This is a genomic window from Luteibacter sp. NPDC104163 (assembly GCF_055584245.1).
Map to the genome: position 1 here is coordinate 109,916 of NZ_JBVJMK010000009.1, position 56,803 is coordinate 166,718.

52 protein-coding genes are annotated in these 56,803 nt (G+C 66.4%); 23 read left to right on the forward strand and 29 right to left on the reverse strand.

The genetic code is table 11. From position 1 onward, the window contains the following. Window positions 1–9 precede the first annotated feature (9 nt). Window positions 10–633, reverse strand: coding sequence for a trimeric intracellular cation channel family protein (locus ACZ6YI_RS13045; RefSeq protein WP_465779037.1), 624 nt, complete (start codon window positions 631–633; stop codon window positions 10–12). 159 nt (window positions 634–792) lie between these two features. Between ACZ6YI_RS13045 and ACZ6YI_RS13050 the strand changes: the two genes are divergently transcribed. Both ACZ6YI_RS13050 and ACZ6YI_RS13055 read left to right on the forward strand, forming a co-directional pair. Then, window positions 793–2,373 (forward strand): Gfo/Idh/MocA family protein, encoded by a 1,581-nt coding sequence (locus ACZ6YI_RS13050; RefSeq protein ID WP_440324604.1) that lies wholly within the window; start codon window positions 793–795, stop codon window positions 2,371–2,373. Further along, window positions 2,370–2,597, forward strand: coding sequence for a DUF3820 family protein (locus ACZ6YI_RS13055; protein WP_440324610.1), 228 nt, complete (start codon window positions 2,370–2,372; stop codon window positions 2,595–2,597). The genes ACZ6YI_RS13050 and ACZ6YI_RS13055 overlap by 4 nt, the downstream gene beginning before the upstream one ends. 16 nt (window positions 2,598–2,613) lie before the next feature. Here ACZ6YI_RS13055 and ACZ6YI_RS13060 read toward each other — a convergent pair whose 3' ends face one another. Beyond that, a complete protein-coding gene (locus tag ACZ6YI_RS13060; protein WP_465779038.1) occupies window positions 2,614–3,684 on the reverse strand; it encodes a LacI family DNA-binding transcriptional regulator in 1,071 nt (356 codons plus the stop codon). Between the two features lie 264 nt (window positions 3,685–3,948). Here ACZ6YI_RS13060 and ACZ6YI_RS13065 point away from each other — a divergent pair, with 264 nt between their 5' ends. The 11 genes from ACZ6YI_RS13065 to ACZ6YI_RS13115 all read left to right on the forward strand — a co-directional run bounded on the left by ACZ6YI_RS13065 (window position 3,949) and on the right by ACZ6YI_RS13115 (window position 15,773). Further along, window positions 3,949–5,142 carry a Gfo/Idh/MocA family protein gene (locus ACZ6YI_RS13065; protein WP_465779039.1) on the forward strand — a complete coding sequence of 398 codons (1,194 nt, stop codon included), beginning with the start codon at window positions 3,949–3,951 and terminating at the stop codon, window positions 5,140–5,142. Next, complete coding sequence (locus tag ACZ6YI_RS13070; protein WP_465779040.1) at window positions 5,139–6,344, forward strand: nucleoside permease; 1,206 nt, start codon at window positions 5,139–5,141, stop codon at window positions 6,342–6,344. The genes ACZ6YI_RS13065 and ACZ6YI_RS13070 overlap by 4 nt, the downstream gene beginning before the upstream one ends. 16 nt (window positions 6,345–6,360) lie before the next feature. Then, on the forward strand, window positions 6,361–7,236 hold the full coding sequence (locus ACZ6YI_RS13075) for a sugar phosphate isomerase/epimerase family protein (protein ID WP_465779041.1): 876 nt from the start codon (window positions 6,361–6,363) through the stop codon (window positions 7,234–7,236). 9 nt (window positions 7,237–7,245) lie between these two features. Continuing rightward, the gene (locus ACZ6YI_RS13080) at window positions 7,246–8,937 is read left to right on the forward strand and encodes a GMC oxidoreductase (RefSeq protein ID WP_440327958.1); all 1,692 of its coding nucleotides are present in this window, start codon (window positions 7,246–7,248) and stop codon (window positions 8,935–8,937) included. Between the two features lie 10 nt (window positions 8,938–8,947). Further along, window positions 8,948–9,538 (forward strand): gluconate 2-dehydrogenase subunit 3 family protein, encoded by a 591-nt coding sequence (locus ACZ6YI_RS13085; protein WP_465779042.1) that lies wholly within the window; start codon window positions 8,948–8,950, stop codon window positions 9,536–9,538. 1 nt (window position 9,539) lies between these two features. Beyond that, entirely contained in the window at window positions 9,540–10,595 is a 1,056-nt protein-coding gene (locus tag ACZ6YI_RS13090) for a sugar phosphate isomerase/epimerase family protein (protein WP_465779043.1), read from the forward strand. Window positions 10,596–10,597: 2 nt separating this feature from the next. Then, window positions 10,598–11,503, forward strand: a complete 906-nt coding sequence (locus ACZ6YI_RS13095; RefSeq protein WP_465779044.1) for a hydroxypyruvate isomerase family protein — start codon at window positions 10,598–10,600, stop codon at window positions 11,501–11,503. A gap of 21 nt (window positions 11,504–11,524) precedes the next feature. Next, window positions 11,525–12,301, forward strand: coding sequence for a 3-keto-disaccharide hydrolase (locus tag ACZ6YI_RS13100; RefSeq protein ID WP_440325405.1), 777 nt, complete (start codon window positions 11,525–11,527; stop codon window positions 12,299–12,301). A gap of 144 nt (window positions 12,302–12,445) precedes the next feature. Beyond that, the gene (locus tag ACZ6YI_RS13105) at window positions 12,446–12,814 is read left to right on the forward strand and encodes a BlaI/MecI/CopY family transcriptional regulator (RefSeq protein ID WP_465779045.1); all 369 of its coding nucleotides are present in this window, start codon (window positions 12,446–12,448) and stop codon (window positions 12,812–12,814) included. 5 nt (window positions 12,815–12,819) lie between these two features. Further along, window positions 12,820–14,403, forward strand: coding sequence for a M56 family metallopeptidase (locus ACZ6YI_RS13110; RefSeq protein WP_465779046.1), 1,584 nt, complete (start codon window positions 12,820–12,822; stop codon window positions 14,401–14,403). A gap of 32 nt (window positions 14,404–14,435) precedes the next feature. Then, window positions 14,436–15,773 carry a hypothetical protein gene (locus ACZ6YI_RS13115; RefSeq protein ID WP_465779047.1) on the forward strand — a complete coding sequence of 446 codons (1,338 nt, stop codon included), beginning with the start codon at window positions 14,436–14,438 and terminating at the stop codon, window positions 15,771–15,773. Here the strand turns inward: ACZ6YI_RS13115 and ACZ6YI_RS13120 are convergent. The 10 genes from ACZ6YI_RS13120 to ACZ6YI_RS13165 form a co-directional block, all read right to left on the reverse strand. Then, window positions 15,763–17,322 carry a glycoside hydrolase family 30 protein gene (locus tag ACZ6YI_RS13120; RefSeq protein WP_465779048.1) on the reverse strand — a complete coding sequence of 520 codons (1,560 nt, stop codon included), beginning with the start codon at window positions 17,320–17,322 and terminating at the stop codon, window positions 15,763–15,765. The genes ACZ6YI_RS13115 and ACZ6YI_RS13120 overlap by 11 nt on opposite strands. Before the next feature lie 150 nt (window positions 17,323–17,472). After that, complete coding sequence (locus ACZ6YI_RS13125) at window positions 17,473–17,913, reverse strand: SRPBCC family protein (protein WP_465779049.1); 441 nt, start codon at window positions 17,911–17,913, stop codon at window positions 17,473–17,475. Window positions 17,914–18,031: 118 nt separating this feature from the next. Then, a complete protein-coding gene (locus ACZ6YI_RS13130) occupies window positions 18,032–18,754 on the reverse strand; it encodes a hypothetical protein (protein WP_465779050.1) in 723 nt (240 codons plus the stop codon). A gap of 101 nt (window positions 18,755–18,855) precedes the next feature. Then, entirely contained in the window at window positions 18,856–20,283 is a 1,428-nt protein-coding gene (locus ACZ6YI_RS13135; protein WP_465779051.1) for an efflux transporter outer membrane subunit, read from the reverse strand. Continuing rightward, window positions 20,280–21,167 carry an efflux RND transporter periplasmic adaptor subunit gene (locus ACZ6YI_RS13140; protein ID WP_465779052.1) on the reverse strand — a complete coding sequence of 296 codons (888 nt, stop codon included), beginning with the start codon at window positions 21,165–21,167 and terminating at the stop codon, window positions 20,280–20,282. Before ACZ6YI_RS13140 ends, ACZ6YI_RS13135 begins: the two co-directional genes overlap by 4 nt. Continuing rightward, the gene (locus ACZ6YI_RS13145; protein ID WP_440324628.1) at window positions 21,160–21,384 is read right to left on the reverse strand and encodes a DUF1656 domain-containing protein; all 225 of its coding nucleotides are present in this window, start codon (window positions 21,382–21,384) and stop codon (window positions 21,160–21,162) included. Before ACZ6YI_RS13145 ends, ACZ6YI_RS13140 begins: the two co-directional genes overlap by 8 nt. Then, complete coding sequence (locus ACZ6YI_RS13150; RefSeq protein ID WP_465779053.1) at window positions 21,381–23,420, reverse strand: FUSC family protein; 2,040 nt, start codon at window positions 23,418–23,420, stop codon at window positions 21,381–21,383. The genes ACZ6YI_RS13145 and ACZ6YI_RS13150 overlap by 4 nt, the downstream gene beginning before the upstream one ends. A gap of 5 nt (window positions 23,421–23,425) precedes the next feature. Beyond that, window positions 23,426–23,887: a MarR family winged helix-turn-helix transcriptional regulator gene (locus tag ACZ6YI_RS13155; RefSeq protein WP_465779054.1), complete on the reverse strand. Its 462-nt coding sequence runs from the start codon at window positions 23,885–23,887 to the stop codon at window positions 23,426–23,428. A 56-nt stretch (window positions 23,888–23,943) separates the two neighbouring features. Then, window positions 23,944–24,312, reverse strand: a complete 369-nt coding sequence (locus ACZ6YI_RS13160) for an MliC family protein (RefSeq protein WP_465779055.1) — start codon at window positions 24,310–24,312, stop codon at window positions 23,944–23,946. Then, a complete protein-coding gene (locus tag ACZ6YI_RS13165) occupies window positions 24,309–25,076 on the reverse strand; it encodes a bestrophin-like domain (protein WP_465779056.1) in 768 nt (255 codons plus the stop codon). The genes ACZ6YI_RS13160 and ACZ6YI_RS13165 overlap by 4 nt, the downstream gene beginning before the upstream one ends. 160 nt (window positions 25,077–25,236) lie before the next feature. Here ACZ6YI_RS13165 and ACZ6YI_RS13170 point away from each other — a divergent pair, with 160 nt between their 5' ends. From ACZ6YI_RS13170 to ACZ6YI_RS13185, 4 genes are all read left to right on the forward strand, one after another. Continuing rightward, window positions 25,237–26,238, forward strand: a complete 1,002-nt coding sequence (locus ACZ6YI_RS13170) for a FecCD family ABC transporter permease (protein ID WP_465779057.1) — start codon at window positions 25,237–25,239, stop codon at window positions 26,236–26,238. After that, window positions 26,235–27,020 (forward strand): ABC transporter ATP-binding protein, encoded by a 786-nt coding sequence (locus tag ACZ6YI_RS13175; RefSeq protein WP_465779058.1) that lies wholly within the window; start codon window positions 26,235–26,237, stop codon window positions 27,018–27,020. The genes ACZ6YI_RS13170 and ACZ6YI_RS13175 overlap by 4 nt, the downstream gene beginning before the upstream one ends. Beyond that, window positions 27,017–27,886: a cobalamin-binding protein gene (locus ACZ6YI_RS13180; RefSeq protein WP_465779059.1), complete on the forward strand. Its 870-nt coding sequence runs from the start codon at window positions 27,017–27,019 to the stop codon at window positions 27,884–27,886. The genes ACZ6YI_RS13175 and ACZ6YI_RS13180 overlap by 4 nt, the downstream gene beginning before the upstream one ends. 67 nt (window positions 27,887–27,953) lie before the next feature. After that, the gene (locus ACZ6YI_RS13185) at window positions 27,954–30,557 is read left to right on the forward strand and encodes a response regulator (protein WP_465779060.1); all 2,604 of its coding nucleotides are present in this window, start codon (window positions 27,954–27,956) and stop codon (window positions 30,555–30,557) included. Window positions 30,558–30,560: 3 nt separating this feature from the next. Here the strand turns inward: ACZ6YI_RS13185 and ACZ6YI_RS13190 are convergent, their stop codons facing one another. Both ACZ6YI_RS13190 and ACZ6YI_RS13195 read right to left on the reverse strand, forming a co-directional pair. After that, window positions 30,561–31,406 (reverse strand): class I SAM-dependent methyltransferase, encoded by an 846-nt coding sequence (locus ACZ6YI_RS13190; protein ID WP_465779061.1) that lies wholly within the window; start codon window positions 31,404–31,406, stop codon window positions 30,561–30,563. Window positions 31,407–31,441: 35 nt separating this feature from the next. After that, a complete protein-coding gene (locus ACZ6YI_RS13195) occupies window positions 31,442–33,352 on the reverse strand; it encodes an LTA synthase family protein (RefSeq protein ID WP_465779062.1) in 1,911 nt (636 codons plus the stop codon). 131 nt (window positions 33,353–33,483) lie between these two features. On the opposite strand from ACZ6YI_RS13195, the gene ACZ6YI_RS13200 reads away from it, so the two are divergent. Continuing rightward, complete coding sequence (locus tag ACZ6YI_RS13200; RefSeq protein ID WP_465779063.1) at window positions 33,484–34,110, forward strand: YrbL family protein; 627 nt, start codon at window positions 33,484–33,486, stop codon at window positions 34,108–34,110. Window positions 34,111–34,244: 134 nt separating this feature from the next. Here the strand turns inward: ACZ6YI_RS13200 and ACZ6YI_RS13205 are convergent, their stop codons facing one another. Continuing rightward, window positions 34,245–35,924 (reverse strand): ArnT family glycosyltransferase, encoded by a 1,680-nt coding sequence (locus ACZ6YI_RS13205; protein ID WP_465779064.1) that lies wholly within the window; start codon window positions 35,922–35,924, stop codon window positions 34,245–34,247. Between the two features lie 291 nt (window positions 35,925–36,215). Here ACZ6YI_RS13205 and ACZ6YI_RS13210 point away from each other — a divergent pair, with 291 nt between their 5' ends. Genes ACZ6YI_RS13210 through ACZ6YI_RS13220 form a run of 3 tightly spaced genes read left to right on the forward strand, consistent with a single transcriptional unit; the run spans window position 36,216 to window position 40,295 of the window. After that, the gene (locus ACZ6YI_RS13210; protein ID WP_465779065.1) at window positions 36,216–36,779 is read left to right on the forward strand and encodes an RNA polymerase sigma factor; all 564 of its coding nucleotides are present in this window, start codon (window positions 36,216–36,218) and stop codon (window positions 36,777–36,779) included. Further along, window positions 36,776–37,795 (forward strand): FecR family protein, encoded by a 1,020-nt coding sequence (locus ACZ6YI_RS13215; protein ID WP_465779066.1) that lies wholly within the window; start codon window positions 36,776–36,778, stop codon window positions 37,793–37,795. Before ACZ6YI_RS13210 ends, ACZ6YI_RS13215 begins: the two co-directional genes overlap by 4 nt. Before the next feature lie 28 nt (window positions 37,796–37,823). Next, on the forward strand, window positions 37,824–40,295 hold the full coding sequence (locus ACZ6YI_RS13220; protein WP_465779067.1) for a TonB-dependent siderophore receptor: 2,472 nt from the start codon (window positions 37,824–37,826) through the stop codon (window positions 40,293–40,295). On the opposite strand, the gene ACZ6YI_RS13225 is transcribed toward ACZ6YI_RS13220, so the two are convergent. The 6 genes from ACZ6YI_RS13225 to cyoA are packed head-to-tail and all read right to left on the reverse strand — an operon-like array spanning window position 40,283 to window position 46,164. Beyond that, window positions 40,283–41,206, reverse strand: a complete 924-nt coding sequence (locus ACZ6YI_RS13225) for a DUF535 family protein (protein ID WP_465779068.1) — start codon at window positions 41,204–41,206, stop codon at window positions 40,283–40,285. The two genes, ACZ6YI_RS13220 and ACZ6YI_RS13225, sit on opposite strands and share 13 nt — an antisense overlap. Before the next feature lie 43 nt (window positions 41,207–41,249). After that, window positions 41,250–42,023 carry an SURF1 family protein gene (locus ACZ6YI_RS13230; protein ID WP_465779069.1) on the reverse strand — a complete coding sequence of 258 codons (774 nt, stop codon included), beginning with the start codon at window positions 42,021–42,023 and terminating at the stop codon, window positions 41,250–41,252. Beyond that, window positions 42,020–42,424, reverse strand: coding sequence for a cytochrome o ubiquinol oxidase subunit IV (gene cyoD, locus ACZ6YI_RS13235; protein WP_247331163.1), 405 nt, complete (start codon window positions 42,422–42,424; stop codon window positions 42,020–42,022). Before cyoD ends, ACZ6YI_RS13230 begins: the two co-directional genes overlap by 4 nt. Next, the gene (cyoC, locus tag ACZ6YI_RS13240) at window positions 42,421–43,047 is read right to left on the reverse strand and encodes a cytochrome o ubiquinol oxidase subunit III (protein WP_465779094.1); all 627 of its coding nucleotides are present in this window, start codon (window positions 43,045–43,047) and stop codon (window positions 42,421–42,423) included. The genes cyoD and cyoC overlap by 4 nt, the downstream gene beginning before the upstream one ends. Before the next feature lies 1 nt (window position 43,048). Beyond that, the gene (gene cyoB / locus ACZ6YI_RS13245) at window positions 43,049–45,049 is read right to left on the reverse strand and encodes a cytochrome o ubiquinol oxidase subunit I (RefSeq protein WP_465779070.1); all 2,001 of its coding nucleotides are present in this window, start codon (window positions 45,047–45,049) and stop codon (window positions 43,049–43,051) included. 38 nt (window positions 45,050–45,087) lie between these two features. Further along, window positions 45,088–46,164 carry a ubiquinol oxidase subunit II gene (gene cyoA / locus ACZ6YI_RS13250; RefSeq protein ID WP_465779071.1) on the reverse strand — a complete coding sequence of 359 codons (1,077 nt, stop codon included), beginning with the start codon at window positions 46,162–46,164 and terminating at the stop codon, window positions 45,088–45,090. A 138-nt stretch (window positions 46,165–46,302) separates the two neighbouring features. Here cyoA and ACZ6YI_RS13255 point away from each other — a divergent pair, with 138 nt between their 5' ends. Beyond that, on the forward strand, window positions 46,303–47,655 hold the full coding sequence (locus ACZ6YI_RS13255) for an MFS transporter (protein WP_465779072.1): 1,353 nt from the start codon (window positions 46,303–46,305) through the stop codon (window positions 47,653–47,655). A gap of 78 nt (window positions 47,656–47,733) precedes the next feature. On the opposite strand, the gene ACZ6YI_RS13260 is transcribed toward ACZ6YI_RS13255, so the two are convergent. The 7 genes from ACZ6YI_RS13260 to hmpA form a co-directional block, all read right to left on the reverse strand. Then, window positions 47,734–48,777 (reverse strand): NAD-dependent epimerase/dehydratase family protein, encoded by a 1,044-nt coding sequence (locus ACZ6YI_RS13260; RefSeq protein WP_465779073.1) that lies wholly within the window; start codon window positions 48,775–48,777, stop codon window positions 47,734–47,736. Next, a complete protein-coding gene (locus ACZ6YI_RS13265; RefSeq protein WP_440328290.1) occupies window positions 48,722–49,267 on the reverse strand; it encodes a DUF2058 domain-containing protein in 546 nt (181 codons plus the stop codon). Before ACZ6YI_RS13265 ends, ACZ6YI_RS13260 begins: the two co-directional genes overlap by 56 nt. A gap of 47 nt (window positions 49,268–49,314) precedes the next feature. Then, window positions 49,315–50,289 (reverse strand): fimbrial protein, encoded by a 975-nt coding sequence (locus ACZ6YI_RS13270; protein ID WP_465779074.1) that lies wholly within the window; start codon window positions 50,287–50,289, stop codon window positions 49,315–49,317. A 26-nt stretch (window positions 50,290–50,315) separates the two neighbouring features. Then, on the reverse strand, window positions 50,316–50,579 hold the full coding sequence (locus ACZ6YI_RS13275) for a hypothetical protein (RefSeq protein ID WP_465779075.1): 264 nt from the start codon (window positions 50,577–50,579) through the stop codon (window positions 50,316–50,318). A 199-nt stretch (window positions 50,580–50,778) separates the two neighbouring features. Continuing rightward, window positions 50,779–51,183: a fimbrial protein gene (locus ACZ6YI_RS13280; protein WP_465779076.1), complete on the reverse strand. Its 405-nt coding sequence runs from the start codon at window positions 51,181–51,183 to the stop codon at window positions 50,779–50,781. 361 nt (window positions 51,184–51,544) lie between these two features. Next, on the reverse strand, window positions 51,545–52,180 hold the full coding sequence (locus tag ACZ6YI_RS13285) for a TMEM175 family protein (RefSeq protein ID WP_465779077.1): 636 nt from the start codon (window positions 52,178–52,180) through the stop codon (window positions 51,545–51,547). Between the two features lie 80 nt (window positions 52,181–52,260). Beyond that, on the reverse strand, window positions 52,261–53,442 hold the full coding sequence (hmpA, locus tag ACZ6YI_RS13290; RefSeq protein ID WP_465779078.1) for an NO-inducible flavohemoprotein: 1,182 nt from the start codon (window positions 53,440–53,442) through the stop codon (window positions 52,261–52,263). A gap of 153 nt (window positions 53,443–53,595) precedes the next feature. On the opposite strand from hmpA, the gene norR reads away from it, so the two are divergent. After that, window positions 53,596–55,143 (forward strand): nitric oxide reductase transcriptional regulator NorR, encoded by a 1,548-nt coding sequence (gene norR, locus ACZ6YI_RS13295; protein ID WP_465779079.1) that lies wholly within the window; start codon window positions 53,596–53,598, stop codon window positions 55,141–55,143. Here norR and ACZ6YI_RS13300 read toward each other — a convergent pair. Continuing rightward, the gene (locus ACZ6YI_RS13300) at window positions 55,140–56,534 is read right to left on the reverse strand and encodes a sugar porter family MFS transporter (RefSeq protein WP_465779080.1); all 1,395 of its coding nucleotides are present in this window, start codon (window positions 56,532–56,534) and stop codon (window positions 55,140–55,142) included. The two genes, norR and ACZ6YI_RS13300, sit on opposite strands and share 4 nt — an antisense overlap. Between the last annotated feature and the right edge of the window lie 269 nt (window positions 56,535–56,803).

Here is a 56,803-nt window from a genome sequence, read left to right on the forward strand (position 1 = left end):
ATAGCGCACCTAGGCTGCGCCGACGATCCTGGGCAAATGCCACCCATACCGGAACGCAAGGATGCGCACCGCGAAGCAGGCGATGAAACCTGCCGACGCCGCCACAGAAGGCGCAAGGCCAAGGCGGCGCCCCGCCACTACAACTGCTGCCCCCACGAGCGCAGCACTCGCATAGATATCCGTATTCAGGACCATCGGTATCCGCGCAAGGAACACATCGCGGATAACGCCACCACCGCAGCCAGTGACCGCACCCATGAGGATGGCACTGATCGAGCTGATGTTGAATTCAATCGCCTTCTCCGCACCGGCTACGGCGAACAGCGCGAGGCCTGCGGCATCAAGGGTGACCATGAACATCATGGGCACGGCTTCGATCTGCGCATGCAGCAGGAACGTGGCGAGCCCGGCGACGAAAGCCAGCGTCGGATAGCGCCAGTCGCGCAGCGCGTTGGGTGGCGTGGCCCCGATAAGCAGGTCGCGGATAACACCGCCACCCAATGCGACGGTGAACGAAAGGACCAGCACGCCAAGCAGATCCAGCCCGGCATGGATCGCCGCAGTCGCTCCTTCGATCGCAAAGACGGCCGTGCCGACCAGATCGGCGATAAGCACCACGCGCTGCCGAACCATGACGTTCCCCTGTAGCACTCCCGGCCCCAGTCTATCGTGCCCCCTGCTATTGGATCGATTGAATCTCGCAGCGATATGCGATATGAACTCCAACTGCCTTCCTGGACCCGGGCTTCGTCCCGACCGCTTCCTGATAGCCAAACGGAGATCGCAGCGCATATGTCGGACAAATCGAAGCTCGATAACGAGACGCCGTCCCCAGTCACCGGGGAGGCAACGGACCAGACTCAGGGGAACATCAAACTCTCCCGCCGCAACTTCCTCGCCGGCACGGCCCTTGCCGCTACCGGCTTGCTCATCGTGCCCCGCCATGTGCTGGGCGGGGTCGGCCACACGGCACCCAGCGATCGCCTGAACATCGCCGGCGTCGGCGTCGGTGGGATGGGCGGCAACAACATCCGCGCCCTGGCGAGCGAGAACATCGTCGCCCTGTGCGACGTGGACTGGGGCTACACCGATAAAAACTTCCGCAAGATGTTCGACGGCATCGGCCAGGCCCAGGCGCGGCTCGACAAGGCGACGACCGCCAAGCGGCGCCTCGAGATCCAGCAGCAGATCGCCCTGACCAAGCAGCTTGCGAAGAAGTACGACTCGATCAAGCGCTACACCGATTTCCGCCGGATGCTCGAGGAGCGGAAGGATATCGACGCGGTGGTCATCGCCACCCCGGATCACCTGCACGCCACGATCGCCAGCGCTGCGATGGCCCTCGGCAAGCACGTCTACGTGCAGAAGCCGCTGACCTGGTCGGTCTTCGAAGCGCGCGAAATGGCCCGCAAGGCCCGGGAAAACCCGAAGCTCGCCACGCAGATGGGCAACCAGGGCCATTCGACGGACGACACCCGCCTGATCCGCGAATACATCGATGCCGGCGCGATCGGCGAAGTGCGCGAAGTCCATGCCTGGACGAACCGCCCGCTGGGCTACTGGCCGCAGGGCATTCCGCGCCCGCAGCCCGTGGCCGCGCCCTCGGCCACGAGCTGGGACATGGACGCCGTGAACGCCCGACTTGCCAACGCCATGGCGGGCAATTACCCGAAGCCGCAGGGCCTGGAATGGGATCTCTTCCTCGGCCCCGGCCCGGAAATCGACTATCACCCGCTCTATCACCCATTCAACTGGCGTGGCTGGGTCGACTGGGGCATGGGCGCGCTCGGCGACATGGGCGCACACCTGATCGATTCGCCGTTCTGGTCGCTGGACCTCGGCTTCCCGACCTCCATCGAAACCGTCTCGACGCCGTTCAACAATGCCTCGTACCCCACGGGCACGATGACGTACTACGACTTCCCCGCCCGTGGCGACAAGCCGCCGGTGCGGCTCACCTGGTACGACGGCAACCTGCTGCCGCCGGGACTGGAAGCGCTGGGTGCCGGCCAGATGCATGACGGCGGCACACTGTACGTCGGCAGCAAGGGCAAGCTGGTGCACGAAACCTACGGCGATAACCCGCGCCTGCTACCGCAGTCCCTGCAGGAGTCGGTCGGCACCCCGCCGCAGAAGTACACGCGCATCACGACCTCACACGAAATGAACTGGGTCGATGCGTGCAAGGGCAAGGGCAAGACCACGTCGCCGTTCGAGTACGCGGCGCAGCTGACGGAAGTGATGCTGCTCGGCATCGTCTCCCTGCGGGCGGGCCATCGCATCGAGTACGATGCGCAGAACATGCAGGTCACCAATATTCCGGAGGCCAACCAGTTCCTGCGTCGCGACTACCGTGCGGGCTGGACGCTCTGAAGCCGGAAGACCTCAAGAGCCTGGTGACGGTCGCCATGCCGTACGGGAAGTACAAGGGTCGGCTTATTGCCGACCTTCCCGGTGCCTATCTGGCCTGGTATGCCCGCAAGGGCTTTCCGAAGGGTCAGTTGGGCACCCTGCTCGCCCTGGCGCTCGAGCTCGACCATAACGGGCTGAAGGGCTTGCTGGATCCCTTGCGCACGGGGCGGTTCCCCGCGCGCTGACGCCGCCGGCGCGTTGCTAAGCAGCTCGATCCTTGCGCGGCCCGGTAGAGCCGCGCACGACCAGCTCCGCGGACAGCACCCGCTTGCGTGGCGGTACCTCGGGGTCGTTGAGCAGTTCGATCAGCATGGTCATCGCTTCGCGCCCCAGCGCATTCTTCGGCTGCGCCACGGTCGTCAGCGACGGCGAGGTATAGCGCGAGAAACGGATATCGTCGAAGCCGACCACCGAGACGTCTTCCGGTACGCGCAGGCCCCGCGAGATCAGTGCGCGCATCGCGCCGATCGCCATCTCGTCGTTGGAGCAGAACACCGCGCTGAACGGATGGCCCTGCGAGAGGAACAGCTCGATCGCACGCTCGCCCGCTTCGATCGAGAAATCACCCACGGCGCTCAGCGCTGGATTGAAGGTCAGCCCTGCCCGCTCCAGGGCAAGGTGATAGCCCTGCTCGCGATCCACGCAGATCGGACTGGAGGCGGGCCCTGCGATGAAAGCGATATCGCGGTGGCCCAGGGTCACCAGGTAGTCCACCGCGTTGGTGGCTGCGGCGACGTTGTCGATGTAGACGCTGGAGATCGCGCTGTCCTTGACGTATTCGCAGGCGTTCACCACCGGCAACCGGCCTTCGAACGGAATGGACGGTATGCGGTGGAACATCGTGACGATGCCATCCGCCTGGCGGGCGGCGACCATGTCGGCATACGCCTGCTCGCGCACCAGGTTGCTCTGGGTCTCGCCCAGCAGCACCGAGTAGCCAGTCTCGTAGGCGACCTGCTCGATGCCGCGGATGACCTCGGAAAAGAACGGGTTGGAGATGTCCGGCACCAGGGCCACGATCAGCCGGGTGCGCGCCGTGCGCAGGTTGCGCGCCAGCGCGTTTGGCGTGTAGCCCAGGCGCTTGACCACCTCGTGGATGCGCAGGCGCGTTTCCTCGCTGACGATCTCGGGACGCTGGAGGGCACGCGACACGGTCGCGACCGACACATTGGCGATCGCGGCGATCTCCTTCACCGTTCGCACGCGTACAGGCTGCGGCGCAGCATTCGCCGGAACGCCTTTCTTTTTCCGCTTGCCGCCCTCCGAACTCACGTGATCCATCCCTCTCTTTTGTGCAGCGCAATGTAATGGATTACATGAAATCGTTGCGTAGGCGTTTATCCATCTGTTACATATCTTTGCATGTTCGGACCGCCCTGCGACAGCGCGGTCCATGGGGCTATACCTTTCCAACCATGTGACACGATCCAACGCCGATGCCCTGCGAAATGTAATCGAATACATTTGCGGGCGGAGGTACATCGGGGGATAAATGGCAGGCCAGTCGACCACGACAAGCGCCAGGACGGTAAACCGATGAAATCACTCGGCATGGGGCTCGTAGGCCCCGGCTTCATCGCCGCGCACCACCTCGACGCCGTGCGCCGCCTGGGCAACGTCCAGATCGTCGGCATTGCCGGCTCCAGCCTTGAATCCGCGCGCAAGCGCGCACGGGAACTCGGTGTCGCGCAGGCCTACGGCAGCTACCAGGCGTTGCTGGCCGATCCCGCCGTCCAGGTGATCCACAACACCACGCCCAACCATCTCCATCGCGAGGTCTCGCTGGCGGCACTGCGCGCCGGCAAGCACGTCATCTCCGACAAGCCGCTGGCCGCCACGATGCAGGAGGCCCGCGAGCTTTACGAAGCCGCGCGCAGCGCCAACCTTGCTCATGTGGTGACCTTCAACTACCGCGGCTATCCGCTCGTGCAGCAGGCGCGCGCGATGATCGCCAAGGGCAAGATCGGCCCCAGCGTGTTCGTGCACGGCTGCTACCTGCAGGATTGGCTGACCGATGAGCGCGCGTACACCTGGCGCCTGGACCCCAAGCTTGGCGGTGCCAGCTCCGCGCTCGGTGACATCGGCTCGCACTGGTGCGACCTGGCGGAGCACGTCACCGGCGCGCGGATTACCGCCGTGCTGGCCGACCTGCACACCGTGGTCCCCGTGCGCGAAGTGCCCGCCACCTCGGCCAAGGCCTTTGCGGGTGCGACGAAGAAAGCCACGCAGAAGCGCAAGATCACCAGCGAAGACCTCGCCACCGTGCTGCTGCGTTTCGACAACGGTGCGCGCGGCTGCGTCACCGTGGGCCAGGTGCTTCCCGGCCACAAGAACGACCTGCGCCTGGAAGTAAACGGCCGCGAGGCCTCGCTCGCCTGGCGGCAGGAACAGCCCAACGAGTTGTGGATAGGCAACGCGGCGAAGCCGAACACCGTGCTGACCCGCGACCCGTCGCTGCTCGATCCCGCCGCACGCGGCTATGCCCACCTGCCCGCAGGCCATCCGGAAGCCTGGGCGGATGCGTTCCGCAACGTGATCGCCGACGCGTACGACTGGATCCGTCGCGGCGCGACCGCGTCGACGAAGCCAGCCGCCCTGCCCACGTTCGCCGACGGCTACCGCAATAGCCTGGTCGTGGACGCCATGCTCAAGAGCCATGCCGCCGGCGGCGTCTGGCAGTCGATCGACGACCCTCTCGAATCCACCCGTACCACGAGGAAACGCGGATGAAATGGCGCCTTAGAATCATGATGCTGTTCGAGTTCGGGATCTGGGGCGCGTGGTACGTCACGGTCGGCACCTGGCTCGGCAAGACCCTGCATTTCACGGGTACGGAGATCGGCGCCGTCGCTGGCACCACCGCCATCGGCGCGATCATCTCGCCGCTGTTCGTGGGCCTGCTCGCCGATCGCCTGTTCGATACGCGCCGCGTGCTCACCCTGCTGCATCTCCTCGGCGCCGTCCTGCTCGCCGTAGCGGCGCAGCAGACCACGTTCGCGATGGTCTACGTGCCGCTGCTGGCCTACAGCCTCTGCTACATGCCGACGCTGGCCCTCACCGCCTCGCTGGCCATGCGCCACATCCGTGATCCGCAGGAAGAGTTCGGTGCGATCCGCGTGTTCGGCAGCATCGGCTGGATCCTGGTCGGCCTGGCGGTCGGCGCCTGGGGCGTGGAAGCCACGGCATCGCCGCTGCTCCTCGCCGCCGTGCTTTCGGTCGTGATGGCGGGCTACTGCTTCACCCTGCCTGCCACGCCGCCGCTAGCGCGGAATTCGCGCTTCGAACTGCGCCATGCCCTGCCGCTCGAATCGCTGCACCTGCTCCGCGAGCGCTCGATGGCGGTGTTCGCCCTTGCCTCGTTCCTGATCTGCATCCCGCTGCAGTTCTACTACGCGTTCACCAACCTGTTCCTCAACGAGGCTGGCGTGGTCAATGCCGCCGGCAAGATGACCGGCGGCCAGATGTCGGAGCTGTTCTTCATGCTCCTCATCCCCTGGTTCTTCCGCCGCCTCGGCGTGAAGTGGATGCTGGCCGTCGGCATGCTCGCCTGGGTCGTGCGCTACGGCATGTTCGCCTTCGGTGGCTCCGGCGAGCTGATGTGGATGCTCTGGCTCGGCATCGTCCTGCACGGCGTCTGTTTCGACTTCTTCTTCGTGGTGGGCCAGATCTACATCGACCGCGAAGCGCCGCCCGCACTGCGCGCCGCCACGCAGGGCCTCATCACCTTCCTGACCTACGGCCTCGGCATGTTCGTCGGTTCGTGGTTGTCCGGCATCGTCGTCGAGACCTATACGCGCAGCGACGGCACGCACGACTGGCACGGCATCTGGATCATCGCCGGCGCCTTTGCCGCCTTTGTCTTCGCCCTCTTCGTCCTGCTCTTCAAGGATCGCAGGACCACCACTGCCGCTGCTGTCGCCAGCACCCACTGATTCGGGATAACGCTTCATGATCACTCGCAGACAGTTCCTCACGCGCTCGGCGCTGTGCGGCACCGCGCTTGGGCTGGGCCTCGGCGCGCCGGGCAAGCTCCTCGCCGCCGGCTCGAAGGGCAAGGGCCTCGGCATCCAGCTCTACATGGTGCTCGATGCCTACCAGAAGGATCCGCTCGGCACGCTCAAGACGCTGAAGTCGATCGGTTACACCGAGATCGAGGCGATCGTCACCAGCACGGCGGAAACCCTGCGTGACCAGCTGAAGGAAGCCGGGCTCGCCTGCCCCAGCATGCATTTCGACAGCATGGGCTTCGAGAAGGGTATCGATGCCGCGCATACGCTCGGCGCGAAGTACATCGTCAGCAGCATGCTCCCGGCGATCATGCAGAAGGAGAGCGGCGGTTCGGGCGACCTGACCTACACGCTCGACGACGCGAAGCGCGTGGCGGCGCATGCGAACGAACTGGCTGCGAAGGCGAAGAAGGCCGGACTGCAGTACGCATACCACAACCACCACGCGGAATTTACCGATGTGGGCGGCGGCAAGACCTACTACGACGTGCTGCTGGCGGAAACCGACCACAAGCTCGTGCAGTTCGAACTCGACTGTGGCTGGGTCCATGCCGGTGGCAAGAACCCCGTCGATTACTTCAAGGCCAACCCGGGCCGCATCCCGCTGATGCACGCCAAGGATTTCCTGCCGGGTAACGCCAAGGACTACCCGGGCGCCGAACTCGGCCGCGGCACCCTCGATTACAAACCGATCATGGCAGCGGCGGACGCTTCCGGACTGAAGCATTGCTTCGTCGAACAGGAAGGTCCCTTCGCCCGCATGAGTTCCCTGGACGCCGCGCGCGTCGATTTCGATTACCTGCGCCCGCTGCGCTGAGGAACACGCATGGAAAAGAACACATTCGACGCTATCGTCGTCGGTACCGGTGTCAGTGGTGGCTGGGCCGCCAAGGAACTGACCGAGAAGGGCCTCAAGACCCTCGTGCTCGACCGCGGCCCCATGGTCAAGCACCTCGACTACCCGACGGCCATGAAGGCGCCGTGGGAACTCCCGTACGGCGACGAGCCGACCCAGGAAGACCTGGCCCGCTGGCCGAAGCACACGCGCCCGTCGTTCTACGGCATCACCCAGTCCACCAAGCACTGGTTCGTCGATGACATCGACAACCCGTATGAAGAAACCAAGCCGTTCGACTGGTTCCGCGGCTACCACGTCGGCGGACGCTCGCTGATGTGGGGCAGGCAGAGCTATCGCCTGAGCCAGATGGATTTCGAGGCCAACGGCAAGGAAGGCGTGGGCGTGGACTGGCCGATCCGCTACGAAGACATCGCTCCGTGGTACGACCACGTCGAGCACTTCATCGGCGTGAGCGGCAACAACGATCACCTGGCGCAGCTGCCGGACGGTAACTTCCTGCCGCCGATGGACCTCAACTGCGTCGAGAAAGACTTCCAGGGCAAGCTGGACAGCAAGTTCAACCGCAAGCTGATCATCGGCCGCACCGCGAACCTCTCGGCCCCGCTCAAGCACGACCAGAGCCCGCAGCGCGGCACCTGCCAGTACCGCAACCTGTGCATGCGCGGTTGCCCGTTCGGTGGTTACTTCAGCAGCAACTCGTCCACCCTGCCCTCGGCCGAGCGCACGGGCAACATGACGATGGTGACCAACGCCATCGTGTACGAGCTGATCTACGACAACGACAAAGGCAAGGCCACGGGCGTCCGCGTGCTCGATGCGGAGACGGGGCACCAGACCGAGTACTTCGCGAAGGTCATCTTCATGTGCGCGTCGACGTTCGGCACCGCGCACATCCTGATGAACTCGACCTCGACCCGCTTCCCCAACGGCTTCGGCAACGATAGCGGCGAGCTCGGCCACAACATCATGGATCACATGTTCGGCACCGGCGCGCGCGCCATGGTCGAAGGCCATGAAGACCGCTACTACTCCGGCCGCCGCCCCACCGGCTTCTACATCCCGCGCTATCGCAACATCGGCACGGACAAGCAGAAGTACCTCCGCGGCTTCGGCTTCCAGGGTGGCGCGGGCCGCCAGGACTGGACCCGCCTCGTGCAGGAGCAGCTGCTCGGCCAGGACCTCAAGCAGGCCGCCCAGGAGCCGGGCCCATGGTACGTCTCGATGATGGGCTTCGGCGAAATGCTGCCGTCGCACAAGAACTTCGTGACGCTGGATCGCAACCACAAGGACAAGTACGGCCTGCCCGTGCTGAACTTCGACGCCGCGCACCAGGAGAACGAGAAGATGATGGGCAAGGCCATCATCGAGGACGCGATGGAGATGCTGACGGGCGCGGGCTACCGCGACGTGAACCACTTCACCATGAAGGCCAACGTAGGCGCCGGCATCCACGAGATGGGCACCGCGCGCATGGGCCGCGACCCGAAGACCTCGGTGCTCAACGGCTGGAACCAGATGCATGCCTGCAAGAACGTCTATGTGACCGACGGCTCGGCCATGGCCTCGTCCGGCTGCCAGAACCCGTCCCTTACGTACATGGCGCTGACCGCACGCGCGGCCAACCACGCCGTGGAAGAACTCAAGCGCGGCAACATTTAAGGATCCCGCCATGAATCGTCGCGAATGGTTGAAAAACATGTCCGTGCTGGCTGCGGGCGTCATCGCGGGTCCCTCGCTGCTGGCGGTGGTCGATGCGCATGCCGCTTCGCAGAAGCCGGATGCCAGGCCGCAGTTCTTCGATCCGGCGCAGTACAGCCTGCTTGGCGCAGTGTCGGAGATCATCATTCCCCGCACCGATACGCCAGGCGCGCTTGAAGCAGGCGTGCCGATGTTCATCGACCAGCTGCTCAAGGCGGTCTACAACAAGGCCGACCAGACCCGCTACCTCACCGCCATGGCGGCCTTCGACAAGGCGGGTGGCAAGCCCTTCCTCCAGCTGGACGAAGCGCAGCGCAAGACGCTGGTGAACAAGCTGCATGCCGCGGCCGTGGCCGCACCGAAGGGCTCCAAGCTGCCGCCGGCCGAGGATTTCGTGCTGATGACCAAGAAGCTCACCATGCTGGGCTTCTTCCTCTCGCAGCCGGGCTGCACGCAGGTGCTCCAGTACGACCCCGTCCCGGCGGCGTGGCATGCCGACATCCCGCTTTCCAAGGCGGGCAACGGCAAGGCATGGGCCGAAGAGGCCGAACTGAAGATCTGACATGAAGACACTCAAAGGCCCTGGCATCTTCCTCGCCCAGTTCGCATCGAACGAGGCGCCGTTCAATACGCTGCCGGACATCGCCCGCTGGGCGTCGTCGCTTGGCTTCGTCGGCGTGCAGATCCCATCGAACGACGCCCGCCTGTTCGACCTGGAAAAGGCGGCGACGAGCAAGGGGTACTGCGACGACATCACGGGGATGCTTGCCGAGCACGGGCTGGCTGTGACCGAACTCTCGACGCATTTGCAGGGCCAGCTGGTCGCGTCGCATCCCGCCTACGATCGCCTGTTCGACGGCTTCGCTCCCGAGGCGCTGCGGGGCAAGCCGCAGGAGCGCCAGGCCTGGGCGGTTGAGCAGCTCAAGCTGGCGGCGAAGGCGAGCAGCCATCTCGGCCTGACCGCGCACGCCACGTTCTCCGGCGCGTTGGCGTGGCAGCTGTTCTACCCGTGGCCGCAGCGTCCGGCCGGCCTGGTCGAGGAAGCGTTCGCGGAACTCGGCAGGCGCTGGAAGCCGGTCCTGGATGCGTTCGACGAAGTCGGTGTCGATGTCTGCTACGAGCTGCACCCGGGTGAAGACCTGCACGACGGCGTCACCTTCGAGCGGTTCCTCGACGCGGTCGATCACCATCCGCGCGCCAACATCCTGTTTGATCCGAGCCACATGGTGCTGCAGCAGATGGACTACCTGCAGTTCATCGATAACTACCATGAGCGCATCCGCGCCTTCCACGTGAAGGACGCCGAGTTCCGGCCCAACGGGCGCTCGGGCGTGTACGGCGGCTACCAGAACTGGATCGATCGCCCCGGCCGCTTCCGCTCGCTGGGTGATGGCCAGATCGATTTCGGCGCGATCTTCAGCAAGCTCGCGCAGTACGATTATCCCGGCTGGGCGGTGCTCGAGTGGGAGTGCTGCATCAAGGATGCGCAACAGGGAGCGAAGGAGGGGGCACCCTTCATCCGCGACCACATCATCAAGGTAACGGAACGAGCCTTCGACGATTTCGCCTCGTCGGGCAGTGACCGTGCGTTCAATCGTCAGATCCTGGGGCTCGAATAAGCATGCGCGATGATGCGACCAACCTCAGCCGGCGCAACGCGCTCGGCGTTCTTGCGACGGCCGCTGCGGTAGCCGGCGCCACGCCGTTGCTCGCTTCTGCCGCGACGGCCGCGGGGAAAGGCACTTCGCCGACGCCCGCCGGCGGCCGCCTCAAGCAGTCGCTGAGCCGCTGGACGTCCAAGGCGCCGCTGCCCGAACTGTGCAAGCGCCTGAAGGCGATCGGCTTCGTGGGTGTCGACCTGCTCTATGCCGATGAGTGGTCGGTGGTGCAGGACCATGGCATGGCGGTGTCGATGGGCTACCCCGCCAAGCGCGACGACTTCATCGAGTTCGGCTTCAACGATCCGGCGAACCACGCCCAGCTGATCAAGGAAATCGAAACCACGATTCCGCTGGCCAAGCGCGCCGGTGTCACCAACATCATCACCATGTTCGGCAACCGCAAGGCCGGCATCGATGACCAGCGTGCCATCGACAACTGCATCGCGGGGCTGTCGAAGATCGCGCCGTATGCGCAGGAGAACGGCATCACGCTGTGCCTGGAGCTGCTTAACAGCAAGGTGGACCACCACGGTTACCAGGGCGACCACACCGCGTTCGGCGTCGCCGTGACCAAGGGCCTCAACTCCCCGAACGTCAAGCTGCTCTACGACATCTACCACATGCAGATCATGGAAGGTGACGTCATCCGCACCATCCGCGACAACATCCAGTGGATCGGGCATTTCCACACGGGTGGCGTGCCGGGTCGCCACGAGATCGATGGCACGCAGGAACTGAACTACCACGCCGTCGCCAAGGCCATCGCCGACCTGAACTACCAGGGCTACATCGCGCACGAGTTCTCGCCGGCGCGCCCGGATCCCTTCGCCTCGTTTGCCGAGGCATTCAAGATCTGCACGGTCTGACCCCTTTCCAAAGGAACCCTTATGAAGCGCTTCCCTTCACCCGCCCTCGCCCTTGTGACGCTCGCCATCGTCGGTTCCTCGTGCGTGTCCGCGCAGGATGACCCCAAGGCCACCGAACAGTGGGAGCCCGTGCCCAAGGTCGTGACGCCGGGCGCGAAAGAGAACGCGCCGCCGTCCGATGCGGTCGTGCTGTTCGATGGCCGCAGCCTCGCCGGCTGGGAAGCTTCGAAGGACCACTCGCCGGCGGGCTGGAAGGTGCACGACGGCGTGATGACCGTCGACAAGACCACCGGCAATATCCAGACGAAGCAGCACTTCCGCAGCTACCAGCTGCACCTCGAGTGGCAGATCCCGAAGGACATCACCGGCGAAGGCCAGGGCCGCGGCAACAGCGGTGTCTTCCTCGCTTCGACCGGCCCCGGCGACGAAGGCTACGAAGTCCAGATCATGGATTCGTTCGAGAACAAGACTTACGTCAACGGCCAAGCTGCGAGCATCTACAAGCAGTCCGCGCCGCTCGTGAACGCCGCACGCCACCCGGGCGACTGGCAGACCTACGACATCATCTGGACGGCGCCCGTCTTCGCCGCGGATGGCTCGGTGAAGTCACCGGCGTACGTCACGCTGTTCCACAACGGCGTGCTCGTGCAGAACCACACCGAACTCACCGGTGAGACGTTCTACATCGGCAAGCCGAAGTACAAGGCTTACACCGATGCGCCGATCAAGCTGCAGGCACACGGAGATCATTCGCAGCCGATCAGCTTCCGGAACATCTGGGTTCGTCCGCTGGATTGAGCCACTGGGCGTTCGGAGCACACCGGCAGGTCAATCCGCGCCGGTGTGCTCGCCACCCCGCGAGTACTACACATTTAGTTGACAAGTCCGTGGGATGGGCGTACATCCACTACATGTTTAGTAGATGATGCCGGGAAACCACACATGAAGATCTCGCTCACCGACCGTGAGGCGGACATCATGCAGGTGCTTTGGGAGCACGGCCCCTCGCTGGTGGCGGAGGTCCGGGAGCGCCTGAGCGACAAGCTGGCCTACACCACGGTGCTTACCGTGCTGCGCACCCTGCAGGCGAAAGGCTATGTCGGTTATGAAGAAGAGGGCCGCGGCCACCGCTACTTCGCCAGCGTCAAGCAGCAGGCTGCACGGAAGAACGCGCTCCAGCACCTGACGGCGAAGCTCTTCAAGGGCTCGACGGAGCTGCTGTTCAAGCAACTCGTCTCCGACCAGAAGCTCAGCCCCGAGCAGATCGCCCGCATGCGCAAATTGCTGGCCGAGCGGTCCGGCAAGGAGTAGGCGCCGTGCTGGCCTGGATGATCTATGCCGTGATCGTTGCCGTCGCGCTGGGCGCGGCGGCGGTCATCGCCGAGCAGGCCGCCAGGCGTCGCCGTAAACCCACCCGGTGGCTGTGGCTGATGGCCATCGCGGGATCGGTGATCCTGCCGGTCATCATGGCCACGGTATCGATTCCGTTTCCTGCGTTCGTGCGGCCTAGCCCTTCAGCGGCGGCCACGGCACCAGCTGCCCCGCTGGTCCTGCGCGACACGACGACGATTCCCCTGGCGTCCCGGGTCATCGACTGGAGCGGGGCGGAGCCGTACACGACATCGAGCCATATCAATCGCTTCGTCTGGGATATCTGGCTGGGCAGCTCAGTCACGCTGATGCTCTTCCTTGGAGTGAGCACTACGCTCTTCCACCGGCGCAAACGTGGCTGGGTGCCGGGCCAGTTGCGTGGCGTACCGGTACTGGTGTCCGACAACGTCGGCCCCGCGGTGGTCGGGCTGGTTCGCTCGCATATCGTCGTCCCCGCCTGGGTGATGCAGGAATCCCCCGAGCAGCAGCGATACGTCATGGCGCACGAGCAGTCCCACCTGCGGGCGCGTGACCCGTTGCTGGTGGCGGCCGCAGTGACGCTCTTGCTTTCGATGCCATGGAACCCCGTGCTCTGGTGGCAGTTCCACCGCCTTCGCTGCGCCATCGAGGTCGATTGCGATGCCCGTGTCCTGCGCGGTGGCGGTGATGTCGGGGACTATTGCGAGACGTTGATCCAGGTGGGCGAGAACCAGGCCGAGTACGTCGCCGCGATCACGGCGATGTCGGAATCCATGTCGTTTCTCGAAACGAGGATCAGGCTCATGTTGGCGAAGCCGCAGAAGTGGGCGCGTGCCTCGGCGTTTATCCTGGTCAGCATCGCGCTTGGCGTAGCGGCGTTCGCGGCGCAGATTGCCCCGCCGGGCGTGCATGCGTCGACCGCGAATGACGCGGTAGCCGTGGACCCCGCCATCCTTGATTCGTACGTGGGCACCTACGAGCTCAGTGACATCTCGTCGATCACGATCCGGCGCAAGGGAGATGCACTTACTGCCGCGCCGATCGGACAGGCCGCGGCGGCCGGTGTCATCGACGTGACCACCCTCAGTGCGACGCAGTTCCTGGTGCAGCCCGTCGACGCCACGCTGGACTTCACCAAAGGACCCGACCAGCGCGTCAACGCGGTGGTCGTGCGTGTCCATGGACAGCCTTTTGCCACGGCGCCGCGTGTCGATGACGCCACGGCCCGGCAGATACGCGAGAACCTGGCCGCGCGGGTGCGGAACCAGACCCCCTACCCCGGCAGTGAGAAGGCGCTGCTGACGGTACTCAGCAACCGCGGGGACAGCGAGGGCATGAGCCCGATGTCGCCGCCGCCCGACCAGTACACGCATGACAGGCTCGTGGGCTACTACGCCAGGCTCGGGCCCGTCACGTCCTACCGGTTCAATGGCGTGACCGACTACGGCTGGGACAGCTACGATGTCCAGCACGAACACGGCGCGCAGCAGGCCTTCCTGATGCTCGACAAGGACGGGCTGATCGTCAGCGCATTCGTGCGGCGCCAGTGATGCGGTATCCCTTGGGAAGCGGAGGCGGCGGCATGCGTGGACGGTGTTTCCTGGTGCTCGTGGCCATTCTCATGGTCGGCTTCGCGAAGCTCGCATCCGCCGCTCCCGCGCCTGCACAAGACGCCGATGTAGCCATCGGTCCGTCGGTCGTTCCCCTTAACGGCCCGTGGCGATTCCATGCCGGCGACGATCCGCATGCGGCATCGCCCGGCTTCGACGATAGTGCGTGGGAGACGGTCGATCTCACCCCGGCCCCGGGCTCGCACGACGGCGACGTGGGCCTGCCGGGCTACGTCACTGGCTGGAACCAGCGTGGCCATGCGGGCTATACCGGTTTCGCGTGGTACCGCCTGGACGTTACCGTCGATAACCCGGGTGGCCGGCCGCTCGCCCTGGCGGGGCCTACGCTCGTGGACTCCACCTACCGCCTCTACATCGATGGCAATGATGCCGGTGGGCCGGGTGACTTCTCCGGCGCGACGGCCGGCGTGTACAGCGTGCGTCCCACGGTGTTCTCCTTACCCGCCGCGGTGGGTACGCACACGTACCACCTGGCCCTGCGCGTGTGGATGGACCCCGTCGACGAAGCCGAAGAGAGCGGCGGCATCCACGTGGCGCCGATCATCGGCGACGCCGAGAGCATCGAACACCTGCACCAGGTGCAATGGCTGAAGACGTTCAACGGCTACGTCGTCGACGCGGCTGAACCGTTTGCCTTCGTCGTGCTGGCGATCATGGCGCTCTCGCTCGTGGCTACGCGCTCGGTGCGCGCCTACGGATGGCTGGCCGTCGCGCTGGTGCTGCTTGCCCTGCTCCGCGTGAACCAGGTGCTGTTCTACTGGACGCCTTACCTGAGCCTGCGCGGGTATGACATCGCCGTCACCGTCGTGTTGAGACCACTGGTCCTCGCGGCATGGACGCTCGCGTGGCGCGACTGGTTCGGAGTGGCACATCGGCGATGGCTGCGTAACGCTGTCGCGGGCCTCACCGTCGCTTACGTGATCCTTGCGTGGCTGGGTCGGCCTTGGATGCCCACCGGGCATGCGATCGCGCCGTTCGCCGATGTGGCGATATCGGCCATACGGGTAGCGTTCGTTGCGCTTTACCTGTGGATAGTTGGTATGGGCGTGGCACGTGCGCGCGGTGTGGCAAGTTACTTCGGTGCGCTCGCGGCAATCCTTGTCGGCATCGGGCTGTTCGCGACCGAGCTCAACGTCGTCGGGATACCGGGTATCTGGTTCCCCTATGGTGTCGGAGTGGCGCGGGGGCAGTATGCGTATGCGGCATTCATCGTCGTGATGTTCGGCCTGCTGCTTGGGCGGCTTGCTTGCGGCCCTACGATCGCGCGCAAGCGCGCTCCTACAGGTTAGGGGCGGGTCGCGGGGCCAGCCATTTCAGGGCGCGCTTGATCCATGCGGCGGCGGGTGCCTGGTTCCAGACGAAGGTGCCGACGCTTTCCGCGGGCATGTCGACTGCGAAATGGTGTTCGCCCTGGGACACCGAGAAGCGCCGTGCCTGCGTGCTGATATTCACCACGACCATGACGATCGAGCCATCCGATGCGTTCTGGAAGACGACATTGGCGAGCTTCTTGTCGGCGTCGGTATCGGTAGATTTCACCCTCACGGCGCCGGGTTCGACGAAGCGACTGAAATGCGCGATCGCGTAATACTCGTCGTTGCGCGTGACATCGCCCGTCTCCGAATCGATCGTGATGAGCCCCTTGCACAGCCGGCAGCCGCCGAACTGCGGCCCGTGGTTCTCATCGAGCGCGAGGTTCCAGTAGATCACGCCGCGCGCCCACTGCCGGGTTCCCGTCACCAGCAGGTTGCGCGAGAACCACAGCAGTTCACCGTTCATGTCGAGCGGCCAGTCACCACCGGTGCACTCGGTGATGTAGGTGTCCTTGTCCGGATGCGCGCGATGCACCTTGCCCTGCTCGAACGGGCTGCCTTCGTAACAATGCCACGCGACGCCATCGACGTAGCGGGCCGCGTCCGGGTCGGCAAGCACGGCCAGCGGCTGCGACGGCACGGCCCAGTTATGGTCCCACTCCAGGATGCGCGTACGCGGCGTGCGGCTGGCCAGCTTGGGGCCCAGGTATTTGATGACGCTGATACGGGTCGCCGGGTTCATCAGCATGCCCGGGTAGCTCACCGGTGAGTACAGCGGCTCGTTCTGCAGGGTCAGCGCGTAGATCGGGATGCCCTGGCCGCGGAACGCATCGACGTAGCGCGCCAGGTAATCCGCATAGGCCTCGTGGTACTGCTCCTGCAGCTCGCCACCCAGCAGGTTCTGGTTGTCCTTCATCCAGGCGGGCGCCGTCCACGAGGACGACACGATGAGCAGGCCCGGGTTGATCGAGAGCGCCTGCTTCACCACCGGGATCAGGTAGTCCAGGTTCGGTGCGAGGTTGAAATGCCGCAGCTTTTCGTCGGTCTGCCCGAACGGCATGTCGTCCAGCGTGTACACGTTCAACGAGAAGTCCGACGAGCCGATGGTCAGGCGCATCATGTTCATGTTGAGGTTCGGCGGCTCGCCGTACAGCTCATCGAGCAGGGCACGCCGCTGCGTCGCGCTCATCCGGTTCTTGATCAGCCACGCCGAAGCGTCGGTCATGGATGCGCCGAAGCCATCCATGACCTGGTGGCGGGTGGCCGTATCCACGTTGATGTCGGCATCGGCCGCTGCTCCGTCGAGCAGGGAGATATCGGTCTGCGGGGCGAGCTTCAGGCGGTGATCGGCCGTGCTGAGCCAGAACTCCACCACGGGGGAGGTGCGCACGAAGGTGGCTGACTGGAAAGCGCGGGGCGCGGCGGCACGCCACCGCGGCACCCACACCGCCGCAACCGACAGCAAGACCAGAAGGCCCACGAAGATGGCCGTGACCCGGTGGGAACCCGTCCTTTCCTCACCCATGGCGCGCGCACGTCCTGTCGCTCGCGTTGTGGCTCACCTGGTTCACTCGCGTACGGGCCTTTCTCTGGCTACCTAATGTGACAACAGGATAGCCAAGGCAGGCCCAGCCGGATAGGACAAAGGCCGCCAGCCCATGCCCCGACGTGTCGGTTAGCCGGGGATTTCCGGCTCGACAAGCAACGCCAGCAGCTGCAGCGATTCCTGCCAGCCGAGGTAGCACATCTCCACGGGGATGGCCTCCGGGATGCCTTCCTGGGTGATATGCAGGTCGACGCCCATGGCCAGCTTCGTCATGACGACCGTCGTGACCATCTGCCCGGGAAGATTCGGGTCATCGAACACATCCGTGTAGCGCAGGCGCTCGCCCGGGACGACCTCGAGGTACTTCCCGCCGAACGCGTGGCTGTTTCCAGTGGTGAAGTTGGTGAAGGACATCTTGAAGGTGCCACCCACCTGCGCGTCGAGGTGGTGCACCTTGCAGGTAAACCCATGCGGCGGCAGCCACTTAGGCAGGGCGTCGGCATCGGTGAACGCCTTGAACAGGCGCTCGGGCGTGGTGCGGAGGACGCGGTGCAGCGTGACGGTACCCATGGTTTTCCACCTCGTTGAGTGTGCAGAGGACATCCCTCTATCCCTGCGTCGAATGGCCAGGGCCAAATTCGACAGGCTCCGGGTGGGTCAGGCTAAACGAATTCCGCGATAGCCGCCCCTAGGGCTGTGCGGTGCCACCCGGCACGGCCTGGAGCGCACCCACGGTCACATGCCCCGTCCAGTCCTCGAACACGTTGTTCGCCTGCTTGTCGATGAACTGGACCACGGTGTTCGTCGGCGGGCACGACGTGGGCGCCTTGCCCTCGGCCAGGTCGCGGAAATCCTGGGAGCCGGCCATGCAGTAGCTGTTGCCGCCACTGGATTTCAGCGCGGCCATGCCATCGTGATAGCGGGTTTCGGCACGAGGCGCGGCGACCGCATCGGCGTACGTCCGGCGCATGTCGGTGAGGTAAGCCTCGGCACGGCGTAGCTCGTCGGCCGAAAGCGTGGCCTTCAAGGCATCGCGCGGCTGGACGAATCGCGGTGTCTGCCGCTCGGCCGCCAGGGTGAACCAGGCATACGCCAGCGGCCGGTCCATACGTTCATGGTCGCCGTTGAGGGCCATGATGCCCAGCACGTACTGCGCGGGCTTGCTCGCCCAACCCGCCGCTTCCTTGAAGAACCGCTGCGCAGCCTCGGTGTGCTGCGTGCCGTAGTTCTGAGCACCGAGGCAATAGTAGTAATCGCCCGGCAGGAACTTCTCCATGCCGATGGCGCACTTCGCATCGGATAGTTCCTGGTCGGTGGCATGGCTCGCCGCTTCATCGGCATGCGCCGCTATGCCGACCATCAAAAGCATGGCAACGAACGTTGCCCTTGCCACTCGCATGACCTGTTGCATGTGTTGCTCCGTATGCATGGCTGGCTCCCATCCAGCGTCCCCGCGGCGCATGGTTTAGCACTTCAGCGGGTAATGCGATACGACAATATTTTGCGACGTGCTCAGCTTCCGTCCTGCCAGCCGCCACCCAGGGCGTAGAACAGGTGGATGCGCGTGTCCGATACGGTGGATTCGGCCTCCGTCAGCGCCGTTTCGGCGGTGACGCGCGTGCGCTCCGCGTCCAGCGCGCTGAGGTACGGTGTGCGGCCGGCACGGTACAGGTCCGCCGCCTGCTTCGACGCCGTCGTCGCATCGGCCAGCGCCTGGCGCAGCGTCTCTTCACGGTCCAGCGCATGCGCATAATCACTGAGCGCGGTCTGCGTTTCCTTCAGCGCCTGGATGACGGTCTGGTCGAAGGAAGCCAGAGCAACGTCAGCACCGGCTTTAGCGACTTCCACGCGCTCCCGCGCCGAGCGCGTCGGTATCGTCCAGCTGATCAACGGGCCGATGGACCAGGCTCGCTGCGGCGCCTGCCCGAAGTCGGCCAGCAGGCCATTGGTCCCGGCGGATGCTCCGAGCGACACGCTGGGATACAGGTCCGCCGTGGCGATACCGATGCGAGCGGTCGCCGCAGCGAGCTTGCGTTCGGCTTCGCGGATATCGGGGCGACGCTTCAGCAACGCCATGCCGTCCCCAACGGGGATGGGCTGGTTGGGCGCCGGTGCCGCCGTGCAGGATTTCGCCGCGTCCGGAATGTCGCCTGGCACATGCCCCAGCAAGGCGGCCAGCGCGTACTGCGCCGCTTCGTGGCGACGTTGCAGTGGTGGCAAGGCCGCCCGCGCGAGGTCGAGCTGCGCCGACGCACGGGTCACGTCGAGTCGATTGCCCAGCCCGGCGTCGAACAGGCGCTTCGCTACGTCGGCGCCACGCTGCTGCACCTGCACCGTATGGTTGGCGACGTCCATGTCGTGCGCGGCCTCGCAGATGCCCACGTAACTCGCGGCGACCTGCGCCGCCACGGTGATCCGCACGACATCGCGCGCCGCCATCGCCGCTTCAGCGTCCGCGGAGGCCGCTTCCACGCCACGACGCAGCTTGCCGAACAGATCGAAGTCGTACGACGCCTCGACACCGGTCACCGCGACGTTGAAGGTGGGGAGCTTTTCCTCTTGCAGGTAGGACTGCGCGGAGATCAGGGTGCGCTGCGCGGTGGCGCTGGCCGTCGTCGTCACCTCGTGCTCGGCTTCCGCCGCGGCCAGCAGCGCGCCAGCGCGGCGGAGGTTGGCGTCCGCCGCGCGCAAGCTCGCATTGGCTTGCAGGGCCTGTCGTTCCAGCCCGTCGAGGGTCGCGTCGTTGTAGAGCTTCCACCAGTCGTCGCGCACGGGCGCTGCGGCATCCGTCCCAGCGCCATGTTCGGCGAGGAAGGCCCCGTTCGCCCTGGCGTCGTTGACCATCGCCTTGTCCGGCACGCGGTAATCCGGGCCAACCGTCGTGCAACCCGCGAGCACGAGGGGCCATGCAAGCGATGCGAAGGCAAGCCGCCGATTCATCGCGCCGCCCCCGCCCGATCCTCCATGCGGATCGTGACCGTCGCCGTGCGTCCCGCGACAAGCAGCAGGTCGGGGGACACGTGGTCGAGGCTGATCCGCACGGGGATACGCTGCGCGAGGCGCACCCAGTTAAATGTCGGGTTGATGTCGGGAAGCCCCTGTGCGCTGTTCGCTCGCTCGCGATCGGCAATGCCCGCGGCGACGCTCTGCACCTTCCCGTGCAGTACGCCCTGCTCACCCATGACCTGGATCGTCACGGCCTGGCCAGGCTTCACGCCGTGCAGGCGGGTTTCCTCGAAGTAGCCATCCACGTGGAATGAATTCCCATCCACCATCGCGAACGGAGCATGTCCCGCGCTCACGTAGTCACCCGCACGCACCACGTGGTCGTTAAGCGTCCCGTCCGCGGGCGCGCGCACCACGGTTCGCTCCAGGTCGAGGCGTGCGGTATCCGCGGCGGTCACGTCGGCGTGCAGGCGCGCTTCGGCCGCGGCCAGCTTCGCGGTGACCTGTTCGGCGGATTCGCGCGCCACCAGATCGCTGACCGCACGGTTTCTCGCTTCCTCGCGGCGCAGCTCGGCGACGACGGCGCGCTGCTCCTCCACGGCCGCATCCGCACGACGTACCGCGAGTTCGAAACGCGCGCGGTCGACGACGAACAACGGCTGGCCGCGCTTCACCGTGTCGTTGTCGTGGACGTACACGTCGGTCACCAGGCCCGAGACATCCGGTGCGACCTGCACCGTATCGGCACGGATGTGCGCGTCGCGCGTCCACGGCAGGTCGTCGTAAGCCCGCCATACGTGGATGCCCGCGCCGATCGCGGCAGCTACGAAGGCGAGGGTCACGACCGTCGGCAGCAGCCTGCGTGCGAACTCAGCCATGGGCCACCTCCGGCATGAGCGCCAGCACGCCGGCGACGGCCAGCACGTAGATCGCGAGGTTGAACAGCGCGGGGTGCCAAACCCACGCGTAGAAGTGCGTCTTGCCGAGGACAAGGCGCACGAGGCTTTTCACGACGTAGGCCGCGACCAGGACGGCCAGGAGCGTCGGGATGTACACGCCGTAGAGGCTGAACTCGCCGTAGAGGGGGATGTTCACTGGGAGAGGGGGGATAGTGTGGGAGGAGAGGCGGGGTGGGATACGACGGCTGCCGCGGGTGGCAGCGCCAGCAGGGCAAGGCGGTAGCGCAAGAGCGCGGTAGCGGCGCCGGGGTGGGTAACGGCGAGTGTCGCCGTTGCCACGTCGATGGCGTCCAGCAACACGGCTGGTGGCGGGAGCGAGGCGTGCGCCGCGAGGCAGTCGCGGAAATAGCGGTGGCTTGCCTCTAGCACGGGGTCGAGCGCCGTCGCGCCGTTCGTCCGCTGCTCACGCAGGTCGATCAGCGCGACGCTGACGCGCAAGTCACGCACCGCGTCCATGTGCGAGAGCGGGCCGCCGGTCGTCAACGCGAGGCGCGGCATCCACTGCGCGGTGCGGTCGACAAGTAGCGACAACGCGGCACGGCGATCCACCCGCAGGTCGCGACGCGTAAGCGCGATCTGCTCGCGCCAGTTGGCCCGTGCGAGCCGGCGTGCGCCGATCTGCGCACCGAACGGACGGGTGACCGCGCTCCACACGGCGGCGAAGGCCAGCCCGCCCAGCGCAGCGAGGCTGCTGTTCGCGTAGTCGTCGAAGCTGGCGGCGGAGTTGTTGTGCAGGGCGATGCCGCTGATCGTTTGCGAGGTCACCAGCAGCACGCCCATGTTGAAGGCGGGGCGCCCGGTCAGCGTGCCGACCAGCACGAGTGGTGGCGCCAGCGCCAGCGCCACGCCGGTGAAGCTGGTGATCTGTGGAAAGAGGTAGAAGAGATAGACGAGCCCCGCGGCGACGCTGATGGTCTGCCACAACAGGAAACGGCCGATCAGCGAGGCGGGCGCATCCGATGCGGCGAAGAACGCCGTGGAAACGGCGACCAGCACGACGCCAAAGGCGCCGCCGGGCCAACCGCTGTACAGCCACGCTACGGCCGCCACGACGAACGCGAGCGCTGGCGACAGCGCCGCGTGGAGCATCATCACGTGGTCATGGAAGCGGCGGCTGTCATCCGGCACGGCGTCGCGATAAGCCAGCGGAGGCGTGCCCGGGGCCTTGACGATGAAAGCGCGGTGCAGGACGAGGCAATCCTGCCAGAGATCCACGAGGTCACGCAGGCGCTCGGCCGCGTTGATGGCCGGCAACGCGTCGCCTGGCTCTGCCGCGTGCCGTTCGCACAAGGCATCCATGGCATGGCGCAACGCGTCGCCCTCGTCAGGCGCGCCGTCGATACCCTGGCGCAGCCACGCGATCACCTCGCCGAGAACGCGTTCGCACTCGCGCGCGGCAGCGCTGTCACGCAGCGATACGTGCGCCAGCGCATCGGCAAGCGAAGCGACCTGCGGGATCAGCATCGTCATGCGATAACGCACCTGCCGTGCTTCGCTGGCCTCGTTACGGCGCGTTGCGTCGTGGCCAAGGTGCGTGATCAACGCATCCAGCGAGGCGATGTCGCTCAGCAGGTTGAAGCGCAGCGGTGGCGTGGTCCGCCGCGCCGGGTCGGTCAACCGCCGCACGGCCCACGCGGAGGCATCCTTCATCAGCGCCGCCACGCGCTCATGGAACACCGGGCCTACGCGGTCGGGGAACAACACCGTGCTGACGACGCTCGCGCAGACGATGCCGAGCAGGATCTCTTCGGTTCGCGCCACCGCGGTATCGAACACCGCACCGGGCGCGATGATCGCGGACACCGCGATCAGGGGCGTCGTATACGAAGACAGCAGGAATCCATACGCGCTCGGCTTGTTGTCACGGAGCGACAGGTACAGCGCGATCGCGCTCCACGTACCCATGGCCAGCACGAGGGTGAGCGGGCGCGATGAGAACAGCGCGACGAGGCACACCGCCACCGCCGCGCCCAGCACCGTGCCGAACGCGCGATAGATCGATTTCGAGCGCGTGGCGCCCGAGAGCGGATGCGACACGATGTATACGCTGGCGAACGACCAGTAGGGATTGGGCAGCGGAATGCGTAGCGCGATGTAGAACGCCAGGATCGCGGCGACGAAGGCCTTCCCCGAATAGAGCCATTCGGAGGCCGTGGGCAGTACGGGACGCATGGACGTCAGGCCTCGGCGTCGTCCTGGCCGTCGAATACCAGCGCCGCGTTCAGCGCCTGGTGGACGCGCAGCGCGGCGCGCACATCGTCCTCGCTCACGCCCGCGAGGATCTCGCGGCGCATCTGCACCATGCGCGCTTCCATCTGCACCGCCATGGCCTTGCCCGCATCGGTGAGCCAGAGGGTCTTGGCGCGGCGGTCGGCCGGGTCGCTTTCGCGACGGACCAGGCCGAGTTCCACCAGCTTGTCGAGCGTACGCACCAGCGAGGGACCGGTAACACCGATCTGGTCGGCCAGGGTCACCTGGTTGATCCCGCCGCCCGAGCGGCCGACCAGCAGCATCGGTACCACGGTGGCGGAGGTCACCTCGAAATCACCCAGGCGCACGTCCAGCATCCGCTGGAAGCGGCGGCTGGTGGCGAGCGCGAGGGTGGTCAGCTGCATGTGCAGCCGGTCGAGGGGCGTCATGGCGAAAAGAATAGCATGCTAATAATTGCGATAACAACATCAGCCGCCCCGGCGCTTCAGGAAGTTGGGGTTCCCGTACAACTCACCGGCTTCGCCTGCCCACTGTCCGGGTCCATCGACCCGGAGTGGTAAAGGTCCGCGTTCCGGCCCTTGGTCCACCAGATGACCGAGCCGGCCGCGTAACGCACCCCACTGGCCGACATCAGGCTCACCAGCAGCTGCGGCTTGCCGTCGATCGGGACCAGCGCGAAGCTCTGCCCGTTGTCGCCGTTCCAGTAGCTCACCGTAAACGGCTTGCCGGTCGGGCAGCGGTAGGTGAAGACCATCGGCTTCCCGGTCGCGACACCCGGGATACCGAGCCCCTGGGCATGGACCGGGGTGGCGCTGGCGAGCGCCACCAGGGCGAGAACCGCAACGAGTTTCATGGCTTTCCAAGCTCCTCGGCCGCTTGCAGCAGGGGTACCCCGGAGACGCGCAGCAGGCCGGTGTACGGCGCCTCCAGTTCCATGACCAGGAAAATCGACCCCGAGAAGGCCAGCGCCGCGCAGAACAGCACGACGCGCACCGATGGGTTATGCATGGCGAACGTGCCCATGCCGACGAAGATCAGGATGATCCACGCGGTGACCACGATGAGCAGGGGCAATGGCTCCGAGGACTTCTCGTGCTCGGAGGTGAGGATGCGTTCATGCGCGAGCTCCGCCGAACATTCCAGCGCGCGGTGCTGGAACCACCACTGCGCTTCGGTCGTCGGGCGCAGTTCCAGGATCCTGCGCTGGAGCAGGGTGATGATGCTCAGGCTCGTCTGCGGCAGGCGGAATACGATCCGCTGCATTTCGCCATCGGGAGACACCCGGTTGGTCGCGCGGGCCAGGAAGGCACGCAGGTCGGCGCGGATCGGCTCGGTCTCCGGGCCATAGCCGGAAAGGGCACGGTCGAGCAGCAGGGTCGACGTGGCGACGCCGACGATGTCGTCGTTGGCGCGATCGAAGGTCGCGCGCGCGGAGGTCACCATGAAGCCCAGGACCAGGGCCGCCAGCGTGGCCATCATGCTGATCCCGAACTGCGCGGCTTTCTGCGCCTCGTAGACACGGTGCTGTTCCGGCATGCGCCGCGCGATCCACTCGCCGATGTAGAGGCTTGCGCAGGCGAGCAGGAACACGCCCAGCGAGACGACGATCGCGAACATCGGTGGCACTCCCCATGGGTTGGCCCCATGGTGGCGGGGGACGCGCCGCGCGGCTTTCGAAATAGCACGGTCCGTGATGGACCGGTCGCTGCTATCCTGCCGAGCTGTTTGGCGGGAGCATCGCCGGGTGCGAAGCGCAGCGACAACACGGGTTCCGCGTATGGCCACGTTCGGGGCTGCCCTGCGCCTGTGGGCCGGCCTGCTCGTGCTCTCGGCGCTGGTCATCCTGGCCTCGGTGCTGGTCGGCGGCGATGGCTCGTCGCTGCACGCCTTCTGGCATGGGCTTGTCGGGACAGCCGACACCCCCATGCACAGCATCGTCCACGAACTGCGTATCCCACGCTCCCTCGCCGCGTATGGCGTGGGCGGCCTGCTCGCCCTGTCCGGCTGCCTCATGCAGATCCTGGTCCGGAACCCGCTGGCCGATCCGTACACCCTGGGTCTATCCGGGGGAGCGGCGGTGGGCGCGCTGGGCGCCATGCTCGCGGGCGCGGGGGCGGTCGTGACGGCCGGCGGCGCGGCGCTCGGGGCGCTGTTCGCCTGCGTCGCCGTCTTCGTGCTCGCGCACCGTGACCTCATCGCCCGCCGGCGTACCGCCCACCGTGACGATGCGACCGACCTGATCCTCATCGGCGTCATGCTCGCCTCCGGCTTCGGTGCCATCGTCAGCATGATGCTGGTGCTCGCCCCCGACCGGAACCTGCGCGGCATGCTGTTCTGGATGATGGGCGACCTCAGCGGCGTGGCGAGCCCATGGCCGCCGCTGCTCTCGATGCTGGTGGCCCTGCTGCTGGTCACCCCGCTCGGCCGCCAGCTGAACCTGCTGGCACGTGGCGAGGAATCGGCCAGTGCGCTCGGCGTGCGGCCGAACGCCGTCAAATCGGCCATCTTCGCCATCGCCTCGCTCGCCACCGCGGTCGCGGTGACCACTGCGGGCACCGTCGGCTTCGTCGGCCTCGTCGTGCCGCATGCCCTGCGCCGCCTCGTCGGCAACGACCAGCGCGTGCTCATCCCGGCCAGCGCCCTGTGCGGTGGCATGCTCGTCGTGTGCGCCGACACCATCTCGCGGATCGTCGCCGATCCCATCCAGCTGCCGGTCGGCGCGGTCATGGCGATCATCGGCGTTCCCACGTTTCTCGTCCTGCTGGTACGCCGTCGGTGAGCGCCACGCTCACCACCGAGCGGCTGCGGCTGGCGGTGCGCGATCGTCAGCTCGTCGATGCGCTGGACCTGCGCATCGAGCCCGGCCAGGTGTGGTGCGTGCTCGGCCCGAACGGAGCCGGCAAATCCACGCTGCTGCGCACGCTCGCCGGCCTGCGTGATGCCGAGGGCGGCCGCGTGCTGCTCGATGGTCGCGATGTCGCCCACTGGAAGCCGCTGGAACTGGCCCGGCGCCGTGGCTTCCTCCCACAGGCGGTCGTCGATGCCTTCAGCCTCACGGTGATCGAAGCCGTCACCGCCGCGCGGCATCCCCGGCTGCCTTTCTGGGCCTGGGGCGATGAAGACATGGGCACGGTGCGAGCGGCGCTTTCCCGTTTCGAACTCGATGCGCTGGCCGAGCGCGATATCACCACGCTTTCCGGCGGCGAGCGCCAGCGGGTGAACATCGCGGCGCTGTTCGCCCAGGACGTGGATGTCATGCTGCTGGACGAGCCGCTATCGTCGCTCGACCTGCACCACCAGATGAAGACCCTGCATGAACTGGTGCTCGCGTCGCGCGCCGGGCATGCCGTGGTATTCACCGTGCATGACATCAACCTGGCTATGCAGCACGCGACGCACGCGGTGTTGCTCGACGGCCACGGCGGTGCGCTCGCCGGCCCCAGGGAAGCCGTGGTCACGCCGCAAAACCTCACCGCCGCTTTCCACCATCCGATCCGCGGCATCACGATCGATGGCGAGATCTTCTTCCGTGCCGCCCGCCTGACGGACACCCGCCCATGATTCGCACCCTTGCCTTCATCGCCGCGTTGCTTGCAGGCCCGGCCAGCGCGACCGCCATCCGCGTCACCGACGATGCGGGCCACACGGTCACGCTGGCGGCACCCGCGCACCGGATCGTCAGCCTCGCGCCAAACATCACCGATACGCTTTACGCCGCCGGCGCGGGCAGCTTCGTCGTCGGCACGTCACGCTTCAGCGAACACCCCGCGGCGGCAAAGAGCATCCCGGTCGTCGGCGACGCCACCATGCTCGACCTGGAGCGCATCGTGGCACTGCGCCCCGACCTGATCATGGTGTGGAAAAGCGGCACGCCGGCCGCGCAGGTCGAGAAGCTCGCCCGGCTGGGCATTCCCATCTATTACGCCGAGACCACCCGCCTGGCCGACATCCCGGCCGCGACCCGCCGATTCGGCCAGCTGGCCGGCACCGAAGCGGCGGCGAATGCCAACGCACTCGCATTCAGCAACGCCCTGGACGGCCTGCGCAGCGCCTTCGCCGGCAAGAAGCGGCTGAAGGTGTTTTTCCAGGTATGGGACCGGCCACTCATGACCGTGGGGCGTGCGCAGATGATCTCCGACGCCATCGACCTCTGCGGTGGCCAGAACATCTTCAACGACCTCACCCAGGCGGCCCCCACGGTGGGTCGTGAAGCCGTCCTCGCCCGCCAGCCCGACGTGATCATGACCGCCGGTGGCGAAGGCGATTCGCTCTCGGCGTGGACCCAGGGTAGCGGCCTGGCTGCGGCGCGGCGCGGGAACGTCATGGCGATCGATGCGCCGACGCTTGCCCTGCCCTCGCCCTCCATCCTGCCCAGCGTGCGGACGCTGTGCCTGAAGCTCGACGAGGCACGCCGGCGCTCACCCTGAACGGCCTTGTGGTCGTCATCACATTCGCCGTGTTTACACTTCGCGGGTGTCCCCGCCGACCCGAACCATGACAGACGCCAGCTCACCTGCCGTGAATCGCGATCTCACCTGGCTCGACGGGGGTGGCGAACTCGGGGCGCTCATCCGCGCTTTCGACTGGGAGCGCACGGGCCTTGGGGCGCTGCCCTCGTGGCCGCAAAGCCTGCGCACTGCCACCAGCCTGCTGTTGCTCTCGCCCGTGCCGATCGTGCTGCTCTGGGGCGAGAAAGGCATCATGATCTACAACGACGCGTATTCGGTATTCGCCGGCGGCCGCCACCCGCAGCTGCTGGGTTCGGAAGTACGCGAGGGCTGGGATGAGATCGCCGACTTCAACGATAACGTCATGCGCGTCGGCCTGGCCGGCGGCACGCTCGCTTACAAGGACCAGCGCCTGACGCTGCAGCGGCACGGCAAGCCCGAGCCGGTATGGATGAACCTCGATTATTCGCCGGTGCTCGATGAAAGCGGCCGGCCGGGCGGCGTGATCGCCATCGTCGTGGAGACCACCGAGCGCGTGCGCGCCGAAGCGCTGCTGCGCGAAAGCGAAGGTCGTTTCCGCGCCCTGGTAAACGCCACGTCCGACGTCGTGTACCAGATGGATCCGAAGTGGGTATGCATGAGCGCGCTGGACGGGCGTGGCTTCATTGCCGATACGGACGCGCCCTCGCCGGACTGGATGACGAACTACATGCCCGTCGACGAGCAGCCGCGCGTGCGCGCCGCCATCGACGAAGCGGTGGCCAGCAAGGGCATCTTCGAGCTCGAGCATCGGGTCAAGCGGGTGGATGGCTCGATCGGTTGGGTGCAGTCGCGCGCGGTGCCCGTGCTCGATGAGGAGGGCGCCGTCACCCAATGGTTTGGTGCCGCCGGTGACATCAGCGTCCGCAAGTCGGCGGAGCAGGCCCTGCGCGAGAACGAGGCACGCCTGCGTTTCCTCGATGCGCTGAACGAGCAGACCGCGCGCAGCACGGATGCCGACGAGATCCTGCGCATCAGCACGCGGATGGTGGGCGAGCACCTTGGCGTGGCCCTGTGCGCGTACGCCGACATGGATGCGGACGAAGATGGCTTCACCATCCGCGGCGACTGGACGCTGCCTGGTTACGACAGCATCGTCGGCCGCTACCGCCTGCGCGATTTCGGCAGCCTCGCCGTCGCGCGGCTCAGCGAAGGCAAGCCGCTGATCATCGAAGACAACGCGAGCGAGTTACCCGCCGACGAAGCACGCGCGTTCCGCGCTCTCGGCATCGCGGCGACGATCTGCATCCCCCTGGTCAAGGAAGGCAAGCTCACCGCATTGATGGCGATCCACGATGGCACGCCGCGCGAATGGCAGTTGCGTGAGCTGGCGTTGCTGGATGAAGTAACCGAACGCTCGTGGGCGCACATCGCGCGCGTGCGCGCGGAGGCCGATGTACGCGAAGGCGAACGTCGCTTCCGGGAAGAACTCGAGCAGCAGGTCGCCGAGCGCTCGGCGGCGCTGGAGCGTTCGCAGGCGCACATCCGCCAGACGCAGAAGATGGAAGCACTGGGCAGCCTCACCGGCGGCATCGCGCATGATTTCAACAACCTGCTCATGGCCGTGCAGGGCAGCCTGGAACTGCTGCGGGAGCGCATGCCGCAGGATCCCCTGCTGCTTCGCCTCGTCGATAACGCGCGGGCTGGTGCGGAGCGCGGCAGCTCGCTTACCCGGCGCATGCTCGCCTTCGCCCGCCGGCAGGACCTGAAGTCCGAACGCGTCGATCTTCGCCGCCTCGTCGAAGGCATGACCGAGCTGATGCAGCGCTCGCTCGGTGCCACCATCACGGTCGAAACCCATTTCGCAGCGAACCTGCCCGCGGTCGAGGCCGACGCGAACCAGCTGGAATCCGCCCTGCTCAACCTCGCCGTCAACGCGCGCGATGCGATGGACGGGGTGGGCACCATCGTCATCAGCACGAGTGAGGCGTGGGCCGGCCACGACGATGAGCGCCTCTCGCCGGGCCACTATGTGCGGCTCGTGCTCGCGGACACGGGCGCAGGCATGGACGAGCACACCCTGAAGCGTGCGACGGAGCCCTTCTTCACCACGAAGGGCGTCGGCAAGGGTACGGGCCTGGGCCTCTCCATGGCCCACGGCCTGGCCGAGCAGTTGGGCGGCGCCCTCATCCTCAGCAGCCAGCCCGACCAGGGCACGACGGCGGAGATCTGGCTGCCCGCCATGGCCCCGACGGCCGACACCGCGGCACCACAGCCCGAGGCAACCAGCGCGAAGCCACGCTGTCCCGGCACGAAGCGCATCACCATCCTGACCGTCGACGACGATGACCTGGTCCGCGCCACCACGGTGGAGATGCTGGAAGACCTCGGCTACGAGGTGGTCGACGCGCGCTCGGGCGCCGAGGCGCTCGGCCTGCTCACGACGCGACGCGTGGATCTGGTGATCACGGATCACGCGATGCCGCATATGACCGGTGCGCAGCTGGCCGTGCAACTGCACGACCGGTGGCCGGCGCTCCCGGTGATCATGGCCACGGGCTACGCCGATTTGCCGGTGGGCGTGCAGCTGGATCGGCCACGGCTCGCCAAGCCCTATTCGCAGGCCTCGCTCGCCGATGCCATCGCCGGCGCGCTGCCCTGCGAAGAGTGAGCCTCAGGCCTTGGCGACGATGAGCCAGGCAGGCGCCCAGCTGTAATCGTGGATGTGGCTGGTCGAGGCGACGCGGTAGCCGGCGCGGGTCAGTTCTTCCTGCCATGCGCTGATCGGCTGCTCCCAGTTCGACGGGGCTGTGGCACGCAGCTGTCCCAACAGCATCGGGGCGAGAAAGCCGCCGGTCACGAGCGGCGCGTCGTCGCCATACTCACGCGCCACGCCTTCGTAGCGCGTTGCCAGCGATAAGAACCGCTCCTCGGCGTTGGCGAACGCCGGCACATCGAATTCCACGATGGCGAGGCGCGTGGCATGCCGGCGCAGCCGCTTCAGGGCGGCAAGGCGCTCACCGGGCGGTATCGACTGCAGGGCGAACGTGGATTGCGCGAGATCCCAGCGCCGCTCAGGCGCCAGCTGCGCGAGGAAGGCCTGGAGGGTGAGCTGCCAGGCCTTGCCTTTCGGGAGCCTCGGCCGCAGGGCGTCGAGCAAGCCACCGGAGGGTTCGACGACATCGACGGTCGCGGGCACATGCCGGGTCTGGCCCAGGGCAGGCAGCAGGGCCATGCCATCGCCCACGCCGATATCGAGCAGGCAACGCGGCGCCAGCTGTTCGTACAACCGGGCGAGGGCCGCACTCACCGCACCGTACAGCGGTGGATTGCCACCGGCGCGGATGAACACCTCGAAGGCACGCGGCTGGTCGTACGCGCCATGCGCATCCGCCCCTTCCGTCGCGCCCAGGAGCGCCGCCGCCATCACCGAGCCATCGTCCCGGGCCTTCGCAAGCCACGGCCGCGCGTCGCCATGTTCGGCGAGCAGGCGCAGCGCGAGGGCGAGCGGCGTGGTCATCGGCGCATTCTAGGTCAGCGATGGCTGCACGCGTGTCAGTGCGCCTCGTCGCCCTTCTTCGGCGGCAACCGGTAACGCTGGTGGCTGTAGGCCCAGCTCGGCCACAGGGCGTGGGCCAGGGCCAGCTTCTCCAGCTGGGGATCCACCACCTGCGGGTCGAGCTTCTCGCCCTGCACGCCGTAGTGGTACTGCGTCGCGGGCTGGTTCGGACGCAGCACCAGCAGGGTGTCGCCGTTGAGGTAACCGTAGTTGTCGCCGTACTGCATGATCGCGCGGTCGGGATAGCGCTGGGTGAGGTCGGCGCCGAGCATCGGGTGTTCACTGCTGATGCCGATCAGCGAGAGCAAGGTGGGCGCGAGGTCGATCTGGCTCACGATGTGCTCGTCCTTCTTCACCGGCACGCCCGCGCCCAGGATCAGCGCAGGGATGTGGAAGTGGCGCACGGGTACGAGGCTGGCACCGAAGACGCGCGCATCGTGGTCGGCCACGATCAGGAACACGGTGTGGTCCCAGTAAGGCGACGCCTTCGCCTTCGCGAAGAACTGCCCGATCGACCAGTCCGCGTAGCGCACGGCATTGGCATTGCTCGCCGGTTCGCCCTCGGGCGTGATCCGCCCGGCCGGGTATTCCCACGGCGTGTGGTTGGAGACCGAGAACGCCACGGTCAGGGTCGGCTTGTCACCATCATCGAGCAGGCGCTGGTGCAGTTCGTTGAACATGTCTTCATCGGAGGCGCCCCACGAGCCGACGAAGGCGGGCTTCGTCTTGAAGCTGGCGCGGTCGACGACTTCGTTGAAGCCGTTGCCGAAGAAGAACGAACGCATGTTGTCGAAATGCGCTTCACCACCGTAAAGGAAACGGGTGTGGTAGCCGAACGTATCGAGCAGCGCGCCGAGCGTGAAGAAATCGCGCTGGCTGCGCGGCAGCTTGAGCACGGCTTCCGCCGGCGTGGGCAGGAAGCCCGTCGTCACCGCTTCCAGTCCACGCGCGCTGCGCGTACCGGTGGCGTAGGTGCGCTCGAGCCACCAGCCCTCGTTCGCAAGCTTGTCGAGCTCCGGCGTATAGCCCGCGCCGCCCAGGCTGCCGACGAACTGCGCGCCCAGGCTTTCCTCGAGGATGATCACCAGGTTGAGCGGCTTGCCATCCTGGCGCGTGGCCGTCTGTTTATGCAGTGACGGGTAATCCGGCTCGATCGGTGCGCCGGTGAAGCCTGCGGTCGTGCGCACGATGTCGTTCATTTCGCCATCGGGCATCTTGCCGTAGACGGCGGAGGCGGAGCGCTCGTTACCGAGCGCCATGGCCGCGTTGAGCACGTTGTAGAGCGAATTGAGCGGCAGCGTGTTCACCATGGCATCGTTGGTGAACGCGACCTGCGAGGCATTGAGCGGGCGGTGCTGCAGCGTGCCGCGCCCGGCCAGGAACAGCACGCAGAAGACCAGCACCGTCGCCACCGGCCGCAGCCAGCCACGCACGGCGCGCGCATCCGGCCGGCGCGTCGGCAGCAGTTTGAAGCCGATCCAGCCCAGCAGGGCGAACACGATCAGGCCCACGCCTACCGAGAGCTTGTAGCCGTTCCACAGCATCGCGGCCACTTCGTGCGGGCTGGTGAGGTATTCGAAGTACAGGCGGTTCGGGCGCGTGTCGTATTCGATGAGGAACTGCGGGGTGGAGACCTCCAGCAGCACGTAGAGCAGCCACCACAGGCGCAGCCACCAGGCGGTGAGACGCGTGGGCCACGCCCGGTGCCCCAGCCAGGGCGCCAGCAGCGCCGGCACCGCGATGACCATGGCCAGCAGGGAAAGGTCGATACGCCAGCCACCCAGCAGTACCGGCCACAGGCCGCCCGCGTCATGGACGCGCGTCCATTGCCAGGCGGAGAAGGCCAGGCGGGCGAGGGTCAGGAAGACGAGGACAGCGGCGGCGAAACGCCAGATAAGCTTGCGCACGAGGAGGATCCGGGCTGGGCGCGGCTTTACCGCCGCGCGGTGACAGGCATGTTACTGCCCGGGCACTTTACACTGTGCGCCTTACCTGCAACTTCCGGCGAGCCCCCGGGGCCCGCCCATGAGGATCCACGATGTTCAGACTGGCCGACGCCACGCCCATCGCCACCGGCCACGTCCGCGAGGTGTACCAGCACCCGGACGACGAAAACCTCCTCGTGAAGGTGATATCCCACGCCTCGATCGAAGCCCGCTGGAACCAGGCCCCCTGGTACCGCCGGCTGGCCCGCAGCGGCCCTTACAAGGATTTCGTCCGTGAGTTCCGCGAATACGTGACCAGCGTATACGTGGGCGGCTATGAGACATCGCCCGTCGCTCGCGTGGTCGGCCTGATCATGACCGACATCGGCCTGGGCCAGGTCGTCGAAAAGGTCCGCACGCCGGATGGCCGTCTCGCGCCCACGCTGCACGACTGGGTGAAGGCCGAAGGGTTCACCGAGCACACCCGTGCCGAGATGGAGGCGTTCTACGCGCGCCTGCTCAGCCACAACACCATCGCGGCCGACCTGCACGCCTGGAACGTGGTGTATGGCGAGGATTCGCGGGGTGGCCCGCGCCTCGTCATGATCGATGGCTTCGGCGAGAAGAACATCCTCCCGCACCAGTCGATGAGCCGCTCGCACAACGCCGCCCGCACGAAGAAAAAATACGAGCGCATGCTGAAGCGAACGATCGCCGAGGCACCAAGCCGCACCGGCTGAAGCCGTCACCGCCTACTGAACCGCACGGCCTGAAGCCGTCACCCTGTAGGAGCGCGCTTGCGCGCGACGCCGTTCGCGGGAGAGCTGCAGGACCTGCTGCGTTGAGGCGAAAGATGTCGCGCGCAAGCGCGCTCCTACAGGGGCTTGCAGCCTTGCTTTGTCGCGTTGGGGGGGAGCAGGACGAAATCCACGCGGTTGGCGGTGCCGAGCGGGCGTACGTTTTCCTTCACGACGCAGCTATCCAGCGCATCGTCGTTGGCGAAGATGAACCGGTGCGCGGGATCCGCCGCCTGCCAGGCGCGCGCATCCGCGAGCTGCTCGGCGGCGGCGCGGGAAAATCCGAACTCCGCGACGGGGCGACGCGCCTGTAGCAGGTTTTCTTCGCGCCAGGCCACCAGGCCGAGCTGCCCATCGGGACCGATCGCATCGTCCGCCACGGCCATCACCGCACGAGCCGACTGGTTCATGTTGAGCAAGGGATAGGTGCCGAGTGGCCAGATCACCCAGCCCAGCGCCATCCCGCATAGCAACGCACCGATCCCGCGTCGGGGCCGGAACACGGCCGCGGCCACGAAAAAGCCGACACCCACCACGACCACCCAGATCCACAACGCTTCGCCGTGGCCGGCCAGCTCGTAGCCTTTCGCGAGACGCCGCGCGACCTTCGGAGCCGCCTCCAGCGCCCACACGCCCGCGGCCGTGAACACGATGCCCGCGGCCACGGTGAGCCAGAATGCGATCCGCGGCAGCCAGCGTGTTTTCGCCAGTTCAACCACATGCGGCGCCATGGCGATCGCCAGCATCGGCAACATCGGCAGGATGTAGATCTCGCGCTTGCCGCGCGGGATCGAGAAGAACACAAGGACCAGCAGGCACCACGCCAGCGGGACCCACACCCGCGGCTCGCGCAGGCGCAGCGCATCACGCCAGCGCGGCGCCACCGCGGGAATAAGCAACCACGTGGGCAGCCACCCGCTGGCGATCACGACCAGGAAAAACCATGGCGCCTCCTCGTGCTGCCAGGAGTTGGCGTAGCGCTCGGCGGTCTGGCGGAACAGGATGTCGTTGACGTACGAAAGGTACTCCGCGTCGCCGTGCCCATACGCTGTCGCCAGCATCGGCACGAGCCACAGCGCGATAGCAAACAGGAACGCCAGTGCACCCGCCGCCCACCGCCAGCCATCGCCCTGCGTACGCAGCACGCCCTGCCAGCCACGCATGCGCAAGATGACGTAGGGCAGGAGCATGAACAGGGCGATGACACCCACGCCCTTGGTGATGACGCCGAGGCCGGCGGCAAAGCAGCCCAGCCAGTACATGCGCCAGTTCGGGCCACGCAGGCAGTGCAGCAGGATCCCGGTGTTGCCCAGCGTGATCCAGAAGAGATTCAGCGGATCGATCTGCGCATGCCGCACCACATCGATGAACGGCATGCTCATCAGCACGATGCCTGCCGCGAACAGGCCGGTGCGCGCATCCCACAGCCGCCGGCCGAGGTGCCAGGTAAGCGCGAGTGTGCCCAGGCCCGAAAAGAGCGAGGTGAGCAGGAACGCACCGCGCCAGCCGCCGGTGAGCCACATCCATGCGGCCTCGGTCCACATCAGCATCGGCGGCTTGTCCGAATACAGTTCCATGCCGCGATGGGGAAACAACCACTGGCCGGATTCGAGCATCTGCTTCGCGACCAGCGCGAAGCGCGGTTCGTCCGGTGGCCACGGATCGCGCAAGCCGATGCCTGCGGCAAGCACGATCAGTGCGATCAGCATGAACCAGGCGAAGTTCCGCCACGATGTGCGGTCGTCGGTGTAATGCATGCAACAGGGGGCCCGTAGTGAGGCGGTCATGCTAGCCGACAGGGTGTGTCGAAGGGCTTACAGGACCCTTAGACGAAGCTCACTTTTTGACGACGGCGCCTGTTTACGGCCCATTGCGGGCGGGGCGCCTCCTCGGGGCACGGCCGGGTCGAATCCGGCCGCTGCCGTCCCCATTTCAATTTTTCGAAGCTGGGACGTCTAGGGGTTTCGCCGGTGCGGATACCGGTGTGCGTCCCTGCCCGTACGCATGCCGGTTCCGCACCGTGCGACCCTATACGTGGAACACCCCCCATGAACGCGGTACCCCGAACGATGGACCCAACCGAGGCGACTGGCGCGCCACGCGGACGGCGGGCCGACCAGGTCGTCGCCCTCTTCCGTGAGCACAACGCGGCCCTGGTCGCGTTCCTCCGTGCGCGGCTGAACTCGCTGGCGGATGCCCAGGAAGTCGCCCAGGAGGTGTACCTGAAGCTGCTGTCGCTGGACGAAGCCACGAAGATCGACTCGCCCCGGGCGTTCCTCTTCCGTGCCGCGGCCAACCTGGCCGTCGATCGGCTGCGTATGCGCAACGTGCGCGCCGCGGCGCCGGTCGATCCGGACCACGATGACTGGCACGTCACGCCCCTGCCCGAACAGCACGCGGCGGCGCTGCAACAGTGGCGGGATATGCGCGAGGCGCTGGACGAGCTGCCACCCAAGACCAGCCGGGCCTTCGTGATGCATGTGATCGACGGCCGCGATTTCGCCTCCGTCGCGAAAGAAATGAACCTGAGCGAGCGCATGGTGCGCTACCACGTCGGCCATGCCCTGGCGCATTGCCGCGACCGCCGTGACCGTGCGGAGACCCTTCGATGAGCACCACGACTTTCGCCCCCGCACACCGGATCGAACACGCGGCTGCCGAATGGTGGGCCCGCCTGCGCGACCCCGCCCTGCCCGACCAGGCCCTGGCCCAGTGGACGGCCTGGCTGGAAGCGGACCCCCGCCACGCGACCGCGTTCGATCGGGCCTGCGCCATGGCCGAGGAAGCCGCCGCCCTGAAGGGCGACCAACGCGCGGACCTGCTGGCACGCTTTGCGCCCCGGGCCATGGCAGCGCCGCGGCGCGCGCCGCGCACCCTACTGGCGCTCGCGGCCGGCCTGGCAGCCGTCGTGGTCCTTGGCGGCGGGCTGTTCCTTGCCTACCGGCATGGGCCGGACGCACCGCAGGTCTATGCCAGCGAACGGGCGGGCCACCGCGATATCGACCTGCCGGATGGCTCCAGCATCGAACTCGGTGGCGCGACCTCGATCACGGCACGCTATGGCCACGATATCCGCGCCATCGACCTGGACGCGGGCGAAGCCTTTTTCCGGGTGGCGCACGCCGAGCGGCCCTTCGTGGTCACGGCGGGCCCGCTACGGATCCGCGACCTGGGTACCGCGTTCAACGTGCGGCGCACCGGGGATCGCGTCACCGTGGCGGTCACCGAAGGCCGCGTGCGGGTATCGCCGGCGGCGGACAACAGCGATGGCGGCACGGTCGAACTGGGCGCGGGGCGCGAAGTCTCGTTTGATCCTGAGACCAATGCCATGCGGATCCTGGATATCGACCCCGTCGCCGCGACCGCGTGGCGCGAGCATCGCCTCGAGTTCGTCAACGAGCCGCTGGCGTCCGTGCTGGACAACGTCAACCGCTACAGCGGCCGGCCCATCAGGCTGAATGACCCGGCACTGGCCCGCCTGACGTTTACCGGTACGGTCCAGGTCGATACCATCGACAGTTGGGTGGCGGCCCTGCCGCGCGTCTTCCCCGTCCGCGTGGATACGTATGCCGACCACCTCGAACTGAAGCGACAGACATCCATGGCGCGGAGCCCAAACCCGCGCTGACCCAACCGAAGTCTTGGGGCCGCAGGTCTTGCAGCACACCCTTCGCGGGCGCCGGCGCGTAACCACCGGCGCGCTCGCGCTTGCGTTGCTGCTGGCGCTCCGCCCGGCGGCCGCCGGGGAGGGATCGCCTGCCGGTGAGGCGGGCTCCGTGCTGCCGTTCGCGATCGCCCCCCAGCCCATGGCCACCGCCCTGCTCGCCTGGGGCAAGCAGGCTAACGTGCAGGTGCTGACCGCGTCGGGCGCCGTGGCCAACTGGCGTTCCGCGGGCGCCAGCGGTTTCCTGACCCCGGACGCCGCGCTGGATGAACTGCTCGAAGGCACCGACCTGGAGCGCGAGGCCTACGACTCGCACACGGTGGTGGTCCGCCAGCGGCAGCAGGCAGGCAATGCCGTGCCCGCGCCGGCCGACCCCTACATCGCCTTCGATCCGCATAGCGTCACGCCGCTGGCCACCGTGGATGTCCGCGGCATCCTTGCCGATGATGGTTTCAAGGCCGATACGTCGCGCACGGCGACGCGCACCGAAACCAACCTCACCGACGTGCCGCAGTCGATCAGCGTCGTCACGCGCGAGGTGATCGCATCGCAACAAGCCGTGAGCATCGGCGACGTCGCCCGTTACGTCGCAGGCGTGCAGTACGTCGACGGCTACGGTGGTTCGCCGCTGTTCCTCATCCGCGGCTTCGATGCGGGCAACGGGATGACCGACGGCATGCCCAACGGCATCGCGCGTACCGATGATCTGCCGCCGCTGATCGGTATCGAGCGCGTGGAAGTGCTGCGCGGCCCGGAAGCGATCCTCGGCGACGCGTCGCAGAACAACAACTTCGGTGGCTCCATCAATGTCGTGATGAAGCGTCCGCAGGTGCAGACGGTGCGCACGCTCACGTGGTCACTGGGTGAGTACGACGGCGCGCGCGCCGGCCTCGATCTTGGCGGCAAGGCATCGGACGATGGCGCGTGGACCTACCGTCTCGTTGCCGCCGGCCAGGCGGGCGAACGCACACCGCAGGTCCATGGCAACGGACGCGGCACGTACCTCGCGCCGTCGCTGGCGTGGCAGGGTGCCGACACGCGCATCATGGGCGGCCTCGAATACGTCGACAACCGCGTGCCGGGCCCCGAACACACCGTACTGCTGGGCGCCTCGCTATCGACGGCGTCGCCTTACCGCGACCTGCCCGACACGCCGGATGACCATTCAACGTATCGCACGACACGCGCGGTATTTGAGTTCGACCACGCGTTCAACGACGACTGGAGCTTCCACAGCCAGGGCCAGTACGTGCGCCAGCGCAGCGATGGCCGGAACTGGTCATACGTGGCTGGTGGCTATAGCGGCTTCCTGCTCCCGGTGTCGCGAACCTTCCGCTACCAGGGCAGCTACTGGACCTGGCAGAACGACCTGCGCACCACCTTCAGCCACGGCGAAACGACGCACACCGTCCTGCTCGGCTTCGACGTCGCGCGCACGCATGCCGGCGACAGTGGTGGCGGCAGTACGGTCGAGACGCTGGAATCGGCGGACATCGATCGCAACGCGCAGATCGTGACTACGCCGATCGCGTTCAACCTGGAAACGGGTGCGCGCATGTCGGGCAAGTTCGGATCGCTCGTGGCGCCCGTGACCACGGTGCAGAACCTCGGCGGCTCCTGGCAGACCAACGCAGGGCTTTACCTGCAGGACCAGATCGCGCTCGGCGAGCGTTGGAACATCCTCGCCGCCGTGCGTCGGACCACCTACCAGCTGGACACGCATTGGGAAGATGGCCTGCCGCGGCGCCAGCGCAAATCGCGCTGGGTGCCGAAGCTTGGCGTGGTTTACAAACTCACGCCGACCGTCGCGCTGTATGCCGACACGGCCGTGGGTTTCCAGCCGGATCCGTTGCTAGGCAAGGATGGCCAGCCGCTGCCCGCCGTCACCTCGCGGCAGGTGGAACTCGGCGGCAAGTTCGATCTGTTCGACCAGCGGGCACGGCTCACCGCGGCGCTTTACCGGATCCATGTCGACCACAGCGTCGACCTGGTCTCGCCCGAGCCGCCCTACTTCGCGACGCCCGGTCCCGGCCAGACCAACCGCGGCCTCGAGCTCGAGTTCAGCGGCAACATCGCGCGCGGCTTCGACGTGCTTGCCAGCCTGACGGAAGCGCGCATCCACAACCAGGATGACACGCGCCCCATCGGTACGCCGAAGCACCAGGCCGCGGTATGGGCGAGCTATCGCTTCGGCCAGGGGCCCGTGCAACCGTGGGGCGTGGCGGCGGGTATCCTCGCCCGCAGCCGCAGCCTGGGCCGCACCAGTGGCGAAGGCAGGTACTTCGGCATTCCCGGCCAGGCGAGCGTGGAGACCAACGTCTCGCGCTATGGCGAACACTGGCGGGTCACCCTCGGGGTGAAGAACCTCTTCGCCCGCACGCTGTACGCCGTGAACTTCGATGACACGTTCGTACCGATCCGGCAGGGCCGTACCGTGCTGCTCACGGGCTCCTACGATTTCTGAAACGCCTTGAGCACGACCTCGCACGCCTCGCGACGGAACGCGTCGCGCGCGGGCCGGCCGGTGGGCAAACCCTGCACCGGAACGTCATAGCAGCCGTGGTTGCCCGCGACGCCGCCGTGGCGACGCCAGAAGCGGTCGTACGCCGCCGGGGTCACCCCTTCACGCCGGTCCAGCGGATGGCTCGCCGCCGACACACCGCGGATGCGCGTGAAGCCGTGGTGGGCCGCGATCGTACGCACCAGCGCAAGAAGGAGTTCACGCGGATGCAGGCCACCCGTGGCGCGGGTGAAACGCGCGATCGCCGCGCGACCCAGGTAGGCCCACGAGCCACGCATCGACCCGACCAGCACGCCCTCGATCCCGGCAAAGGTCAGGGCGCACGACGAGATCACTTCCTTGTCGCCGTTCAACAGGAACAGGCCGAGCTCACCGCATGGGGCGTGCTCGGGTGCGCGGGCGTGCACATAGGCCACTTCGCCACCACCGAGCGGCAACGTCGCTAGCCGTACGTCCTGCCCCTTGAGCAGGCGCAGGCGCAGGCGTTCGGGGAAGGCCCGCGCGATGAAGCGATAGTGGGCCTCGATCAGGCGGGCGCGGTCAGCCAGGTCGAAGCGACGCGAGATGTAATGCGGCTGCGAGCGCTCGTAGAGCGCCGGATTCAGCTCCGCGGCGGCGCGCATCTCGCGCGAGGACCCGACCAGGCGCAACCAGGCAGCCTGGCGCGGCAGCGCACGCAGGGTCCGCCACAGGCGGCTGGCGCGGTTACCGGTGGGTGGAAAGCGGTGGCGCTGCGCCGCGCGGCGGCGCAGATGTTCCAGCATGAGGCGCAGGCCGCCCGGATGGGTCGCGGGTGGCGACCAGCCGAGGGGCAAGTCGTGGAGCGTGCGGCTGGGGGCGATACGAGGCTGCATCACCCCTAGACGTGCGGGGGACCCAAATTTGAAACGTACCCGCTTAGCGGCGCTTGCGCTGGTCGCGCCAGACCACCCACGCACCGACCAGGGTCAGCAGCGCGAGGGCGTACCAGGTCAACGCGTACTGCAGGTGGTTGTCCGGGAACGCGATGACCGTCAGGCCCCCGACCGGCGCATCGCTGCCATCCGTGCGGCCCGGCGCCGACGCGGCGTCGGCGTCGATGAAATAGGGCGCCGCGTCCGCCAGCCCGGCCGACGCCAGGATCGCCGGGACATCACGGGAGAACCAGCGGCCACCGGCCGGGTCGTTCTTCTGCAGGAACGCGCCCTTGGGCTCGCTCATGCGGAGCAGGCCCGTGACGGTGGTATGGCCCACCGGCCCGGTGGGGCACGTGGCCTTGCCACCGCACCACGCGGGGGTCACGAACCCGCGGTTCACCAGCACCACCTCGCCGTTATCGCGGCGCAAGGGCGTCATCAGCCACGAGCCCAGGCCAAGCTCCGTGCTGGCGCGGACGCGCACGCTCTTGTCCTGCAGGAACGTGCCGGCGAGCTTTACGCTGCGGTATTCATCGCCTTCCGCGGACACCTGCGGCCACTGGCCACGGCCCGGGGCATCCACCGGTGGCGCATGCACGCGCGCGTCGACCCGCGCGATCAGCTCGTGCTTCCACGCACGCCGGTGCACCTGCCAGGTACCGAGTGCCACGAAGGCGGCAAACAGCAGCACCCCGAAGAACGCGAGCAGGCCCAGAACGAAGACGCCGCGCGGAGGGCGCGGCGTCTCGTGGTTTTTGGTGACCGGTGCGCTCAAGGCAGGTTCTTCACCTGCTGGCTCATGTCGTGCGACATGCCCGGCATCATGTTGGCGTTCATATGGAACATGACCCAGATCGAACCCGATAGGGTGATGACCACAAGTACCAGCGTGAAGATCAGCGCCAGCATGTTCCAGCCACCCTGCGACTTCGTATCCATGTGCAGGAAGTAGATCATGTGCACCACGATCTGGATGGCGGCGAAGGCCAGGAGCACCACCGAGATGGTGCGGGTATCCGGGATGACCTTGCCCATCACCAGCCAGAACGGGATGGCGGTGAGCACCACCGCCAGGAAGAACCCGAGCAGGTAGCCGCCGAGGGTGCTGTGGCTGACGACTTCGTCGTCGTGGTGGTCGTGATCGTGGTGATCGTGCGATTCAGCGTGCGCGCTCACGGCAGCACTCCCATCAGGTAAACGAAGGTGAAGACACCGATCCAGACCACGTCGAGGAAGTGCCAGAACATGGACAGGCACATGATGCGGCGCTTGTTCGCGGCGGTCAGGCCGAAGCGGCCGACCTGCACCAGCAACGTGATCAGCCACACGATACCGAAGGTGACGTGCAGGCCGTGGGTGCCGACCAGGGTGAAGAACGACGACAGGAACGCGCTGCGCTGCGGGCCCGCGCCTTCATGGATCAGGTGCGCGAACTCGTACAGCTCGATGCCGAGGAACGCCAGGCCGAACAGGCCGGTGATGATGAGCCAGGCCATCATCGTGCCGCGGCGGTTCTTCTGCATCTCCAGCACGGCAAAGCCGTAGGTGATCGAAGAGAGCAGCAGCATGGTGGTGTTGAGCGCCACCAGCGGCAGTTCGAACAGGTCCGCACCCGAGGGGCCGCCGGCGTAGCTGCGGCCCAGCACGCCGTAAACGGCGAACAGGCAGGCGAAGATGAGGCAGTCACTCATCAGGTAGATCCAGAACCCGAGCAGGGTTCCGTTCTCCGGATGGTGGTCCTTCGTCATCCAGAACTCGGTCTGGGTCTCCGCGACGGCCGCGGACGGGGTAGCGTGCATATCAGACATGGGCGGCAAGCTCTTCCGTACGGGCGATCTCGGTACGCTCCACCACGTCGGCGGGGATGTAGTAGTCGCGCTTGTAGTTGAACGTGTGCGTGATCGCGCTCACCAGGATGCCGAGGAACGACAGGCCGGCGATCAGGAACATGTGCCAGATCATCGCGAAGCCGAACACGAAGGCGAACGCGGCGATGATGAAGCCGGCGGCCGTGTTCTTCGGCATGTGGATCGGCAGGTAGCCTTCCGTGCGACGGGTGTGGTTGCGCTCCTTCATGTCCCACCAGGCATCCGCCTCGTGGATGATCGGGGTGAACGCGAAGTTGTATTCCGGCGGCGGCGAAGAGGTCGCCCACTCCAGCGTGCGGCCATGCCACGGGTCGCCGGTGACGTCGCGCAGCTTTTCCTTGTTCTTGATGCTGACGAAGATCTGCACGAGGAACGAGCCGATGCCCAGGGCGATCAGCACGGCGCCGAGCGCGGCGATCTGGAACCAGATCTGCAGCGACGGATCCTCGAAGTGGTTCATGCGGCGGGTGACGCCCATGAAGCCCAGCACGTACAGCGGCATGAAGGCGACATAGAAGCCGACCAGCCAGAACCAGAACGAGCACTTGCCCCAGAACGGATCCAGGCGGAAGCCGAAGGCCTTCGGGAACCAGTAGTTGATGCCGGCGAACAGGCCGAAGATGACGCCGCCGATGATCACGTTATGGAAATGCGCGATCAGGAACAGGCTGTTGTGCAGCAGGAAGTCGGCCGGGGGCACCGCCAGCATCACGCCGGTCATGCCACCGATGACGAAGGTGACCATGAAGCCCACGGTCCACAGCATCGGCACGTCGAACTGGATGCGGCCACGGTACATCGTGAACAGCCAGTTGAAGATCTTCGCGCCCGTCGGGATCGAGATGATCATCGTGGTGATGCCGAAGAACGAGTTGACGCTCGCGCCGGACCCCATGGTGAAGAAGTGGTGCAGCCACACCAGGTACGACAGCACGGTGATCACGACCGTGGCGTACACCATGGAGGCGTAGCCGAACAGGCGCTTCTGGCTGAAGGTGGAGACCACTTCCGAGAACACGCCGAACACCGGCAGCACCAGGATGTAGACCTCGGGGTGGCCCCAGATCCAGATCAGGTTCACGTACATCATGGCGTTGCCGCCAAAGTCGTTCGTGAAGAAGTTGGTGCCTGCGTAGCGGTCGAGCGCCAGCAGCACCAGCACGGCCGTCAGGACCGGGAAGGCGGCGACGATCAGCACGTTGGTGCAGAGCGAGGTCCAGGTGAAGACGGGCATCTTCATCATGGTCATGCCCGGCGCGCGCATCTTCACGATGGTCGCGATCAGGTTGATGCCCGACAGGGTGGTTCCCACACCGGCCACCTGTAGTGACCATATGTAGTAGTCGACACCGACATCGGGGCTCTGCGCCAGGCCGGAGAGCGGCGGGTAGGCCAGCCAGCCGGTGCGGGCGAACTCACCCACGAACAGCGAGGCCATCACCAGCAGCGCGCCGGATACCGTCATCCAGAAGCTGAAGTTGTTGAGGAACGGGAACGCCACGTCGCGCGCGCCGATCTGCAGCGGCACCACGTAGTTCATCAGGCCCGTCACCAGCGGCATCGCCACGAAGAAGATCATGATCACGCCGTGGGCGGTGAAGATCTGGTCGTAGTGGTGCGGCGGCAGGAAGCCGGGGTTGCCGTTGAAGGCGATGGCCTGCTGGGCACGCATCATCAGCGCATCGGCGAAGCCACGCAGCAGCATGACGATGCCGAGCACCATGTACATGATGCCGATCTTCTTGTGATCGATGCTGGTGAACCACTCTTTCCAGAGGTAGCCCCACAGCTTGTACTTGGTGATCACCGCCAGCAGGGCGATGCCACCCACCAGCACGCCAGCGAACGTGGCGAGCAGGATGGGCTCGTGGTAGGGGATCGCCTCGAGGGTGAGGCGTCCGAAGATCAGTTGGACTAGATCAGGCGTTTTCATACCGGACTCGGCAAGCGTAATTCTTGGGGGGCGGCCGCTTAGAGCGGGCGTCCGGCGGGCGTCATGGCTTCACCACCGGCGCCGCGGGCAGCGCACAGGGCGCCCACGTAGCGGCGGTCGTCGTCTTTCAGGCCAAGGCGCGTGCGGGTGGCGGCATCCAGCGAGGTCACGTTGTACGTGCCTACGATGCCCTGCCCGCCGGCCTTGTCCAGCGCCATCATGTCGCCGGTGCACATGCGGTTGGCCTCGACGCAACGGTTGAGGATGCGCTGGTACAGGCCTTCCGCCACCGTGCCGTAGTAATGGACCGGCTCGCGCTCGCTGGGCTGTTCCAGCTTCAGGTAGTCGTCGCGCTCGAGCGAACCGCCGCTGGCCTTGGCCTTGGCCACCCATGCGTCGAACTCACCCTGCGGCAGGCTGTGGAAGCGGAAGCGCATGTCCGAGAAGCCGGCGCCGCTGTAGTTCGCCGAGATACCCTCGAAGTCGCCGGTCTTGTTCATCACGGCGTTGAGCTTGGTCTCCATGCCCGGCATGGCGTAGATCATGCCGGCCAGGCTGGGGACGAAGAAGGCATTCATCACGTTGGAGGCCGTGATGTGGAATTCGATCGGGCGGTCGACCGGGGCGGCCATCTCGTTGACCGTGGCGATGCCCTGCTCCGGGTAGAGGAACAGCCACTTCCAGTCCAGCGCCACGACCTCGACCACCAGCGGCTTGACGCCGGCGGCGACCGGGCGGCCCTGGCCGATCTCATCGAGCGGACGGTACGGGTCCAGCTTGTGGGTGCTGGTCCAGGTGATCGCGCCCAGGGCGATGATGATCATCAGGGGGGCCGACCAGACCACCAGCTCCAGCACCGTGGAGTGGTTCCAGTCCGGGTCGTAATCCTTCTCGGCCGCCTTGCTACCGGCGCGGTACTTCCATGCGAACAGCAGGATGAGGAAGATGACCGGGACGATGATGATCAACATCAGCACCACGGAGATGAAGATCAGGTCCCGCTGCTGCCGGGCGATATCGCCGGAAGGGGAGAAAAGAACGGCGTCGCAGCCTGACAAAAGCAGGGCCAGGGCGGGGATCAGCAATCCGCGCAACATCTTCATGGACATTCGCATGTGGGAGCTACCGTGGGGACCCGAAAAAATACGCCGAAATTCACGTCAGGACCATAGGACACTTTGTCCCATGGGATCCAAGCCATGTGCCCCCGCCGGGGGTATGCTGTACCCAAAGCACTAGGAAGGGAGTTGTCGATGTCGAGCATTTCACACGCCCCTCACAACGCCGCTGAGGTCGCCGAGCGCGATGTCCGGCGCCAGCACCAGGCAAGCCACGCGGCCGTGGCGCCCAACGAGATCGCCGTGGGCGTGGTGATCGGCCGGGCCTCTGAATACTTTGACTTTTTCACCTATGGCCTCGCCTCGGTGCTGGTCTTCCCGACGGTCTTCTTTCCCTTCCTGAGCCAGGTCGACGGGATCCTGCTGGCCTTCACGATCTTCTCGTTCGCCTTCATCGCCCGCCCCTTCGGTACCACGCTTTTCATGGCGATCCAGAGGAATTTCGGCAGGAGCACCAAGCTGACGGCCTCGCTGTTCCTGCTGGGCACGTCGACGGTCTGCATTGCCTTCCTCCCGGCGAACCACAGCCACGGCTACACCGTCATCTTCATCCTCGGCCTGCTTCGGTTCTTGCAGGGCATTGCGCTGGGCGGCTCCTGGGATGGCCTGCCCTCCCTGCTGGCGCTCAACGCCCCGAAGAACCGCCGCGGCTGGTTCGCCATGCTCGGCCAGCTGGGCGCCCCGGTCGGCTTCCTGATCGCCGGCTCGCTGTTCCTCTTCCTCAATACCCAGCTCTCCCATGAGGATTTCATGGACTGGGGCTGGCGCTACCCGTTCTTCGTGGCCTTCGCCATCAACGTGGTTGCCCTGTTTGCCCGCCTGCGCCTGGTCGTCACCGAGGAGTACACCCAGGCCATGGAGGAGTGGGTGCTCGAGCCGATCGGCACGATCGACCTGATCCACGCCCAGGGCTACAACCTGTTCATCGGCGCCTTCGCCGCCCTGGCCAGCTATGCCCTGTTCCACCTGGTGACCGTGTTCCCGCTCAGCTGGATCGCGATCAACCATTCGCAGAGCATCAATAACGTATTGACCGTGCAGATCATTGGCGCGCTGGTCGCGGTGCTGGCCACCGTCGCCTCGGGCGTCATCGCCGACAAGGTCGGCCGGCGCAATACGCTGGGCACCATGGCCATCCTGATCGGCCTGTTCGCGGTGGCGACCCCGTTCCTGCTCAATGGCGGCCGCTTCGCCCAGGATACGTTCCTGGTGGTGGGCTTCGCCCTGCTTGGCCTCTCGTACGGTCAGGCGGCCGGTACCGTCACGGCCAACTTCGAGAAGCGCTTCCGCTATACCGGCGCGGCCCTGACCACGGACTTCGCCTGGCTGATCGGCGCGGCGTTCGCCCCACTGGTCGCCCTGGGCCTGTCGCAGCGCTTCGGCCTCGTGGCCGTCAGCGCCTACCTGCTCTCGGGCGTGCTCTGCACCCTGCTGGCCCTGCGCATCAATAAGTCGCTGGAGGCGCCGCGGCCGAAGCCGGCGGCGTAACCTGCTGAATGAAAAGGCCCCCGCACATTGCGGGGGCCTTTTTTGTGGGCGAACGGCGTGGACGTTAACGCGACGCCCTTAGGGCGCCACGGGGTACGGTCCGTGTTCGAACACCTCGTCGTGGTAGCCCTTGGCGCCGATGGCCAGGGCCATGGGGCTGCGGAATTCCTCGCCGCGGCGCAGGCAGTCGAGCACGAAGGCGAAATCGCGTTTTGGCCGCCAGCCCAGTTCATCGACCGCCCGGCGGCTGTCGTAGACCCGATCCAGGGAAGGCAGCAGCTTCCAGTCTCGTTCGGCGTACAGCCGGTCCACGTCGGGGAACAGCCGGCGCACTACCGATGGCGCGCCGGCGCGCAGCATCGCGGCGTCCTCGCGGGTGAACGGCGGTGGGGCTGAGATCACGTAGCGGCCGAACTGCCGGCTGGGCGCCTGCTCCAGCGCCAGAAGGTGGGCCCCGACGATGTCTTCGATGTCGGCGCGGCGGTAGAGCAGTTCGTTCGCCTGCATGTTCTGCGTGCTGTACTCGGCACGAACGCCGGCGTTGTCATCGTCTTCCGGGAAGAAGCGCGACGTTCGCAGCACCAGCACCGGCAGGCCATCCTTGCGGGCCACCAGTTCGCACATGCCTTCGGCGGCGATCTTGGTCGCGCCGTAGATGTTCTTCGGGATTGGCGCGACGTCCTCGTCGATCCAGGCGGCGGGCTGGCCCAGGGCCGGCGACAGGGCGGCCCCGAACGCGCTGGTGGTGCTGGTGAAGACGAACGCCTTCACCCCATGGGCCACCGCCGCCTCGAGTAGCGCGACCGTGCCGGCCACGTTCGTATCGACGAACTGCCGCTTGCTATGCGTGGCCACGTGCGGCTTGTGCAGCGTGGCGCTGTGGATCACGCCGGTGACGCCGGCCATGGCGTCGCTTACGAACGCTTCGTCGGCGATCGACCCGACGAGATCGGTATGGGCCGACGGCTTGATGTCGATCCCGCGAACGTCGCGGCCCTCCGCCCGGAGCTGGCGGACCAGCGCCTCGCCGAGGTGACCCGCGCTACCGGTGACCAGGATCATCGCGTCACCACACCAGGTCGTCGGGAACGACGAACTGCTTGTAGAAATCGTCGTCGTCATCGTCCGGCGGCAGCGGGTCGCCTTCCTTGCGGCCGTGGTCCAGCGCGATCAGGTCCGGCGCGCGGGCATGGATCTTGTCGGCCGCCAGGCGCGGGATCAGTTCGAAGCCCTCGCCGTGGCGGGCGATGGCCAGCGTGCCCGCCGCGAGCTGGGCGCGCTGGGCGTCACTGACGAGGATGCTGGTGATCTTTTCGCCATCGTTGAAGCGATACGGCACATCGCCGTCGCGCTTTACCTTCATGACCTCGACGATCTGCCGCACCTGCGCACGAATTTCCTTGGCCTTCGCCTCGGCATTGCGCTCGGCGGCCAGCGCACGATCACGCTCGGCCCGCTCGGCCTGGAGCTGGCGGGCGTCGATCTTTTCTTCGGCAGGCGCGGCGGGCGCCTTGCCCTGGCGCTGCTTGGCCTGGTCGCGGACGATCTTGGCGGCCTTGTCCTTTTTGACAAGGCCGGCCTTGAGGAGCTGTTCCTGGAGGGGGTTGCGCATGGCGGCGTACCACGATGAAGCGGGAAAGACCCCTGATCATAGCGCCGTCAGCGGTATTCGACGTCCACCCGCACGCCGCGCTCGAAGGTCCCGGCGCCGGCCGGGCCACCGGCTTCCCTCAGGCGCACGGCGAAGTCGTAACGCTCGCCCGTGCCCAGTGCGGGTAGTGCCAACGGTTCGCCCGGGCGAACGGTGGCATGTGCGGCATCGCCGATTTCGAGGGCCACATGCTCGGGCCCGCCCTGGGGCAGCGAAAACCACGCCGGATGACCGGGCATGGCATCGCCGGGAACACCGAAGGTGATGTTCGCAAACAGCCCATCGGGGTCGCTGCAGCGCGCCACGCGCAGGTGGAACGCCGTCCATGGGGTCGCCCGGTCGATCGGATCGAAGTGGGCGGTCGAGTAAGGCGGCAGCTCGACACGTTGCCTGAGGTCATCCTCAGCAATCGAGCAAGCAGGCCGTGTCAGCGTCAGTTCGTAGATCATCATGGAGCGAAAGCGGACGAAACCACCGCTTCCGTCCTCGACATCCGTGTACGCCACGGGGCCGGTATCCACCATCCCGAACTGGACATCATCGGCGGTGCGGAAGATCTCGTAGTAAAGCGCATCGCCATCGCCGCGAATGACCTGGTCCGCACCGGTGTTGTGCGGAATGTCGAACGGGAAGTTGCGCTCCACGGCACCGTCCTGCTCGATGAAACGCAAACGCACGCCGAGGCCCGACTTCGTGCCACCGACCTTAAGGACCCGGAAATCCTCGCCACCCTCCGAGGCATACATCCCCCGGAATCGCGGCGTCCCTGCATCGCATCTCAGCAGTTCGACGCCTTCGCCCGCGACCGTCCCCTTGCGGACGACTTCACCGGGCGGGATCTCGCGGCTGACCTCGAGGAACGCGGATTGGCTGATCTGGAAATTCGCGTGGTTAAGCAAATGGCAACCGGCCGCCGCGGGCAGTGACCACACGAGGCTGAGGACCCCACCGGCAAGCAGGGCATAGCGTGCGCGTACGTTCATCCAAGCTCCCTGAATCAACTCATCAATCAATGAAATTCGACGTCCACCTTCACCGGACGCGTGAACCGGCCCGCCTGTACGGTGCCGTTGGCTTCGCGCATGCGTGCGAAGAAGTCAAAACGTTCGCCAGTAGCCAGCGCAGGTAACTCGATCGCTTCGCCGGGCTTGATGTTCTGCTTATCGCGGTTGCCCAGCTCCAGGCCGACGTTGATGGGCCCACTAAGCGAGAACAGGTCCTTCTGCGGGCCATAGCCATCACTGCCCTGGCCGAAGACGAAACGGGCAATCATCCCCTTCGGATCCTTGCAGTCCGCCACGCCGATATGGAACGATACACGTAGCGCGTTGCGTTCATGACGACACTCGCGCTGCCCGGCACCGCCAACGCGAGCGCAAAGACGCCCGTACACGCCCGCAGGGCGCGAAGCATTCGGTTCATGAGAAATCCTGGAAGACGGCCGCCGGTGTCCCGGCGGCCGAAGGAGGCGGTTACGCCTCGTAACGGATGGTGTAGGTCACCTTGCCGTTGGCCGAACCTGCGGTCACGGTGCCGGTGCGCTCATAGCCCGCCGAATGGATGATCGTGGCCTTGTTGTCCACCACGGTCTTCTTCACCCACTTCTGGTTCGTGCCGATGTCGATGAGCTCGTTTTCCTCGTTGAACAGACGGATCATCACGCCCTGCGCAGCACCTGCTTCAGGCGTGATCTTGACCAGGCCGGTCGCCGGATCGACCAGTGCGCCTGGCTCGAAGTTGGCGTAAACCTTCGTGCCATCGGTGCATTCGGCGTTGCCGCCGACCACGATGCGGAAGCCCACCCTCGACGGAACGTCCGATCTTCTCGAAACGTCCAGCATTGACGCCGCCGAGGTCGACCAGGAAGTCCGGGCCACCGGTGCCGTTACCGTCGATCTCACACGTCACCGACGTGATCGAACCGGTGAACGTAATCGTGCCGTCTGCAGCGAACGCCGCGGGGGAAGCCAGGCCTGCGATGAGCAGGGCGGAAGAAATTACCTTGAGGTTCATCCAATCAACCTTTCTTTAGAAGTCCGTAGTCAACGGCCCACCATGGGCCGTCGGCCTGGGGTGACACGGGTCACCCCGCGCGACACGCAGCCGGGCCCGTCTACGCGAGCGCTGAAGAAAGTTTGTCGGATTACCCCTACACGGGGATATGGAAGTTTCCTCAAAAATCTGACTTTTTATGCGGGATACCGGCAAGACGGGAACTTGCGCGGACGCAGAAAATTCTCAACCGGTCGAAGCGGTCGATGTTGCACGCCGACGGAAACCACCGCGCGCGAACCACGCCACGACGATCGGCATCAGGACGAGCGGCAGGTTGCTTGGCCCCGGGATCCAGAACGCAAGCGCAAAGGAAAGCGTCGACATCAGCGGCAACGCCATCGTCCGCCGGCGCATCGCGGCGATATCGGCATCGGCGACGTCAGCGCGCACATAGGGCGCGCGCAGCGCCGTCCGGAACAGGCGCCATTGCAGCAGGCCTGCGATGAACAGGTTGAGCGAATAGAACATCTCGGGAATGCGTTCCGTCGGGTGCGTACTCATGAGCGCCGATGAGAACGGCATGAAGGCAACCGACATCAGCAGTGCGAGGTTGCGCCATACGATGGCCGGGTCGAAACGCTCGAGCATGCCGAAGACGCGGTGATGGGCCGCCCACAGGGCACCCACCACGACGAAGCTGAGGACGAAGCCCAGGAAATGCGGCACGAGGTGCCCGAGTGCCTCCATCCATGCCGCGTCACCGCGACCTTCCGGATCCGGCACGTGGATCTCGATGACGAGCAGCGTGATCGCGATGGCGAATACTGCGTCCGAAAAGAACGTCAGCCGTTCGAGTTGCTGCTCCTGCCCATGCGACATGCCCGGTCCCCCACCGTAACGTGAGGGCCGATCATCGCCTTGCCGGTGGTGCGGAGGCAACCACCGGCAAGGCGCCACGGTCAGTCGAGCGAGGCCGCCGGCCCGAAGAACTCGTATTTCGCGCGGGCATCGGGCACGCCCAGGTCGCGCAGGGCGTTGCGTACGCTCTTCATGAACGGCTTGGGCCCGAGGAAGTACGCGTCCATGGCGTCGGCACCCGGGAGCCACGCGGCCAGCAGGTCGCGGTCGAGGAACCCTGTAGCGTGCGGCTCCGGGTCGCCCTCGCGCGGGGCCTCGTAGCAGTAGTAGCGCTTTAGATGGGGGTGCTCGGCGGCCAGGGCATCGATCGCGTCACGAAACGCGTGCACGCCACCATGGCGCGCGGCGTGGATGAAATGGATCGGGCGCTGGGTCGCAAGCGCCTGCTCCAGCATCGCCAGCGTCGGGGTAATGCCCACGCCGCCGCTGATCAGCACGATCTCGCGCTCGCTCTCTTCCAGGGTGAAGTGCCCGGCGGGCGGGAAGAGCTCGAGGGTGTCGCCCGCGTGCAGGCGGTCATGCAGGAAGTTCGAAACGGTGCCACCCGGGTGACGCTTCACGCTGATGCGGTACGTCTTGCCGTCCGGCGCTGCGGAAAGTGAGTAGTTGCGACGCACGTCCTCGCCATCCACCAGCACGCGCAGGCCGATGTACTGGCCGGGCGTGTGCGCATAGACGGCGCCGCCGTCGACCGGCGCGAAGCGGAACGAGGTGATCTCGTCGCTCTCCGGGGTCTTTTCGATGAGCCGGAACGCGCGGCCGTCGCGCCAGCCACCCGGCGCCTCGGCCTGTGCGTCGTAGATCGACGCTTCCGCACCCGCCAGGATGTCCGCGAGCTGGCCGTAGGCCGCGGCCCAGGCCTCGATCACGGCATCGGTCGCGACCTCGGCGCCCAGCACTTCGCGGATGGCGCGGAGCAGGCAACGCCCGACGATCGGGTAATGCTCGCGGCGGATGCGCAACGAGACATGCTTGTTGACGATCATGTTGACCATGTCGCCGAGCGCCTCGAGCTGGTCGATGTGCTTCGCATACATGAGCACGCCGTTCGCGAGCGCGCGCGGTTGGTCGCCGGTGAGCTGGTTGGCCTGGTTGAAGTACGGGCGCACCTCGGGGTTCTCGCCGATCAGGATCCCGTAGAAGTGCGTGGTGAGCGCCTCGCCGCCGGCTTCGAGGAGGGGCACGGTCGCGCGGATGATGGCCTTGTGTTCGCTGGAGAGCATGGTGGGACCTTTTCGTGCAGTCGTTGGGGATGCACCTCCTTATCCACGTCCCGTGCCAGCGGCCTGCGACCTTTTTGATCAATACGTTAGTGCCACGCAGGGTCATAATGACCTCATCACGCCCGGGTCGATCCGACCCGCGATGGAGTCAGAATGACCACCGCCGATCCCGTCCTCACCGCGCTCCTGCCGCTGGTCGACGACCTCTCGCGCGACCTGCCGGAAGCCGAACGCTTCCGCCGCCTGCTGGAGGCGCTGCGCCGCCTGGTGCCCTGCGACGCCAGCGCGTTGCTGCGCCTCGAAGGGGGCGAGCTGGTACCGCTGGCGGTCGACGGGCTTAGCCTCGATACGCTCGGCCGGCGCTTTCCCGTCGAGGACCATCCGCGCTTCGGCGCCTTGCTGGCCCGGGACGAGCCCACGCTGTTCCCCTCGGATAGCCCGCTGCCCGATCCCTATGACGGCCTGGTCACCGGCGAGCCGCATCTCGATGTCCACGACTGCATGGGTTGTCCCCTGAGCGTGGATGGCAAGCCGTGGGGCCTGGTCACGCTGGATGCGCTGGAAGCCGGCCGCTTCGGCGACGCGGACCTGGAGGCCGTGCGCGCCTTCGCCAGCCTGGCCGGCGCCACCGTCGCCGCTGCGGACCGCATGCGCGGGCTGGAGCGCGCCGCCGAGCGAGAGCACTCACGTGCGGAGGGATTCCGGCTCGCTGCGAACCAGGCGCCGGTACGCCGGCTCACGGGCCTGAGCCCTGCGTTCCAGCGGCTCACCGACGACATCGCCACGGTGGCGCACAGCGATCTCACCGTGCTGATCCGCGGCGAGACGGGCACGGGCAAGGAACTCGTGGCGCAGGCGATCCACGCGGCGTCGGCACGCGCCGATCGTCCGCTCATCGCGGTGAACTGCGCCGCGCTGCCGGAGCAACTGCTCGAGAGCGAGCTGTTCGGCCATGTGCGCGGCGCCTTCTCCGGCGCCACTGCCGACCGGCGCGGCAAGTTCGAACTCGCGGATCACGGCACCCTGTTCCTCGACGAGGTCGCGGACCTCTCGCTCGGCGCGCAGGCGGCCCTGCTCCGCGTCATGCAGAGCGGGCAGTTGCAGCGGGTGGGCTCGGACCGCGAGCACCGCGTGGATGTCCGGATCATCGCCGCGAGCAACCGCGATCTCGCTGACGAAGTGCGCGCTGGCCGTTGCCGTGCGGATTTCTACCACCGGCTCAGTGTGTATCCGCTCGCCGTGCCTGCCTTGCGCGAGCGTGGCAATGACGTGCTGCTATTGGCGGGCGGCTTCCTGGACGAGAACCGCGCACGGCTCGGACTGGCTGGTATCCGCCTTTCGAACGAGGCACAGGCGCTGCTGCTCGGCTGGTCGTGGCCCGGCAATGTGCGCGAGCTTGAACACACGCTGGGGCGCGCCTGCCTGAAAGGCCTGGCGCGTACCGGCAAGGGTGCGGTGCTGGTGATCGAAGGCGACGACCTGGATCTCGCGGCACCCACGACGGCCGTGGCACATGCAGCGGCCGCGCCGAAGCGGGAAGCCGATGCGCTGCCCTTGCGCGCCGCGCTGGACCTCTACGAGCGCCAGCGCATCGAGGAAGCCCTGGCGCGCGGCGGTGGCAACTGGGCCGCCGCCGCGCGCGAACTGGGCATGGACCGGGCCAACCTGCGGCGGTCGGCCGCGCGCCTGGGCCTGGCTTAGCGGCCGATGTTCCGCAGCGACTTGCCGCTCATCAGGTTGCGTTCGATCTGCTCCAGCGTCACGCCCTTCGTCTCCGGCACCAGCAGGAAGGTCAGCACGATGAAGACGGCATTGAGTGCGGCATAGAGCCAGAACGTCTGCGCGTTGCCGATGCCCGCCATCAGGCTGAGGAACGAAACGCCGACGATGAAGTTGGTGCCCCAGTTCGTAAATGTAGAGGCGGCGATGCCGAAGTCGCGGCCTTTGAGCGGCTGCACCTCCGAGCACAACGTCCAGATCAGCGGGCCGGCCGACATGGCGAAGCCGACGATGAAGAACAGCAGCATGCCGACGGTGAACAGCTGCTCGCCGCGACCATGGATACCCAGCCCCATCATGGTGCCGACCACACCGAGGCCCACCGCCATCATCGCGAAGCCGACATACAGGATCGGCTTGCGGCCGAGGCGATCGACCAGGCCGAAGGCGATCAGCGTGGCGAGCACGTTGGTCAGGCCCACCGCGGCCGTGAACCACATCTGCGCCTGCGTGTCGTAGCCCATCTCCTTGAAGATGCGCGGTGCGTAGTACATCACCACGTTCATGCCCGTGAACTGCTGCATGGCCTGGAGCAGCATGCCGAGACCCACGGAGCGGCGGAAATTGGGGTTCTCGCGGAACATGCTCCAGCCGTGCTGCTTGGTCTTCAGCTGCTCTTCGATGTCCGCAATTTCTTTCTCGACGATGCGCTCGTCACCGCGCAGCTTCGCGAGCACCACCTGCGCATCCTGCTTGCGGCCACGCAGTAGCAGCCAGCGCGGGCTATCCGGCAGGAAGAACAGGCCGACCATGAACAAGGCACCCGGGATGGCGATGATCCCAAGCATCCAGCGCCAGTTGCCCGTGCTGCTGAACGCCGTATCGGAAAGGAACGCCAGCAGGATCCCGGTGGTGATCATCAGCTGGTAGGTGGAGATCATCGCGCCACGGATCCGCTCGGGAGCGACTTCCGCGAGATACAGCGGTGCGGTGAACGTAGCGACGCCGATGGCCAGGCCCAGTACGACGCGGGCCGCCACCAGGCTGGCGGGATTCCACGCCATGGCGCAGAACAGGGAGCCCGCGATGAACAGCACCGCGCCCAGCATCAGCGAGCGCTTGCGGCCGAGGGTCGCCGACATCCAGCCCGCACCGAGCGCGCCGGCGGCGGCGCCGAGGGTCATGCTGCTCACCACCCATTCGATGGTGCGGTCGGTGGCACCGAAATCCTTCTGGATGAACTGCTGTGCCCCGGAGATCACGCCGATATCCAGGCCGAACATGAGGCCGGCCAGGGCGGCGAGGATACAGGTGGTGACGATGGCTGCCTTGGGATGGGCGGCTTTGAGTTGTTGTTCGACGGCGACATCCATGAGGGAACCTGCGACATAAGGAGAAGATCAGGTGATTGGATGCCGCGCCGTGTATTCACCCTGTCACCTGCATGTCGGAACGACGTGATGTCCGTGACAGGTATGCGGATTGTGCATATCCGGCAAATCGGTCCTCGCCGGAGGCAGGGTGCCCGCCTGATCATCCCCGAGCGGCGCAACGAGCAATGGCCGTGCCATACCGCCACCTAAAAACGCAGCGTTCGCCAAGCGCTTTGCGTCGCCCTATGTGGTAGCGTCGATCTGTTTAT

Excerpts from the sequence above, each read along its gene's own strand:
- ACZ6YI_RS13160 (WP_465779055.1), bottom strand. The coding sequence starts at position 24,312 with ATGAAACTCGTTGCGGTTCTCGCCCTGGTGGCGCTCGCCAGCGCCACC.
- ACZ6YI_RS13180 (WP_465779059.1), top strand. The coding sequence starts at position 27,017 with ATGATTCGCACCCTTGCCTTCATCGCCGCGTTGCTTGCAGGCCCGGCC.
- ACZ6YI_RS13150 (WP_465779053.1), bottom strand. The coding sequence starts at position 23,420 with ATGCGTCCCGTACTGCCCACGGCCTCCGAATGGCTCTATTCGGGGAAG.
- ACZ6YI_RS13265 (WP_440328290.1), bottom strand. The coding sequence starts at position 49,267 with ATGCGCAACCCCCTCCAGGAACAGCTCCTCAAGGCCGGCCTTGTCAAA.
- hmpA (WP_465779078.1), bottom strand. The coding sequence starts at position 53,442 with ATGCTCTCCAGCGAACACAAGGCCATCATCCGCGCGACCGTGCCCCTC.
- ACZ6YI_RS13255 (WP_465779072.1), top strand. The coding sequence starts at position 46,303 with ATGTCGAGCATTTCACACGCCCCTCACAACGCCGCTGAGGTCGCCGAG.
- ACZ6YI_RS13115 (WP_465779047.1), top strand. The coding sequence starts at position 14,436 with ATGCGTGGACGGTGTTTCCTGGTGCTCGTGGCCATTCTCATGGTCGGC.
- ACZ6YI_RS13185 (WP_465779060.1), top strand. The coding sequence starts at position 27,954 with ATGACAGACGCCAGCTCACCTGCCGTGAATCGCGATCTCACCTGGCTC.
- norR (WP_465779079.1), top strand. The coding sequence starts at position 53,596 with ATGACCACCGCCGATCCCGTCCTCACCGCGCTCCTGCCGCTGGTCGAC.
- ACZ6YI_RS13065 (WP_465779039.1), top strand. The coding sequence starts at position 3,949 with ATGAAATCACTCGGCATGGGGCTCGTAGGCCCCGGCTTCATCGCCGCG.
- ACZ6YI_RS13200 (WP_465779063.1), top strand. The coding sequence starts at position 33,484 with ATGTTCAGACTGGCCGACGCCACGCCCATCGCCACCGGCCACGTCCGC.
- ACZ6YI_RS13090 (WP_465779043.1), top strand. The coding sequence starts at position 9,540 with ATGAAGACACTCAAAGGCCCTGGCATCTTCCTCGCCCAGTTCGCATCG.
- ACZ6YI_RS13085 (WP_465779042.1), top strand. The coding sequence starts at position 8,948 with ATGAATCGTCGCGAATGGTTGAAAAACATGTCCGTGCTGGCTGCGGGC.
- ACZ6YI_RS13080 (WP_440327958.1), top strand. The coding sequence starts at position 7,246 with ATGGAAAAGAACACATTCGACGCTATCGTCGTCGGTACCGGTGTCAGT.
- ACZ6YI_RS13100 (WP_440325405.1), top strand. The coding sequence starts at position 11,525 with ATGAAGCGCTTCCCTTCACCCGCCCTCGCCCTTGTGACGCTCGCCATC.
- ACZ6YI_RS13285 (WP_465779077.1), bottom strand. The coding sequence starts at position 52,180 with ATGTCGCATGGGCAGGAGCAGCAACTCGAACGGCTGACGTTCTTTTCG.
- ACZ6YI_RS13300 (WP_465779080.1), bottom strand. The coding sequence starts at position 56,534 with ATGGATGTCGCCGTCGAACAACAACTCAAAGCCGCCCATCCCAAGGCA.
- cyoC (WP_465779094.1), bottom strand. The coding sequence starts at position 43,047 with ATGCACGCTACCCCGTCCGCGGCCGTCGCGGAGACCCAGACCGAGTTC.
- ACZ6YI_RS13205 (WP_465779064.1), bottom strand. The coding sequence starts at position 35,924 with ATGCATTACACCGACGACCGCACATCGTGGCGGAACTTCGCCTGGTTC.
- cyoB (WP_465779070.1), bottom strand. The coding sequence starts at position 45,049 with ATGAAAACGCCTGATCTAGTCCAACTGATCTTCGGACGCCTCACCCTC.
- cyoA (WP_465779071.1), bottom strand. The coding sequence starts at position 46,164 with ATGCGAATGTCCATGAAGATGTTGCGCGGATTGCTGATCCCCGCCCTG.
- ACZ6YI_RS13165 (WP_465779056.1), bottom strand. The coding sequence starts at position 25,076 with ATGTTCGCGATCGTCGTCTCGCTGGGCGTGTTCCTGCTCGCCTGCGCA.
- ACZ6YI_RS13270 (WP_465779074.1), bottom strand. The coding sequence starts at position 50,289 with ATGAACGTACGCGCACGCTATGCCCTGCTTGCCGGTGGGGTCCTCAGC.
- ACZ6YI_RS13140 (WP_465779052.1), bottom strand. The coding sequence starts at position 21,167 with ATGGCTGAGTTCGCACGCAGGCTGCTGCCGACGGTCGTGACCCTCGCC.
- ACZ6YI_RS13135 (WP_465779051.1), bottom strand. The coding sequence starts at position 20,283 with ATGAATCGGCGGCTTGCCTTCGCATCGCTTGCATGGCCCCTCGTGCTC.
- ACZ6YI_RS13105 (WP_465779045.1), top strand. The coding sequence starts at position 12,446 with ATGAAGATCTCGCTCACCGACCGTGAGGCGGACATCATGCAGGTGCTT.
- ACZ6YI_RS13155 (WP_465779054.1), bottom strand. The coding sequence starts at position 23,887 with ATGACGCCCCTCGACCGGCTGCACATGCAGCTGACCACCCTCGCGCTC.
- ACZ6YI_RS13210 (WP_465779065.1), top strand. The coding sequence starts at position 36,216 with ATGAACGCGGTACCCCGAACGATGGACCCAACCGAGGCGACTGGCGCG.
- ACZ6YI_RS13130 (WP_465779050.1), bottom strand. The coding sequence starts at position 18,754 with ATGCAACAGGTCATGCGAGTGGCAAGGGCAACGTTCGTTGCCATGCTT.
- ACZ6YI_RS13275 (WP_465779075.1), bottom strand. The coding sequence starts at position 50,579 with ATGATTGCCCGTTTCGTCTTCGGCCAGGGCAGTGATGGCTATGGCCCG.
- ACZ6YI_RS13170 (WP_465779057.1), top strand. The coding sequence starts at position 25,237 with ATGGCCACGTTCGGGGCTGCCCTGCGCCTGTGGGCCGGCCTGCTCGTG.
- ACZ6YI_RS13260 (WP_465779073.1), bottom strand. The coding sequence starts at position 48,777 with ATGACGACGACGATTTCTACAAGCAGTTCGTCGTTCCCGACGACCTGG.
- ACZ6YI_RS13075 (WP_465779041.1), top strand. The coding sequence starts at position 6,361 with ATGATCACTCGCAGACAGTTCCTCACGCGCTCGGCGCTGTGCGGCACC.
- ACZ6YI_RS13050 (WP_440324604.1), top strand. The coding sequence starts at position 793 with ATGTCGGACAAATCGAAGCTCGATAACGAGACGCCGTCCCCAGTCACC.
- ACZ6YI_RS13070 (WP_465779040.1), top strand. The coding sequence starts at position 5,139 with ATGAAATGGCGCCTTAGAATCATGATGCTGTTCGAGTTCGGGATCTGG.
- ACZ6YI_RS13045 (WP_465779037.1), bottom strand. The coding sequence starts at position 633 with ATGGTTCGGCAGCGCGTGGTGCTTATCGCCGATCTGGTCGGCACGGCC.
- ACZ6YI_RS13190 (WP_465779061.1), bottom strand. The coding sequence starts at position 31,406 with ATGACCACGCCGCTCGCCCTCGCGCTGCGCCTGCTCGCCGAACATGGC.
- ACZ6YI_RS13095 (WP_465779044.1), top strand. The coding sequence starts at position 10,598 with ATGCGCGATGATGCGACCAACCTCAGCCGGCGCAACGCGCTCGGCGTT.
- ACZ6YI_RS13125 (WP_465779049.1), bottom strand. The coding sequence starts at position 17,913 with ATGGGTACCGTCACGCTGCACCGCGTCCTCCGCACCACGCCCGAGCGC.
- ACZ6YI_RS13225 (WP_465779068.1), bottom strand. The coding sequence starts at position 41,206 with ATGCAGCCTCGTATCGCCCCCAGCCGCACGCTCCACGACTTGCCCCTC.
- ACZ6YI_RS13215 (WP_465779066.1), top strand. The coding sequence starts at position 36,776 with ATGAGCACCACGACTTTCGCCCCCGCACACCGGATCGAACACGCGGCT.
- ACZ6YI_RS13120 (WP_465779048.1), bottom strand. The coding sequence starts at position 17,322 with ATGGGTGAGGAAAGGACGGGTTCCCACCGGGTCACGGCCATCTTCGTG.